Genomic DNA, 57,671 nt, shown 5'->3' with positions numbered 1-57,671 from the left:
TGGAATAAATAGCAGTATTACATCTTTAATTATGTTTCTTTCTCCAGCAGCAAGCGCTGCGATTCTTTCTATTGCTGGCATTGAAACGACATTTTTTATTGATGTTATTACGGCTGTGGTTGGAATTAGTATTATGTTTGTTATTCAGGTGGAAGGACATGTGAATGTAGAGAGTAAGCAAAAATCTAACCTACAAGGAATTAAAGAAGGGTTCTCTTATTTAAAAGAAAATGTATTTATTAAAAGGCTAATCGTTTTATTGATTATCGTCATGATTTTAATAAGTCCAGCTGCTTTTTTAACACCTTTAATGGTAACTCGTTCTTTCGGGGCCGAAATGTGGAGACTTACTGCTAGTGAGATGACCTTTAGTGCGGGTGCGGCAGCTGGTGGCGTATTGATTGCGGCGTGGGGTGGTTTTCGTAATCGTATGCATACAACAGCGCTAGCTTGTGCATTATATGGACTGCTTATGATTGGACTCGGAATAGCACCGATATTTACTATGTATTTAGTATTTAATTTTTTAATTGGTATAACAATGCCGTGCTTCAATACACCAGTTACTGTGTTATTGCAGGAGAAAGTAGAACCATCGATGCACGGACGGATGTTTAGCCTTGTACAAATTGCGAATTCATGCGCGCTTCCTTTAGGAATGATAATATTTGGTCCGTTGTCGGATATGTTTAGTGTAGAGATTTTGTTAATTTATGCTGGGATATTCGTGCTATTTTGCGCAATGTATATTGTATTAAGCAAGAGGTTTGAAGTGTAAATATTTATAATTTAGAAGGTTTGCGAAGTGATTTAAGATGCTTCGTAAACCTTTTTGTTATTAGTTTAGTCAATAATTATTTATTGTTAAACAATAAATAATTATTGACTGTTAATGTTGTTTTAGATAATATGATGTTAACGATCTAAGGAGAATTACATGAGTAGAGGAGAATGTGAAATGAAAAATAAATACGTAGTAGCTATTTCTTTAATGATTTTAGCGATTCTTTCTTTAACTATACATGCTTCAAACAGTAAAATAGGAGCGGATGGATTCCTTGAAGAACCTTTCTTTTTCCTAGTACCGATAAGTTATGTATTGTTCCTTAGTGGTATTGGTGTATTACTATTTGGATTTATTACTTCAAAGCTGAAAAAGGGCAATAGATAGGAGCTACCAATAGGGACAAAACACTCACTATGAAATAGAAACATACCATATGGAAGAAAAAGAATAAGTGAGATGAATCATGATGAATCATTATTTTTATAATGGTAGACAAGTAGGAGCAGCTATTACGCTGGCTGGGGCACAAGGGACAATTCATGCTGTGAATCAGGCTATTCAAATGCAGCAACAAGCATATTTTGCACAAATGATGCAAAGTCAGTATATGCCGTATTCACAACTTCCGATGCAAATTGTACATTACGATGTACATCCAGCGGGTTTATTTTCCATTCCATATGGCGGGACATACTTCTTATGAAAGAAAGCGACTGGTTAGAGTCGCTTTTTTTTATATTCCGCCTAGCTTCATTCCAAGGAATGCGAAGAGGATACCAATTATGTAAGTAGCGCTTAAGTATAAGAGGAAAGTGCTAATATTTTTTCGATTGAGAAGCTGAACAGATTCTAATTTAAACGTCGAAAATGTAGTGAATGCGCCCATAAATCCAGTACCTAATAATAGTTGCCAGCCTGTAGTGACTCCGTTGCCAATTATATATCCAAGTAAAAATGCCCCTGTTATATTAATAAGGAATGTAGCAATTGGAAATTGTGTTTTATTTCTTTTCTTAAACCAATTGCTAATTGCAAATCGTGTAATCGCACCGAAAAATCCTCCTGTTGCTACTAATAAAGCTTCTATCATGAGTAATCACCATCCGTAAGAGATTTCTTAATTAAGAAATCTCCAAGTGTATAGCCAAGGCCAGACATAATGAGGCCACCAAGTATGCTACATGATACATATAAGAAGGCTATGCTCCACTCAGAATGATTGATCAATTGCACAGTTTCTACACTAAATGTTGAAAAAGTCGTAAAGGAACCGATGAATCCAGTCCCGATGCCTGTGATAACCTCTGAAGGTAAGAGGTTTAGCCGAGCGATATAAGTAGTTAGCCACGCTAAGAAGAAGCAACCGATTAAGTTAATGAGTAATGTTGCTAATGGAAATGAATGATGCCAAAATGTGGTGATATTAAGGCCTAAATAATAACGAGAAAGAGCTCCTAATATGCCAGCAATGCCAACGATAATATAAATCAATTTTCTCACCTCTTTAAATAGCTTGCTCAAAAAAATAGACTCCTACCAGTATGTATACTGGTAGGAGTCATTAGCTAAGCAGCGTTTATGGCGAACTCCATCGCCTATGATTATTACATATAGTGTACTAAATATATCGTTTAATTTCCAGTGAGGAGGTGGGTGTAAATTTTCTTTTTTTTTGATGTCTGAAGGTTTTTTAAGTAATTAAAATGGGATCGATTACTTATCAACTAAATATAGTGATATACAGTTTTAATTATGGTAAAATGTTTCTTATGTGTGTCGTTTTATTTCATTTGACTGAAAATAAAGAAAAATAAATTCGCGTGAAAAGGAGTCATTTATTTGAAGAAATTTTTAAAAATCGTATTTACATGTGTTTTAGTTTTAGCAGGCATTGTAGGAGGATTTCTAGCGTATATGACACTTACTAAAGAACAGCCTGCTGATGTTATAAGCTTGAAGGTGGAGAATAATAAGGAGCGCGTATTAGCGACTGGAAATGAATTTAAAGTTACAACATTTAATATTGGATATGCTGGGTTAGATAAGGACCAAGATTTCTTTATGGATGGTGGAAAGGGATCTGGTTCAAGTAGTAAAGAGCAAACGGAAACTAATTTAAAGAATATGCTTTCGTTTTTACAAAATGAGAATAGTGATTTTGCGCTATTACAAGAAGTTGATATAAAGTCACTTCGTTCATTTGATGTAAATGGACATGAATTTTTGAAAAAAGGATTACCTGATTATGTTTCGTCATTTGGCAAGAACTATGATACGAAATGGGTTCCAGTGCCAATAACAAATCCAATGGGATATGCGGAGGCTGGATTAAGTACGTTTTCTAAATACACTGTTCAAGAAGCGAAGAGGTTCCAGCTTCCTGGAATGGAGCCTTGGCCAAAGCGTTTGTTTGATTTAGATCGAGCAATTGTGGAATATAAAATTCCTGTTAATAATGGGAAACATGTTAGACTCGTAAATTTACATTTGTCTGCTTATGATGAAGGCGGGAAAATTAGAAAACAGCAAGTAGAGTATTTAAAAGAATATATGAACAAGCATTATGAAAATGGTGATTACGTAATAATGGGTGGAGATTGGAATCAATTAGTTTCAAACGCTCAATTAAGTGATCCGAAGTTTGTGAAAGAGCGTCCTGAGTGGTTAGTAGAGTTACCGAAGGACTTTACGGACGGTGGCTTTAAGTGGGCTGTAGATCCGTCTGTTATGACTGTGAGAGATGATGTAAAGAAATATGTAGAAGGTGAAAATTTCGTCACTATTATTGATGGCTTTATCGTTTCACCGAATGTAGAGATTGTAAATGTACAAGGGAAAGATTTAAAGTTTGAAAATAGCGATCATAACCCAGTGAGTGCGGTATTTAAACTGAAGTAATTGATATGTATAAGTAGAAGGTGGGGCTTCATATGGAGTGGTTAAAGAGGACTTGTTTTTCTAACCTTGAGAAAGAATCACAGAAAAATCATTTATTACTGTTTATAACGATTTGTAGTTTCTGCCTTGGGATAATCGCGATTGGGTATTATGGATATATTTTTACAGAGAGAGCAATAGCGTTTTGGATTTGTGGTATTTCTGTCGTTGCATTTGGAACGCTTTTTACTTTTATAAAAAGTATGGAATCAGCGTATAAATATATCATGACATTTATGTTGCTTACCATGTCTTACATCATGGTACAAGCTTTTAATGAAAGCCCGGCTGTATTTCAAATGGTCTATTTTACATTAGCTGTTTCACTTATTTATTTAAGTGAGCGCCTTATTTTAATTCTTGGCGGGGTAGCTGTTGTAATCACATTTATCCTTTGTAGCTATTGGCCGGAGCAATTTTTTGCTTATACAGCCTCGTCTGAAGCTGCTAATTTTGCAAGTTTGTTAGCGATTGTAACAATTGCTATGTGGGGCGTCACGAAAATTGGTTCTAATCTGCTCCTTCGTTTAAGTGATGAGAAGCAAGAAGTAATGAGAAAAGCTCAGGAGCTAGAAGAGACGCAAAGATTTATTGAAGAAACAGTTGTGAAACTAGATAGTAATTTCAATCATTTAAGGCAAAATATGAACACGTCGATGGAATCGATGAGTGAAATTAATTTTGCCTTTGAAGAGGTAGCAGTTGGTACGCAATCACAATCAGAGATGATGTATCGTTCGGTAGAGGTATTGAATGATATGGAGGGAAATATTGAACAAATCATCTCTCAAGTAAGAACTGCATCGGCTCGTGTGGATGAAAGCTTAGACATTTCAAAAGGTAGTGTACATACTTTAAGAAATTTTGAAGCTAACATGAGAAGTTTAAATGATGTTGTTTCACAGTCTGGAATTATATTTAGAGATTTAATGATGCAATCGAAACAAATTAATGAAATTGTAGATGTAATAACGAATATTTCAAGTCAGACGAGTTTGCTAGCTTTAAATGCAAATATTGAAGCTGCGAGGGCAGGTGAGCATGGAAAAGGTTTTGCTATTGTAGCGAGTGAAGTGTTAAAGCTTGCTGAAGAATCAAATCGTTCTGCGGGAAGAATTCAAGGGATTTTGAAGGAGTTTAGTAATCAAGCAAGTAAGGTAGAAGTGCAGGTAGAGAAGTCAGAAAGAGTACAAGAAGAGTGTAACGAAATGTTAGCAAGCGTTTTAACAAACGTAACTGATTTAGGGAAGTTTATTGATGCGATTAATAAAGTAATGCGAGAGGTTGTTGTTCATCAAGAAAGTTTCCAAGTTAAAACGACGAATATTGTAAAGGATGTTACGCATGCTTCTAACGTAATTCAGCAAACTTCTACAGCTACAGAAGAAGTGCTAGCGAGTGTGGAAGAAGAAAAACATCGAAATGATATATCGGTGAAGACGTTACATACTGTTAGCGAGCAAGTGAAGTTACTAGAAGATATTCTAGAAAAGTAATATTTCTTGAAAAGGGCACACTATGTGTGCTCTTTTTTCATTTAAATGAATACTTGATAGTAATTTAATTGCTTTTCTGCGCGTTTTCTGCCAAGCTTAAGGAGATAAAGTGAGACTAATACCTACTGATTATTAGTTGAACCTCGCAAATAGCGGGATAAAATACTTCAAAGAAAGAATTATATAGGTGACGAATATGATTGAAGTTAAGACTTCTGAACTTAGTGATGGAGAATTTAATAGAGGTGTATTTGCAACTCGTGATATTAAAAAGGGTGAGTTGATTCACTCAGCACCAGTTATCTCTTATCCGAATGAACAGCATGAACACATTGAAAAAACGTTACTTGCTGACTACGCATTTGAGTATGGGGTAAATCATACGGCATTCCTGTTAGGATACGGCATGTTATTTAATCATGCATATAATCCGAATGCAACGTATGAAATTGTCTTCGAGAATCATACTTTTAACTTCTTCGCGTATAAGGATATAAAAGCGGGAGAAGAAATTTTAATCAATTATAATGGTGAAGTGGATGACGATGAGCTATTATGGTTTGATAAGGAAAAAGAAGAGAACGAAAAATAATTTAATGAGTATAGAAAGAGCACATTCTGTGGAATGTGCTCTTTTTTCATTGATGTAAATAAAGTAAAAAGTACAAAAAAATACCACTTTCTTTTTGTATGGTATAGTAAGATACTGAGGGATAGTGCTTTGAAAAAGTCACATATTTTACAAATTGTTGTCTTTCTGATGACATGTCAAGTTTAGTAGTCCATTTGGGTTGCTTTATTATGCAATATATATTTTAATATGAGTGGCACCTCTTATAAATTAAGAGGTTTATAGGTGTCTCGAATTGATTTTGGGTACACTGTATCCACCACTTTAGGTTCTTTCATGTATGTGGGGATATTATGGGCCCGTATAACGGGATAAAATGAATATAGAAATAGAGGAATCGTAAAATGAATATGCAAGAGGTTTATAAATATTTAAGTACGGTATTGCCTGAAGGACATGTTAAACAAGATGAAATGTTAAAGAATCATACGCATATTAAAGTTGGCGGAAAAGCAGATGTTTTCGTTGCGCCTACAAATTATGATGAAATTCAAGAAGTTATCAAATATGCGAACGAATATAATATTCCAGTTACGTTTTTAGGAAATGGATCGAATGTCATTATTAAAGATGGTGGAATTCGCGGGATTACAGTAAGTTTAATTCATATTACAGGTGTTACTGTAACAGGAACGACGATTGTAGCACAGTGTGGTGCAGCAATTATTGATGTATCACGCATTGCATTAGATCATAATTTAACGGGTCTTGAGTTTGCTTGTGGTATTCCAGGTTCAGTTGGCGGAGCATTATATATGAATGCTGGTGCATACGGCGGTGAAATTTCGTTTGTATTAACAGAAGCTGTCGTAATGACAGGTGATGGAGAGCTACGTACTTTGACGAAAGAAGCATTTGAATTTGGATATCGCAAGAGTGTATTTGCGAACAACCATTACATTATTCTTGAAGCGAGATTTGAACTTGAAGAAGGTGTACGTGAAGAAATTAAAGCAAAAATGGATGATTTAACGTTTAAGCGTGAGTCAAAACAGCCTCTAGAATACCCTTCGTGTGGTAGCGTATTTAAGCGTCCACCAAATAACTTTGCTGGTAAGTTGATTCAAGACTCAGGACTACAAGGTAAGCGAATTGGTGGAGTAGAAGTTTCTTTAAAACATGCTGGATTTATGGTGAATGTTGATAACGGGACAGCACAAGATTACATCGATTTAATTCACTTCGTACAAAAGACAGTTGAAGAGAAATTTGGCGTGAAGTTAGAGCGAGAAGTAAGGATTATTGGAGAAGATAAGGAATAACGAAATACGTATGAAGATATGAATTATTTTAAAATAATATTTGGGTATTGTTGACAATTTGTTTTCAATTCAATATAATGGCTAATAATTTAACAAATAACATACGTTGAAAGAGCCCAGTAGCAGTTTGTCACTGTTAATGAGAGAGCTAGGGGTTGCTGGAACCTAGCACAAACAAACTTGCGAATTACACTCTGGAGTATCTTAGGTAATGCTAAGCGGACTAGCAATCGATATTATTGCTAAGAGTGGTATGAGTAGCTATGCTATTTATGCAAACTGGGTGGTAACACGGTGAATAATCGTCCCTATGTCTATCGTAGACATAGGGGCTTTTTTGTTTTTAAAAAATAAAGGGGATGACAAAAGATGAATATTATTGATGAATTAGAATGGCGCGGTGCCGTTAATCAGCAGACTGACGAAGAAGGCTTACGTAAGCTAATAGAAGAGAAAAAGATTTCGCTATACTGCGGAGTTGATCCAACTGGTGATAGTATGCATATCGGACATTTGATTCCGTTTATGATGATGAAGAGATTCCAATTAGCTGGCCATCATCCTGTTATTTTAATTGGCGGGGCAACAGGAACAATTGGTGATCCGAGTGGACGACAATCAGAGCGTCAACTTCAAACGTTAGAAGTGGTTCAGCATAATGTAGATGCGTTAACAGCACAAATGAAAAAGCTATTTGATTTTGGTGGAAATAGCGAAGTGAAGATGGTAAATAACTATGATTGGACACATGAAATCAATATTATTGAGTTTTTACGTGATTACGGGAAAAACTTTAGCATCAATAGCATGTTAGCGAAGGATATTGTAGCAAGCCGTTTAGATACAGGTATTTCTTTCACAGAATTCACATACCAAATTTTGCAAGCGCTGGATTTCCACCATTTATACACGAAAGAGGATGTTCAACTTCAAATTGGTGGTAGTGACCAATGGGGAAATATTACGAGTGGTTTAGATTTAATTCGTAAGTTAGAAGGTCATGAGGCGAAAGTATTCGGATTAACGATTCCGTTATTATTAAAATCGGACGGTACGAAGTTTGGTAAATCAGCAGGTGGTGCGGTTTGGCTTGATCCTGAAAAAACGACACCGTTTGAATTTTACCAGTTCTGGGTAAATACAGATGACCGTGACGTAATTAAATACTTGAAATACTTTACGTTCTTAACGAAAGAGCGTATTGGTGAATTAGCAGCGAAGTTAGAAGCGGAGCCTCATAAACGTGAAGCGCAAAAAGTGTTAGCGGAAGAAATGACGAAATTCGTTCATGGAGAAGAGGCGTTATTACAAGCGGAGAAAATTACAGCAGCATTATTTAGCGGAGATATTAAATCATTAACAGCTGATGAAATTGAACAAGGCTTTAAAGAGATGCCAACATTCCAGTCTTCAAAAGAGACAAAAAATATTGTAGAGTGGCTAGTTGATTTAGGAATTGAACCATCCAGACGACAAGCACGCGAGGACATTAATAATGGTGCGATTTCTATGAATGGTGAGAAAGTAACAGATTTGGGTACGGATGTTACTGTAGAAAATTCATTTGATGGAAGATTTATTATTATTCGTAAAGGGAAGAAGAACTATAGCCTTGTGAAATTAGGAGAATAGTTTGTGTGAAAGGGGTGGGAGTAGGAAGAATACTTCCACCCCTTTCATATACACAATTTAGACGTAAAATAATCAGTAAATTTAGACAATTAAAAGGGTTATATTATTCTTCTGCCGAATATATAAGTTAGAGAAAATTACGGATAAAAATAGCCCGAACCATGCAGGGCATGATTCGGGCTTATATTCAGATTAGTAAGCTAAGCTGAATAGACCTTTAATGTGTGATAAGTAACGAACGTTACTTGCTTCTTTCATTAATGATGCTGGTAAGCCTTTAAGTGGAGTATTGCTTGCTCCAATTGTAGCAACGGCATCTTTACGTCCTAGACTAGCAAGTGTTCCAGAGTTTACAGGTGCGAACTCTTCGAATGCTTTGCCCTCTAGTGCTGCGTATAAGTTGTATCCAATTAGCTCACCCATTTGCCAAGCGATTTGTGCAGTTGGTGGGTATGGACGACCGTCTGGAGAGAAGACAACAGCGCTGTCTCCAGCAACGAATACGTCTTTGTGAGAAGTAGATTGTAGGTATGCATCAACTGTTGCACGGCCACGGTTAACTTCAAGACCTGATTCACCGATTAATGGGTTACCTTGTACGCCACCTGTCCAAACGAATGTGTTAGCAACAAGTTTTTGACCGTCTTTTAAGTCGATTTCATTGCCAGCAACGTTTGTTACAGGAAGACCTGTTAAGAATGTAACACCGCGTGCTTCTAGGCTAGTAGTTGCACGTTCGATTAAGTGATCTGGTAATACTGGAAGGATTTTTGGACCTGCTTCAACAAGAAGAAGTTTAACTTCTTTTGGATTTACGCCGTGGCTTTTTGCAAGTTTAGGCATAATGTCAGCAAGCTCACCAACTAGCTCAACACCAGTTAATCCGCCACCACCGATTACGATTGTAGCATCAGCTTCGTTTTTCGTTTTCGCGTATTCACGAATACGGTCTTCAACGTGTTTGTAGATTTTGTTTGCATCAGCAGCAGATTTTAATACCATGCTGTTTTCTTCTAGTCCTGGAATACCGAAGTAAGCAGTTTTACTTCCTAAAGCAACTACAAGTGCATCGTAAGATAAAGTAGTGCCGCCAGCTAGTTTGATTTCTTTGCTATCAACTGAGAATGACTCAACTGTTGCAATTTTAAGATCGATGTCTTTGCCTTTGAAAAGCTTTGTAAGTGGCATTGCAATTGCTTGCTCAGCAACGTTACCAGCTGCAAGGCGGTGTAGTTCAGTGATGATTTGGTGTGTTGGGTATTGGTTAATCACTGTAACTTGTGCTTCTGATTTGCTGTAATATTTACGTACGTTTAAAGCGGCAAGAAGACCGCCATAACCAGCGCCTAAGATGACAATTTGTTTTGACATAGTATGATATCCCCCGTCTTTACTAATTGTTGTTATAAGTTAAATTATTTATTGTTACGTTCTGCACTAATTTGAAGATATGCGTTCACAAAGCGGAACATTTTTTGTGCTTGTGGATCTTTTAGTAATTTTAATAGACCGAATAGGCCGATAACTTCAGTACTTTCGTCAGCACGATCTTTCGCTTCGATTGCAGTTGCAGCCATGCTTTTCACTGTATCTTTTACAGGTTCTACAAGCTCTGTAATTGCACCAACAGTGTCGCTTTTTAATACTTCATCAGTAGCAACAGTTTGAGCGAAGTCATAAGACTTAGTTAAAATGTTAACAAGCTCAGTTAATTTTGGAAGCTGTTCTACTAGTGTTGTTAATGATTCTTGTACCTCAGGTTTTAACAACTGATCAAGTACATCAAGTTGTCCTTGGCTAGCAGAAATTTGTACAGTTTCTTGTTCTGGCTTTGTTTGAGTCATAGTTTCTGGCATCTCCAATTCTCCTTTACGATAGCAATACTCTTATTTTTTATAAGTAAGATAGTAAACGTTTACGAAACTTTATGCAAAGTTTCACAAAACACAATAAAATGCCTTTAAATATATGGCAGCAAACAAGCTGACATATATCTAAAACCATATTTTCTTACCTATTGTTTATGAACTGTCCGATACATGGCTTGTCCGCATAATGGAAAAGCTCCGCTACCGGAAAGTGTATATAATATATATCCTATATTATATACTATATGCACCTATGTTAACATAAAAATGATTCCTAATTATTTGATATTGAGTGTATAACCTAGTGCTGACAAGGTATGAAAGCGTATAAAATATTTTGTTTTAGTTAGAAATGTACATATATATATAGAAAAAAAGGAAAAAACGAACAAATTCATGTTCGTTTTTTCCTTTTTCCTATTATTCACCTTCTGCAATTAGTATCGATGTATTACCTTCTTTTTCAAGATGACATTCGCCCCAAGTACAAAGAGAGTCAAGAATTGATTCTAAAGACCAACCGTAATCAGTAAGGGAGTATTCTACTTTTGGTGGGACTTGGTTGTAGACTTTTCTTTGAATGACCCCGTCGTCTTCTAATTCGCGTAATTGCTGAGTTAACATTTTTTGTGTAATACCAGGCATTAAACGTTTTAGTTCACTCGTTCTTTTTGTGCCTTTCGTTAGATGACAAAGGATAACAACCTTCCATTTTCCACCGATAACCTCTAAAGTCGCCTCTACAGGAATATTGTATTTCTTCATATGAAACCCTCCTTTTATGAGTAAAGTAAGCTTAATAATACAAATGTTACTTTTTAGTACCTATAGCACTTTAAAGTACGTACTTTTTATCATGTTAAATATGTTTCATAATAGCACATGTAAGAAGCAAGTGAGTAGTACGGTACCTAAAAGTGACTATGTTACTTTTTGGTACCTATCGTACTTTAAAGTGCGTTCTTCAAAAAAGGAATGAAACCATTCATAATAGCATTTGTAAGTATAAAATATATTTTTTAGAAGATAAAAGGGCCTTTTTATCACACTATTATGATTGGATTTCTTGTAATAAGGAGGAATTCAATTGAGTTCATATACAGTACCGTCTTCAGAAGTTCAGACGAATCGAAGAAGTATGTTTGCTTTATTAGCACTAGCAATTAGTGCATTTGGGATTGGTACGACCGAGTTTATTAGTGTCGGTTTACTACCATCTATTTCGAAAGATTTAAATGTTTCGGTTACAACAGCTGGTTTAACCGTTTCTTTATATGCATTAGGAGTAGCGTTTGGTGCTCCAGTATTGACGTCATTAACAGCTAGTATGTCGCGAAAGACGTTGTTAATGTGGATTATGATTATTTTCATTATTGGCAATGGTATTGCGGCAGTAGCAACAAGTTTTACTGTGTTACTTATCGCGAGGGTTGTATCTGCATTTGCGCATGGGGTTTTTATGTCAATTGGATCTACAATTGCGGCTGCGCTTGTACCTGAGAATAAACGTGCAAGTGCAATAGCATTTATGTTTACTGGTTTAACTGTTGCGACTATTACAGGTGTACCAATTGGAACATTTATCGGTCAACAATTTGGTTGGAGGGCCTCGTTTATTGTTATTGTGGCAATTGGAATAGTTGCTTTAATCGCCAACAGTATGCTAATTCCTTCTAACTTAAAAAAGGGTACGTCTGTATCATTTCACGATCAATTTAAGTTGATTACGAACGGAAGACTATTACTTGTATTTATCATTACTGCATTAGGATACGGGGGAACATTCGTAACATTTACGTATTTATCTCCGTTATTACAAGAAGTAACAGGATTTAAAGCAAGTACCGTTACAATTATTTTGTTAGTGTACGGAATTGCAATTGCGATTGGGAATATGGTCGGCGGAAAATTATCAAATCATAATCCGATTCGAGCGTTATTTTACATGTTCTTTATTCAAGCGATTGTATTATTTGTTTTAACATTTACAGCGCCATTTAAAGTTGCTGGATTCATTACAATTATTTTCATGGGACTATTCGCATTTATGAATGTTCCAGGGCTACAAGTGTATGTCGTTATCTTGGCTGAGAGGTTTGTACCTAGCGCTGTTGATGTAGCATCGGCGATTAACATTGCAGCATTTAACGCAGGAATTGCTCTTGGTGCTTACTTGGGCGGTATTGTAACGAACTCGTTAGGATTAATTCATACGGCTTGGGTAGGCGGAATTATGGTAGTAGGTGCTGTGATTTTAACAGCGTGGAGCATGACATTAGAAAAAAGAGATCAAGTAAAATAAAAGGAGAGAAAATAAAATGAAAAACTTACAAAGTAAAACAGTATTAAATAATGGTGTAGAAATGCCTTGGTTCGGTTTAGGTGTATTTAAAGTAGAAGAAGGACCAGAACTTGTAGAAGCTGTAAAATCAGCTATTAAAGCAGGATACCGTAGCATCGATACAGCTGCAATTTACGGAAATGAAAAAGCTGTAGGTGAAGGAATACGTGCCGGTATTGAAGCGACTGGTATTTCAAGAGAAGAATTATTTATCACTTCAAAAGTATGGAACGCAGATCAAGGATACGAAGAAACAATTGCTGCATACGAAGAGAGCTTAAAGAAATTAGAACTAGATTATTTAGACCTATATCTTGTTCACTGGCCTGTAGAAGGAAAATATAAAGATACGTGGAGAGCGCTAGAAACACTTTATAAAGAAGATCGCGTACGTGCAATTGGCGTAAGTAACTTCCAAATTCACCACTTACAAGATGTAATGAAAGATGCAGAAATTAAGCCAATGATTAACCAAGTAGAATACCACCCTCGTTTAACACAAAAAGAATTACAAGCTTTCTGTAAAGAACAAGGTATTCAAATGGAAGCATGGTCACCACTTATGCAAGGTCAATTATTAGATAACGAAACATTACAAGCAATTGCTGAGAAACACGGTAAAACAACAGCACAAGTGATTTTACGTTGGGATCTTCAAAACGGAGTAATCACAATTCCAAAATCAACGAAAGAACACCGCATTATTGCAAACGCGGATGTATTTAACTTTGAATTAACAAAAGAAGACATGGAAACAATCGATGCGTTAAACGAAAATCATCGCGTTGGTCCAGATCCTGATAACTTCGATTTCTAAGATTAAAGTAAGAAAGAAAAAAGAGTGCTTTTATGCACTCTTTTTTGTGCATAAAAATATTTTCTAATTAAATACTACTTAGTATTAAGTTTGTTATTAAGGGGCTGTAAATATGAATATAAAGCAATCGTTCAAACTTTTAGCTATGTTTTTAAGTGTCTTATTTGTATTATTCCCACTTCAAAAAGCATTCGCAGAAGTTATGGACCATACAAAGTATGAAATGGATTGGAGTTATAGTAGGTCAAAGAAGAAACCAATTCGAACAGAACTTATTAAAACGGCAGATGGAAAAATTGCATTTTGCTTAAATGTAGACTTAAAATCTCCGAGCGGTCAAGACTTACCAGAAATGGGTAAAGTAGATATTAACGTGTACCGTGTACTGTTGAATGGATATCCACAAAAGAGCCCACAAGAATTAGGGGTATCTGATTGGAGAGAGGCGCATTACGCAACGCAGCTGGCAGTGTGGAATGCGTTAAAACAAATTGATGTTAATGATTTAGATTTCCGCAATAAAAATGTAGAGAAAGTAACGAAAGACATCGTTGCAAAAGCAAATGCTAGTGAAGAGTTACAAGAAATTACGATGAGTGTAACTCCTACAGAAGAACAAGAAGCAGTATTGAAAAATGATTTCTTTGAAACAGGTTTATATACAGTAGAAACAAATGCAAAAAGCGGAACGTATAAAGTGCAAGCAACAGGTGCACCAGCGGGCGTGAAATTTGCAAATGAAAAAGGCGAAACAAAAACAGAATTTAATGTAGGAGAGAAGTTCCGCATTTTAATTCCGAAACAAACACCAGCTGGTGGATTTAGCTTTAAAGTATCAGGAAATTTAACGAGATTACAAGGGATTGCGCATAAAGGTACATCTACTATTCAAAATGCAGTAGTATTACTTGAGCGTAGTGAAGAGAAAACGAGCCCTGAGTTAGCGGTAAGTTGGAAAAAGGCTGAGGCTCCAAATAAACCAAATAAGCCATATACTCCAAATGAACCGCATAAACCGAATCAAATTAAAAGATAGTGAAAAAAGCATTGGCATTTGCCAGTGCTTTTTTCTTGGCCTAAATTTTTGGTATGAAAAATTGCTATAGTATCCTCTTTTATAAGTACGAAAAAATTTTTAAAGGGTTAGAATTAGTCTGTTTTGGCTTCTTTACATCACTATAAATTATCCCGCTATTTGCTGTGCAGTAAGACCCCCACCTCAAAATTTAGCGGAAGCAAAGAAGTTAGGTGGGGGATGAACAAAACCCCCCACTGATTAAAGTTTCACTTTATAATGAAAATGAGAAATTAGAAAGAAAGAGGGAATTATGACTCTTCATATTTGTAAAATAACGAATGAAAATCGAAATGAAATTGCTAATTTAAAGGTAACCGGAGAACAGCATAAGTTTATTGAAAGTACAGTTTTAGATTGTTTAGTCGATGCTGACACAAAATATAAAGGTGATGCTGCTTCAGTAGGGTTTTATGATGGTGACATGACAATCGGATAAGCGATGTACGGTTGGTTTGAAGAAAAAGAGCAGGCTGTATAGTTAAATCAATTCATGATTGATAGTAAATACTAAGGTAAAGGTTATGCAAAAGCATTATTACGTTTGCTAATAGATTATTTGCAAAAAGAGTATGATCGAAAAGCTATATATTTAAGTATATATCCAGAGAATAAACTTTCCCAAAAATTATATGAATCAATTGGATTTCATTTAACTGGTGAAATTGAAGGTGAATGAGTAAATGGAAAAAGATTTATATGAAACGTATACTGAATCAATAAGAACCTGTCACAAAAGAGTAGCATCTTTTAAGACGGTTTTTTATTTTGAAATAATATTAAAGAATTAAAATCTTAACATTACGATTTTTGGATTAAATTCATAAAATTGTAATATTAATCTAATTCAAAAGTCTATCTAATGAGAAAGAAATCGTGTACAATTCGATATGGAAAAACCGTCCATAGATGGATAACTATAAATTAGTTGTTAAAAAAAGAGATATTTATACACATTTTTCATGTATAGACAACAATACTTGATAAAACTACCTTCCATCATTATTTTGACATGAAAAAGAGAACTCATCACAAAATAATAGAGAAAAGTGAAGGGTATCTTTAGTTAAAAATTTTATTATATAAGAAAGTGAATATATTTTAGAGTGAATGATGATAAGAGGTATCGGGGCACGAGATTAAGTTGTATATATTAAATGATTGTATAACGATAATTTGATTTTACAGTAAATAAATATATTTAGGATGGTTTGCACTACAAAAGGAATGGGGGACACAGATTATGTCGAAGAAAAAGAGTATTAGGGTATTAGTAGCTGGAATATGCATATCTACATTATTATCGCCATTAGTTTTTGAAGCATCAAAAGGATATGCGGCACCTTTGGAAGAGAATAAAGGTGGGAATTTAGAAGAGAGTAAAGGAAATAAGTTTGAGCAGAGAGTATTTCGGTTACCGGGTAAAGGTAATGTAGAAGAAGAGAAAGAACGCTTAAAACAGAAATGGAATTTATCTGTTAATGAACCAACTGGAATTTATGCAAAAGAAAATGAAGAAATTAACATTGAAATAAAAGGGGATCAATCTATTAAAGCCTTCATAGGGACACGTGCTTATGATAAGGAAACTCCAACAGAATTTGATTTGAAGCCTGGTAAAAATGTAATTTTATCTCCTAATGGAGGTGTTTTATACTTTTATAATTTAAATGATACAGGTGAGGTTACCGCAACTGTTACAAGCGGTGGTAGTCATTTTCCTTTGTTTATATTAGGAAAACATACGAAAAAAGATTGGGATGAAATGCTCAAAAAGTATAAAAACCCTTATGCAGTAGAATTAAAAGGTGAGAGAAGTTTAATTACTGCCAGTTATGAATCAGTACAGAAATACATGAAGGATACGGATCCGAAAGATTTAATGAAGGCACATGATAAAGCAATTCGTATTGAGAATGCATTATCTGGATTATCAGAAGATGGAGTGGGGGTTGCAAAGGCTGGGGAACATTATGTGCAGTTTATTGAAGCTAAATATCCGCTTGCAAGTAATAAGTATGCGTTTGATTATTATACGGGATATCCAGATGAAGAGATTCAAGACGTATTAGATATAGAGACGTTTAAACATGATGGTTGGGGAGCATGGCATGAAGTTGGCCATCTTCATCAACAAGTGCCTTGGAATTGGAAAGGTATGGGGGAGACAACTGTTAACATTTACAGTTTAGCTGTTCAGATAGCCTTTGGAAATAAATCACGAATGGAAGTAGATAAGCGTTATGATGAGGCGTTTGAGTATTTGAATCAACCAGCGGACAAAAAGAATTTTGATAAATCAGATCCGATTATAATGTTCTGGCAATTACATTTAATTTATGGAGATCAATTCTATCCGAAGCTTCATCAAATGTATAGGGTGTTATCGGATGCGGATTATCCCCTATTAGATCTAGGTGGAGTTATTACAGATAGAGAGAAGAAACAGTTATTTATTTACATGGCTTCAAAAGCGGCTGGACAAAATTTAATTTCCTATTTTGCAAAATGGGGATTACATGCAGAAGCGGATACTATAGAAAAGGTGAATAAATTACAATTACCTGAACCAAAGAATAAAATATGGTTATCGCGGGACAATAATCCTATTCGTGAAATGCAAGTTAAGCCATATAAAGTACCTTATGGTGAAGCGGTGAATACAGTACCAGATCTTATGATAGGTACAGATTTTGATGAGAAAAAAGCAAGTGAGCTTGTACAAAATTTAGGTGAGAATGTAAAGGTATCAGGAAAGATACGATGGTCTAAACACGAAAGTGGAAAGCAAACTGTACATGTAGAACTTATAGATGAAAATGAGAATTTAAACTCGATACCTGTTTCCGCTAATGTAGTATACGGAGATAGTATTATGTTCTTCGGTACATGGTATGGTGGAACGAATATTAAATCGATTGTTACATTAAATCATGAAGAAAAGAAATTTAGTACAACAAATTCTGAAGGTCCAATGCATACTTTATTTGCAGATGAGAAGTATATGGAAATGACTGTATATGATAAAACTGGAAAAGAGAAGAAAGCAGTATCTGTAAAAGCATCTGAAAATACAAAAGTATTTGCAGAACAATTCAATGGAATAACTTTTGAGTATGGTGATATAGTAAAAGTATATCAAAGGGAGTTTGATAGATTTAAAGTGTACAAAAAGAACGAATTCGTGGATACGGAGTATGGCGTTCATGAAGTGTTCTTTAAAGTTACAGAGCAAGGTTTTGAAAGAATGGAAACATTGCAAGAAGTAAAAGCCGTGCCACAAAAAGTAGTAATTGGAACAAATAGCGAAACGTTAGACGCGAAGAAGTTTGTTGAAGTGAGCGATGGAGAAGTAGTAGGTTTTGTAGAAAAGATGAATACAACAAAAATCGGCGAACAAAAAGTAAAAGTAGAAACGAAAGATCGTTTTGGAAATAAGAAAGTAACGGAAGTTCCTGTAGAAGTGATTTACGGAGATAGCATTATGTTCTTTGGTACATGGCATGGTGGAACGAATATTAAATCGATTATCACATTAAATCATGAAGATAAAAAGTTAAGTACAGTAGGTTCAGAAGGTCCAGTTCATACCTACTTTAAAGGTGAAAAGTATATGGGATTAACTGTATTTGATAAGGATGGAAAAGAGAAGAAGCAAATGGTATTAGAAGGGATGGAGAATACGAAAGCATTTGCAGAACAATTTAATGGGATGTCATTCGAGTATGGTGATGTAGTAAAAGTGTATCAAGCAGAGTTTGATCGCTTTAAAGTATATAAAAGCAATATATTAAATGATACAACATATGGTGTGAATGATGTGTTCTTTAAAATAACGGAACAAGGTTTTGAAAGAACAGAAAGAATACAGGAAAAGACAGTTTAAAAAAGGTATTTAAACCTCATGTAATAGAAAAGCTCGTAAAACATTTTGTTTTATGAGCTTTTTATTATATGGGATTCGTTAAAGAGTAGGTAAGAAGGTAATTCATTATTTTGCAATACCATTAATATAATAAAATTCAAATGTTGCAATTAACGAATTTTATTCACAAAATTGTAATATTATTCGTATTGAAAAGCCTATTAAACAAAGTAGAAAGCATGTAAAATTCAGTTGGAAAAACTACCTATAGATGGTCATATATGAAGAAAATGTAAGATTCTATTGTCAATCATGCTTTTAGATGTATAGATGACAAGACCGAAATGTATCTTTTACTATTCTCTTTTTATGTAGGAAGAGAACTCGTCACAAGTAGAGAGAAGTGAGGAGGATACAATACATAAAAGTTTTACAATGTAAGAAAATGAATACATGGAGAGGAATGCGGTAGTAATAGATACAGGTGCGAGAGGTATTAGTCTGTACATTAAATATTTTTATAAAGATAATAGGATTTTTAATTAAATGGATATATGTAGGATGGTTTGTCTAAAAAAAGGACAGGGGACACAGATTATGTCAAAGCAAAAAAAGAGTAGGGTATTAGTAGCTGGTATTTGTTTAGTTACGTTATTAACATCATATGGCCTTGAAGTGCCTAGGGTGTATGCAGAGATGTCGCTTGAAAATAAGGAGAAACAGCAAGAAGAGCGAGTGTATCAATTGCTGCCAAAAGGTGACGTGAAAGAGATACGTGACTTGCATAAACGTCAATTTAGTTTTTCTCCATATGAACCAACAGGTATTTATGCGAAACCAGGTGAAGAAATAGTTATTCAAGTAGGTGGGGATCAGCAAATTAAAGCTTATATTGGTACATATTCCTATGAAAATGAAAATGTATTAGGAGGACCTATCGAATTTAATTTAAATCCTGGTGAGAACAAAATTTCTTCTCCAAAGGGTGGGTTATTATACTTTTATAATTACAATAATTCAGGTGAAGTAACTGCTAAAGTGGAGCAAGGCGGAAGCACAAATCCTTTATTTATTTTAGGGAAACATACGACAAAAGATTGGCAGCGTATGCTGGCGGAGAACCTGAATCCATATGCGATAGAAATGAAAGGGGAAAATAGTTTATTAACTATGCACCCTGAAACTGTAAAGGAACATTTGAAGCAAGAAGATCCGACTGAGTTACTAAAGAAACATGATGAAATACTTAATATAGAGAGTAAAATATCAGGTTTATCAAAAGATGGTGTAGGTGCTACGAATAGGGGTAAACATTATGTTCATTTCGTTGAAGATTGGTATACAAAAACTCATATGTACGCTATGGAATATAGAACGGCCTATTCAAAAGGGAATTTAAAATCAGTATTAGATGTAGAAGAATTAACTGCTGACGGATGGGGACCTTGGCATGAAGTAGGTCATCAACATCAGCAGGTCCCTTGGTTATGGAGTGAGCTTGGAGAGGTAACTGTGAATATTTATTCTTTAGCAGTTCAAACGACATTTGGACATAAAACAAGGCTAGAAAAAGAAGGACGTTATGAAAAGGCCTTTGCATATTTAGATAAACCGGATGCGCAAGAGAAAATGGATGGATTCGAGAAATTAGTTATGTTTTGGCAACTGTATTTAGCTTATGGAGATCAATTTTATCCGAAATTGCACCAAATGTACCGTATGTTACATGATGTAGAAATGCCTAAATCTGATGACGAGAAGAAGCAGATGTTTATTTACATGACGTCAAAAGCAGCAGGACAAAATTTAATTCCATTCTTTGAAAAGTGGGGACTTACTCCAAATGAAGGAACTGTAGAAAAAATAAATCAATTACAATTACCTGATCTTGAAAAAGAAATATGGTTATCGACAGATAGTAATCCAATTCGAGAAAAACAAACTGAGCCATATGAAGTTCCATATGGTGAGCCAAATGATACAAAAATACAAAATGTAGCAGTTGGTACTACATATGATGAGAAAAAAGCAAACGAACTTGTACAAAATTTAGGAGAAAGTGTAAAAGTAACAGGTGTAATTATACAAGATAAACCTGGAATTGGAGAAAAAACTGTAAAAGTGGAAATTATAGATGAAAAAGGGAATAAAAATTTAATTCCAGTTTTAGTGAATATTGGCTACGAAAATAGTATAGTCTTCCAAGGTAATGGTGATGCGGTACGTTCTATCGTAACGGCGAATCATAATACGAAAAAGCTACAGGCAACATTTACGGATTCTAAAGTTCATTATCGCTTTGAGAATGAAAAATATATGGGAATTACGCTATATGATCAAAATGGAAATGAAAAGAAAGTTATTTCGGTAGAAGGGCAAGAGAATTCGAAAAATTTTGCAGAACAGTTAAATGGTATAGACTTCGCATATGGTGATGTTGTGGAAGTGTATCATGCAGAATCAGAACGATTAAACTGGTATCAAAATAACGAGTTTGTAGGTAAGGGAAAAGGGGAAGTAGAACAAAAGTTATATTTTAAAATAACAGAGCATGGTTTCGAGAGAATGGAAGCTCAACAAGAAGTAACAGCAGTACCACAAAAAGTAGTAATCGGAACAGAAGCTGAAAAATTAGATGTAAAAAACTTTGTTCAAGTGAAAGATGGAGAAGTAGTTGGATTTGTAGAAAAACCGGATACAACAAAAATCGGTGAACAAAAAGTGAAAATAGAAACGAAAGATCGTTTTGGAAATAAGAAAGTGACGGAAGTGCCATTGGAAGTAATTTATGGCGATAGCTTAGTCTTCCAAGGTGATGGTAATAATACGCGTTCTATCGTAACTGCGGATCATAATACGAAAAAGCTACAGGCAACATTTACGGATGCTAAAGTTCATTATCGTTTTGAGAATGAAAAATATATGGGAATCACGCTATACGATCAAAATGGAAATGAAAAGAAAGTTATTTCGGCAGAAGGGCAAGAGAGTTCGAAAAACTTTGCAGAACAGTTAAATGGTGTAGACTTCGCATATGGTGATGTTATTAAGGTATATCATGCAGAATCAGATCGTTTGAAGTGGTATCAAAAGAATGAGTTTGTAAGTAACGGTAAAGGGAAACAAGAGTTGTACTTTAAATTAACGGAAAAAGGTTTCGAGAGAATGGAAGCTGAGCAAGAAGTAACAGCAGTCCCACAAAAAGTAGTAATCGGAACGGACGCTGAAAAATTAGAAGCGAAAAACTTTGTTCAAGTGAAAGATGGGGAAGTACTCGGATTTGTAGAAAAACCGAATACAACAAAAATTGGTGAACAAAAAGTAAAAGTAGAAACGAAAGATCGCTTTGGTAACAAGAAAGTGACGGAAGTTTCATTAGAAGTGACGTATGGAGATAGTATAGTATACCAAGGTGTGGCTGATGTAACACGTTCAATTATTACGTTAAACCACGCTGAAAAGAAATTACATGCAACATTTACAAATGATGAGATTCATTATCGCTTTGTAAATGAACAGTATATAGGCCTTACGATTTATGATCAAAATGGAAATGAGAAAAAGCATGTAACGGCACAAGGACAAGAGACTTCAAAGAATTTTGCTGGGCAAGTAAATGGAACGGCATTTGAGTATGGAGACGTGTTGAAAGTATACCATGCGGAACCGAGTCGTTTGAATTGGTACAAAAAGAATGAGTTAGTTAAAAAAGAGGATGCAATGAAGGGGCAAGAAATATCCTTTAAGATTACTCCGAATGGCTTAGAGCAAGTGCAATAATAAGAAAAAGCTCGTAAAACATTATGTTTTACGAGCTTTTTTATTATTCAGCTTCAGAAACTACTGTGAAGCGTTCGTTTACATGTTTTGGGTTTTCGATTTCATCAAGTGCTGCAACTGCGAAGTCTTCGTAACTTACGTAGCTATCACCTTTTGAGTTAACAAGAAGATTGTCTTTGCCAGCTTTGTAAGAACCAGTGCGTTTTCCTAATGCGAATAGTGCAGAAGGGCTGATGAATGTCCAAGCGATATCATTTGTTTGTTGCAAGATTTCTAAGTTTTTACCTTGGTTTTGAGCTGTTGCAAGGTATTCGCTCGGGAAACCTTGTGTATCAAATACACGTGTTGTTTTTTCTTCGTCTACAAATAAGCTTCCTGCTCCGCCAACTACAAGTAATTTTGTATTTGGTGCACCTTTCACAGCTTCAATAAGTGCGTTTCCTGCATCTACGTGAAGGTGTTCTTGTCCTGCTGGAGCGCCGAATGCATTTACAACTACATCGAATGCTTGCAAGTCGTTAGATGTAAGAGAAAATACATCTTTCTCTAAAACTTTGATGTTTTCTTCTGTAATTTTTGCAGCATTTCTTACGATTGCAGTTACTTCATGTCCGCGATCTAATGCTTCTTTTAAAATACGACTTCCAGCTTTACCAGTTGCTCCGATAATACCGATTTTCATAATAAATCCCTCCAAAGTGTTTTGTTAACGTGTATATCTGAAAATGAATGAATGTATTGTAATTAGGTTTGTTACAACCTGATGTAACCATTATAGTTACAGTTATATATTTTTGTCAATGGTGTTGTTTATGAAATTATTTTTTGTTTAGTATGCACAGTTTGTAAAAGTAAAATCACAAAAGAACAATGCATCTACTGAAAGGTGCCTAATATTTGGAAGCCACAAGCTGTCGAAAAATGTTGATTTTTGAATATTTTTTGAATATAATTCGATTTATGGAGAAAAGGAGGGGTTAATTGTATGAATATTTTGGAACAATTCGTTTCGTCGACGAATACGATTCTTTGGTCATATATTCTTATTGCAATGTTAATTGGTTTAGGGCTTTATTTTTCTATTAAATTGAAATTCGTACAAATTACTCATTTAGGGGAAATGATTCGTTTAATGAGTGATGGACTAACTGGCAAGACACGTAAAAAGGGCAGCGTATCATCGTTCCAAGCATTTTGTATGAGTTCTGCAGCTCGTATTGGTATCGGGAACTTAGCTGGTGTAGCGCTAGCTATTTCTATGGGAGGACCTGGAGCGGTATTTTGGATGTGGGTTATTGCGATTATCGGTGCGTCTTCAAGTTTCGTAGAGAGTACGCTTGCGCAAATTTATAAAATAAAAGATGGCAGTGGCTTCCGTGGTGGTCCTGCTTATTATATGGAAAAAGGTTTAAATAAACGTTGGATGGGGATTTGGTTCTCTATTCTGATTACAATTAGTTACGGTTTAATTTTCAACTCAGTACAAGCAAATACAGTAACATTAGCGTTTGAAAATGCATTTGGTTTAGAGCGTTATATTGTTGGGATTGTATTAGCTGCATTAGTTGGGGTTATTATTTTTGGTGGTGTAAAAAGTATTGCACGTATGTCGGAAATGATCGTTCCGCCAATGGCGCTTATTTATATTGCAGTAGCGATTTTTGTTGTCATTAAAAACTTCTATTTAATACCAGATGTGTTTACGGAAATCTTTAAAGGTGCATTCGGTTTAGATTCAGCTGTAGGCGGTGGTATCGGTGCTGCGATGAAATATGGTATTCAGCGCGGATTATTTGCGAACGAAGCAGGTATGGGTAGTGCGCCGAACGCGGCAGCAACAGCTGATGTAACGCATCCAGCAAAACAAGGTTTTATTCAAACAATTGGAGTATTAGTAGATACATTCTTAGTATGTACATCAACAGCATTTATCGTACTATGTTCTGGTGCGTATAAAGCAACGAATTTAGAAGGTATTGAATTAACACAAAATGCATTAAGTTCACAAATTGGCCCATGGGCGAGCAGTTTCTTAGCGATTATTATTTTCTTATTTGCATTTAGTTCACTTCTAGGAAACTACTATTATGGTGAAACAAATATTGCATTCATTAAGCAAAGTAAAACGTGGTTAACAATTTACCGTATTGCGGTAGTTGGAATGGTATTATTCGGTTCTGTTGCGACGCTTCAAGTTGTATGGAATATGGCAGACTTATTTATGGGTCTAATGGTAATCACGAACTTAATTGCGATTACACTTCTTGGCCGATTTGCGTATGCGGCATTGGCAGACTATGTAAGGCAAAAGAAACAAGGGAAAGATCCAGTCTTCAGTGCAGATTCTATTCCTGGTTTAACGAATACAGAGTGCTGGGATAAGTCAGCGGTAACAGATAAAGAAAAAGCAGTGTAATTGAAAAGGTGAGCATCGAGGTAAATTCGATGCTCGCCTTTTTTTGTTGTAGTAAATGATGAAAAGGATGAGAGGTAATTATTAATATAACTTTTTTGTTTATTTCTCTCTCTCTCTCTCTCGTTATTTGTGGGGAACGTACTGTTTTAAAAGTATGACTGCTCGAATAGGATAAGTGATTGAATATTGGATAAATGCATGTAATGGCTATGTTTTTATGTGAAAAGACACGCGTGTTAAGATAGGTAACACACTCGTGTCACAAAACCTAACATAAACTTCTTGATTACTTAAAGTTTTTAGAATATAATTTTCTTATTGTTAGGAAGAGGGGGCAATGCAAATATGGATTTTTTAACTAAGGTAATTGGGGATGTAAATAATGTCCTTTGGTCATATATCATTATTGCGATGTTAATTGGGTTAGGACTCTATTTTTCATTTCGTGTGAAATTTGTCCAAGTTCGTTACTTCGGTGAAATGATTCGTTTGCTTGGGGATGGGGCAAGCTCGAAAACGAGGAAAGCGCAAAAAGAGAAGAGTGGTGTATCATCATTCCAAGCGTTTTGTATGAGTACAGCTTCTCGTGTAGGTACTGGTAACTTAGCTGGTGTAGCTATTGCGATCTCAGCTGGTGGTCCAGGAGCAGTATTTTGGATGTGGTTAATCGCGGTAATTGGGGGTGCTTCTGCATTTGTAGAGAGCACATTAGCGCAAATTTATAAAGTGAAAGATGGGAATGCGTTCCGTGGAGGTCCAGCGTATTATATGGAAAAGGGATTAAATAAGCGCTGGCTTGGAGCTATTTTCTCTGTTTTAATAACAGTGAGTTTCGGATTGATTTTTAACGCTGTACAGTCTAATACTGTAGCAGCAGCTTTTGATGGGGCATTCAAAACAGATAGTAGATTAGTAGGTCTTGTTATGGCTGGTTTACTTGCAGTTATTATTTTCGGCGGAGTAAAACGAATTGCTCGCGCGGTTGAAATGATTGTTCCAGTAATGGCAATTATTTATGTAGCAGTGGCATTATTTGTTGTTGTAACAAACATTACGGCAATTCCATATGTATTTAAAGAAATTTTCTTACATGCTTTCGGAATTAAAGAAGTAGTAGGTGGAGGATTAGGAGCTGCGATTTTATTAGGAGTAAAACGTGGATTATTCTCAAATGAAGCAGGTATGGGTAGTGCGCCGAACGCAGCAGCGACTGCAAACGTAACGCACCCAGTTAAACAAGGGTTCATTCAAACTTTAGGGGTATTTACAGATACATTATTAATTTGTAGTTGTACAGCATTTATTATTCTTTTATCAGATGTTCATAATGCAGCTGATTTAAATGGAATTCAATTAACGCAGCAGGCGTTAAGTCAACATATCGGTCCATGGGCTTCTATATTTGTAGCAGTTGCAATCTTCTTGTTTGCATTTAGTTCATTAGTAGGTAACTACTACTATGGTGAAACAAATATTGAATTCTTAAATGGAAGTAAAGTGCTATTAAATGCATACCGCATTGCTGTACTTGGTATGGTTATGCTAGGATCTGTAGCGACAATTCAAATCGTTTGGGATTTAGCAGATTTATTTATGGGAATTATGGCTGTTATTAACTTAGTAGCAATTGTATTCCTTTCTAAGTACGCTTTCGCAGCGTTATCAGATTATATTAAGCAAAAGAAACAAGGGAAAGATCCAGTCTTTTATGCGGAGTCTATTCCAGGTTTGAACAATACAGAGTGTTGGGATAAGCCAGCGGTAGCTGATAAAGAAAAAGCAGTATAATGAGGTGAGCATCAAGTGAAACTTGATGCTCATTTTTTGTTGGTTCGGCTATTTGTGTGAAGTGAAACTCCCGTTCATTAAAGTTTCGCTTTATAATGAAAAAGACGAACGTTCATGAATGTTTCATAATAAAATGTATTTTTTTAAGAAAAGTGCGGATATGAATTGTGATTTATGTTAGAATGGAAAATGCCTTTGAAATAAGAGGTTTTATGATCTTTCCTATCCGATTGAAGGTTTTGGAGGAGAAATGGAAAGTTCGGATTATTTCTTGTTTCGAATGGTCAGACGTTCAACGTTAATGAAGAGTTAAATGGAGGATTTTATTAATGAAGTTTGTTATGTTCCTTGTAGGATTACTCGTTGTATTTGTACTCGGTTTTCTTATAAGTGCCGATCGAAAGAAGATTAAGTATAAACCAATCGCAATTATGCTTATTATTCAGCTAGTATTATCTTATTTCTTATTAAATACGCAAGTTGGTTATATTTTAGTAAAAGGAATTTCAGATGGATTTGGCGCACTTCTTGGATATGCGGAAGCTGGAATCGTTTTCGTATTTGGTGGTCTTGTTAATAAAGGAGAGGTTTCATTCTTCTTAACAGCGCTATTACCAATCGTATTCTTTGCGGTTTTAATCGGAATTCTGCAACACTTTAAAATTTTACCGATATTTATTCGTGCTATTGGTACGTTGTTAAGTAAAGTAAATGGTCTAGGAAAACTAGAATCATATAACGCAGTAGCAGCTGCCATTGTTGGACAAGCAGAAGTATTTATTACAGTAAAAGATCAATTAAGTAAAATCCCAAAACATCGTTTATATACATTATGTGCATCTTCTATGTCGACAGTATCGATGTCAATTGTGGGTTCTTATATGAAAATGATTGAGCCAAAATATGTAGTAACAGCACTTGTATTAAATTTATTTAGTGGTTTCATTATTATTCATATTATTAACCCGTACGATATTACAGAAGAAGAAGATACACTGAAATTAGAAAATAAGAAGAAACAATCATTCTTTGAAATGCTAAGCGAATATATTATGCTTGGTTTCACAATCGCGATCACAGTAGCGGCAATGTTACTTGGTTTCGTAGCATTAATTACAGCAATTAATAGCTTGTTTGATTCAATGTTCGGTATTACATTCCAAGCTATTTTAGGATATATTTTCTCACCATTAGCATTCGTAATGGGCATCCCGCAGGCAGAAATGGTAACAGCGGGACAAATTATGGCAACAAAACTAGTATCAAACGAGTTTGTTGCGATGCTTGATCTTGGAAAAGTAGCTGGTGATTTATCGGCTCGTACAGTTGGTATTCTTTCTGTATTCCTTGTATCATTTGCGAACTTCTCATCTATCGGAATTATCGCAGGTGCAACGAAAGGTATCGATGAAAATCAATCAAATGTTGTATCATCATTCGGTCTACGCCTTGTGTACGGTGCGACATTAGTAAGTATTTTATCAGCGATTATCGTTGGTGTTATGTTATAAAGTGAAACTTTAATTAGTGGGGGGAGCTTTATCCCCCGCTGATTATTAGTTGAACCAATCGGGCTTTTATGGGCAGTTAATCACCCATCTAACTTCTTTGTTTTCGCTGAATGTTGAGATGGGGGTCTTACTGCCCGTTAAAGCGGGGTAAAAAAAAGGATGGCTCTAGCTCATAGCTAGGGCTATTTTTTTATGGTAAATTTACATGAAAAAACCAATTAATTAGGAATATATTAACATATAAAAATCTTTTAAAATTTATATTGCATTTCGACTAGATAACGCTTACAATTTGATTTGTAGGTGGTATCAATTTCAGACTTTCAAGTATGGTAGGAGAGAAGAAGCTACCTTTTATAAATTGCAATTTATGTAAACGCTTACTGATTTTAGATGACAGTTGAATAGTTTTTAGGGGTTTTAAATTTTTTTAACAACAATGGTCAGACGTCATTCGTTATACGTTATACGACCAATAACTCGTGGGAGAAGTGGGGGATTCACATATGAAAATAGTAATGTTTCTAGTCGGTTTACTTGTAGTGTTTGTACTAGGTTTCCTTATCAGTTCAGATCGTAAGAAAATTAAATATAAACCAATTGCACTTATGCTTGTCATTCAATTGGTACTTGCGTATTTCTTACTAAATACAAAGGTCGGATTTGTATTAGTAAAAGGGATCGCAGATGGATTTGGTTCTATTTTAAAATTTGCGGAAGCTGGGGTTAACTTCGTATTTGGTGGTCTAGCAAACGATGGACAAGCACCATTCTTCTTAACAGTATTATTACCGATTATTTTCTTAGCAGTATTAATCGGGATCCTGCAACATATTAAAGTTTTACCGATTATCATTCGTGCAGTCGGTTTCCTATTAAGTAAAGTTAACGGTTTAGGAAAACTAGAATCATATAATGCGGTAGCAGCTGCAATCGTTGGTCAAGGGGAAGTATTCATTACAGTAAAAGATCAACTAAGCAAATTACCGAAAAATCGTTTATACACACTTTGTGCATCTTCGATGTCTACAGTATCGATGTCAATCGTCGGCTCTTATATGAAAATGATTGATCCAAAATATGTAGTAACAGCACTTGTATTAAACTTATTCAGTGGATTCATTATCGTTCATATCATTAATCCATATGAAGTAAAAGAAGAAGACGATATTTTAGAATTACAAGAAGACAAGAAACAAACATTCTTTGAAATGTTAGGCGAATATATTATGCTTGGTTTCTCTATCGCTGTAACAGTAGCGGCGATGTTAATTGGTTTCGTAGCATTAATTACAGCAATTAATGGTGTATTCGATTCAATTTTCGGAATCACATTCCAAAGCATTTTAGGATACATCTTCTCACCATTAGCATTCGTAATGGGTATTCCAACATCAGAGATGTTACAAGCAGGACAAATTATGGCAACAAAATTAGTAACGAACGAATTCGTTGCAATGCTTGACCTTGGAAAAGTGGCTGGCGATTTATCAGCTCGTACAGTAGGTATTTTATCTATCTTCCTTGTATCATTTGCGAATTTCTCATCTATCGGAATTATCGCAGGTGCAACGAAGAGTATCGATGGCAAACAAGCAAACGTTGTATCATCATTCGGTTTAAAACTTGTATACGGTGCAACGTTAGTAAGTATATTATCAGCGATTATCGTTGGTGTTATGCTTTAATAAATTAAGAAAAGCAATGAGCGTAGGCTCATTGCTTTTTCAGGCTGTGGAGAAAGTCTTCTCCACAGCCTGTTTTTGTGTCTGAACCTCTTTTTATGTGTCAACACTGATAAAAAGAGGTAAAGGAGAGATTTTTTATGATGGGTGCTTTAAAAAATCATCGTGATGAACGTGTATCTGTTTCTGTAGAAGAGTTGGTTCCACAAGATCATTTCCTTCGTGCGATCGAAGCGACAATTAGTTTTGATTTTATTGAAGAGAAGTTACGCCCTTATTACTGTGAAAACAATGGACGTCCGTCAATCCATCCTATCGTTTTATTTAAAATGATGTTTATTGGATATTTTTACGGTATTCGTTCGGAGCGTCAATTGGAAAAAGAGATTAAAACGAATATCGCCTACCGTTGGTTTTTAGGGTTTTCTCTATCAGATACTATTCCAGATCATTCTACAATCAGTTGGAATCGTCGTACTCGCTTTATTCATACAAATATTTTCGAAGAAATTTTTGATGAGATCGTGAGGCAAGCGACAGAGCACCGGATGGTGGGAGGACGTGCGCTGATGACAGATTCTACGCACATTAAGGCCAATGCTAATAAAAATAAGTTTGTACATAAATATAAAAAAGAAAAGGCAAAGTTTTATATAGATGAACTAGAAGCTGCGGTAATTGAAGATCGTGAGGTACACGAAAAAAAGAATTAAAACCCAGAAAGGAAAGTGATACTCCCACTAAAAAAACTCGTATAAGTACTACGGATCCAGATAGTGGATTTTTAATGAGAGATGGAAAACCGAACGGTTTTCATTTCTTAGACCATCGTACGACTGATGCGAAGTACAATATTATTACAGATACTTATGTAACGGCTGGAAATATGGCAGATTCCGAGCCATATTTAGCGCGTCTACAAGCTCAAATTGATAAATTCGGATTTAAAGTGGAAGCTGTAGCTCTTGATGCAGGCTATTTTACAGGGTATATCTGTAAGAAATTATCGGAGAGAAATATATTTATGGTGATGGGGTATATTTTAGAGTATGCGACAACGGATCGTGAAGGATATTGTCACTATAAATCCAACCCAGAAGACTGCGCTGTTTGTCCGCTACGTGAGGTATGTTTTTCAAAGAAACAAAAACAAAAAGTTATCACTCATCATATATGGGAGAAATATAAGGATATCGCTAGAAAAAACAAACTAACAGTTACAGGGAAAAAGTTGTACAAAGTACGCTGTTCAACTATAGAGCGAAGCTTTGCGGACGCCAAAGAACTACATGGCTATCGATATGCTCGATTTCGGGGGCTGAAGTCTGTCCAAATGCAGGCTTATCTCACCGCAACTTGTCAAAACATGAAAAAAATAGCCCTCCATCTGACCAAAAAAGGTCTGGTGGAGGGCTATTTTTTTGAAACTCTATTATTTTATGTTGTTTTTATTCGCTAAAATCAAAATGATTCCAGAGTGTGGGGAACCCTAAAGGGTTTCCCAACACTCTGGAAAAGCAATGAGCGTAGGCTCATTGCTTTTTTGTTTAACTTGCTTTATCCAAATCTCTTTTAAAACGTGGTTTCTCTAAATAAGTTCCCAGTCTCCACACATATTCCACTGGACCCATCCGGTATTTCTGGAGCCAATAGGTGCTAACGAATAATTGAATCGTATAAATTCCAATGGTTAAAAGAATACCGAAGAAATAACCGATTTTACCGTATAAGCCAAATCCATATGCGTAAAAAATAGTTGTTGCGATAATAGATTGTGCTAAGTAATTACTAACGGACATTTTTCCCATGTTCGCCATGTAGGTTAGTAGACGAGATGCTTTTTTGTAATGGAATAATAAAATAATCGTACTTCCGTAAAAGAAGGTCATAGTTACTGGTGTAAGGCCATCTTGTAACATAATTAAAATCGGATGCTTTACGAACATAGCTAAGATTTTAATTGTAAAAGAGAAGAGACCAGTGACAAACCAGATTTTTTTGACAGCAGGTATATGTTTACTGACCTCAAATAGCCAGCCTTTTTTCCCTACATACATTCCGAGTAGGAACAGTGGAGACATAAAAATTATTGCGAAAACTGATATGAAAAATAATCCGAATGCACCGTCAATTCCCATGTAATCAAAAGGATTTTCAGTCAATCTAAAGTTGACGTGATCCATATAGCTTCCAGTTTGATGGACTTTATGTTCTTTTTCAGTATAAGGTGCGAAATCATTTATATTTGTAGATGGATCAGTTTGATAAGACATAAGTGTAGTAAGTGCGAGTAGAATAATCGCCCAAATAAGCAAAGTTTTCGGTTTTCGATTGATGAATATCATTAAAAAAATCCCGATTATTCCGTATGCAAATAAAATATCTCCCTCCCAAACAAAAGTGCCATGAATGTAGCCGAGTAGTAAAAGAATGATAATACGTCTTATGTATGTGGGGAAGAATTTTTTTCCTTTTACGATAATACTTTTTTGTAACAAAATAATGCTAAGCCCAAATAGAAAAGAAAATAGGGATATAAAGTTATGTGTGCCGAAAAATTGAATAAACCAATTAGCACCTTTATCAAGATCGCCAAATAGATAAGTTGGTTTTTCACTGGTGAAGAACCCAAATTGAATTAATGTCATATTGACTAGTAAAATGCCAAACAAAGCGAAACCACGAATTGCATCAACAGCTTCTACACGTTGATTCATTTTTCCTCTCCTCGTATATTCGTTTTTATATTGAAAATAATACCATTTTATATCTGGCACTATGTCAAATATGAGGAAATTTAAGGTGATTTTAAGATAGAGAGCAAACAAAAAAATCACCTTAATACATGTATTAAGGTGATTGAAATATTACTCAGCTGGAGGCGTAAATGTACGTTTCTCTAATTCAGCATCTAGCATAAACAGTGCGTTTGAATCGCTTGTAATACGTTTTAGTTTTTGGATGATGCTATCGAATGAAGCTTCTTCTTCAACTTGTTCGTCAACGAACCATTTTAAGAATGTAATTGTTGCATGTTCACGCTCATCCCAAGCGATATCAGATAAGTTGTAAATACGTTTCGTTACTTCACGCTCGTGCTCAAGTGCGACTTCAAAAGCGTTTAATACAGATTCGTATTCGTTATTCGGATTATCAAATCCAGTAATAATAGCGCGCTCTCCGCGGTCATTAATATAGTTGTAAAGCTTCATTGCGTGGAAACGTTCTTCTTCAGCTTGTACAAGGAAAAAGTTAGCGAATCCATCATAGCTCTCAGCTGTACAGTAAGCAGCCATTGCCATATAAGCATGGGCAGAGTAAAATTCAAAGTTCATTTGTTCATTTAATGCGTCGTGCAATTTTTTTGATAACATAAAATCCCCCTTAGTATTGTGACAAGAATATTATACCATAATTGATAATATTCTCATTTAGATACTTCGAACCTTTTCGAAAGCTTTGTGACGTGTGCGTCCATAATGTCTTGTAAGTCTAAATCATATTTTTGCGAAAGAATAATAAGGTTAGATAGTACATCGCCAAGTTCTTCTTTTAGTTCTTGTTTTAGCTCTTCTTCTGTTTTCGCATCTTCATCAGGGCGATCGCGGCCGATTTCAATAGCACGAACGACTCGTGAAACTTCCCCAACTTCCTCGTTTAAGAAATTTAAGCGAATAAAGGCATTATACTGTGACCAGCTTCGTTTTTCGTAAAATTCCTCAACCCATCTTTGAAATGCAACGATATCCATTTCTTCCTCATCTCCTCAATATGTTGTACAATGTTCATTGTATCATAACAATATATAGTTTCGGGGTGTAGGAATGAGAAAGATTTGTGTGTTTGCAGGTTCTAATTTAGGGGAGAGACCAGAATTCAAAGAGCAGGCAATTCAGTTAGGTAAAATGTTTGTTGAGAACGAGTATGAGCTCGTATACGGTGGTTCATGCGTTGGATTAATGGGGGAAGTAGCAAACGAAGTTCTTCGTTTAGGTGGACGTGTAACAGGTGTTATGCCACGCGGTCTATTCCGAGGAGAAATTGTGCATACAGGATTAACAGAATTAATTGAAGTAGAGACGATGCATGAACGTAAAGCGAAAATGGCAGAGCTTGCGGATGCTTTTATTGCGCTTCCAGGCGGATACGGAACGTTTGAAGAACTATTTGAAGTTGTATGTTGGTCACAAATTGGTATACATAATAAGCCGGTTGGTTTATTAAACATAAAAGGTTTTTACGGACCAATTTTGCAAATGGTTGAACGTGCAGCAGAAGAAGGATTTATGAATCCATCAAATAAAGAATTGATCGTTTCAGCTGAGACAGCAGATAAACTAATTCATGCAATCCAAAATTATGAGCGTCCTGTTTTGGGGACGAAGTGGAAGCAACTATCATAGCAAATACGGAAACACATGTCGTTTTAATTTAAGATGGCATGTGTTTTTAATTTGGTTAAATATGTTAATGTTTAGATGTAATGTTTTTGGGAAAGGAGAAATAGATGGAGGAGTTTGTGTATTTAAGGCCGGTTTTCAAATGTATATTAGCGGCATCTATACTTGTTATGCTAATTGTTTTAAGGCAGAAGAAAGAGCTGATTAATGAATTTTCACTTTGGTTTATCTCGGTATTATGTATCGGTGTTACTGCGATAACGTTGTTTATGTCCGGCTTTATCGTTGATGAGTATGATCTAGGTGGAGATCCACAATCGTTTTGTATGTTTATTACGATTGATTGTATTAGTGGTCTGAATTTCATTATTTATTACAGAAGGCAATAAAAGAGGCATTCCATATTACTTTGGAATGCCTTTATCATTTTGATTGCTTTGTTTTTTATATAGGTACCAGCCACCCCAGCCGCCACCAATTGCTACGACAACGAGGAAAGCATAGTCTTTCACCTCGACACGTATATTAAAAATATTAGCTATAAGTAAGAGAATCCCAACTGTTATCAACGCAAAAAATGCTCTAATTAAGTAGTCTTTCAACTGAACCGCTCCCGTCATTTAAGTAGTAAATGATGAATTTGGAAAAGCCTTTTGGATCTATTTTACTAAAGGGTGTTTCCTATATTTTAACATAGATGAGATTGTAATATAGTGATGAAAGTGGAGGAGAGGGGCGCTGATATTGTCTTGATTTGTCGGCAAATTGATATCCTTTGTCGAATCGTTGATATATTGCGGGTAATGATTGATATAATGAAAAAATCGTTGATATATTTCGAGTAATGATCGATATATTTGAAAAATCGTTGATATAATTTCGTGTACCGTTAAGTGCAACCATTACAGAAAAAAGCGACTCTGAGCGAGCCGCTTCCGCTTTTAAATCTATTATTGATTCAAGAACGCACGTAGCATCCAAGCGTGTTTTTCTAGTTCTGTGTAGATGCCTAGTAGTAGGTCAGATGTCATTTCGTCGTCAGAGTTTTGAGCAATTTCCATGCCTTTTTTCAGTTCGACTAGCATCATTTCGTAGTCTTTCATGATTGCTTCGACCATCCCTTCTGCAGTTTCTCCGTATGCTGCTTCTTGAATAGAAGATAGTTCTAAGTATTCTTTCATTGTTGCTACTGGTTTGCCTCCAATTGCTAAAATACGTTCTGCAATTTCGTCGATGTGAGTAGCTGATTCTGTGTAAAGTTCTTCGAATTTCTCATGTAATGTGAAGAATTGAGGTCCTTTTACGTACCAATGGAAGTTGTGTAGTTTTGTGAATAAAACGCTCCAGTCTGCTACTTGTTTGTTTAATACTTCGATTACTTGTTTGTTCATTATGATCAATCTCCTTTTGAGTTGTTATGTTATATCAATTACTAATTTATAATCATTATAATCTAGTAATTTCTATAAATCAACCCTTTTGCTGGAATTAATTTGAACAAATTATGAACTGTTGTAAATAAAAGGCCCTATTACGGTGAAGTAATAGGGCCTTTGTTTGTTAAACAGCCTTCTGTTTTTCTTCTACATCCTGTCCATCCCAGCACTCTGTATTCTGTAAACCAGGGATAGAGCTTGCAACGAAAACAGGATCTTTTCCTTGTTTCTTTTGCTTCAAATAGTCTACTAATGCAGCGTAAGCAAATTTGCTAAGGAATGAGATGGCAATTAAGTTTGTGAATACCATTAGTCCCATGAATAAATCAGCTAAACTCCAAACTGTTTTAAGAGCAGCGATTGATCCGAAGAATACCATTCCGACAACTGCAACACGATAAATCATTAACCATGTTTTGCTTTCTTTAATGAATGCAATATTTGTTTCACCATAATAGTAGTTTCCTAGTAGAGAACTGAAAGCGAATAGGAAAATAATAATCGCTAAGAAAGTGCTTGCCCACGGTCCGATTTGTGAACTTAAAGCGTTTTGTGTTAATTCGATACCTTCTAAATTTGATCCTTTGTAAAGTCCAGAACATAATACGATAAATGCTGTTGATGTACATACTAAGAATGTATCTACGAAAACACCTAATGCTTGAACAAGTCCTTGTTTTACAGGGTGAGATACATCTGATGTTGCTGCTGCGTTAGGAGAGCTACCCATACCTGCTTCTGTCGCGAATAAACCGCGCTGAATTCCGAACTTGATTGCTGCTCCAATACCACCAGCGATGGCTTGGTCTAAACCGAATGCACCGTTAAAGATTTCCATGAAAATGCTTGGTAACATATTGAAGTTGTTAATAACGACAAAAATAGCCACGCCGATATAAACGATTGCCATTGGCGGAACAATCATTTCTGTAATACGTGAAATGCTCTTAATACCACCAAAAATAATGACTGCAACTAATAAGGCTAATAGAGCTCCTACGATTGTTCGCTCTAGTCCAAAAGCATTTTCAAACGCTATTGTTACTGTATTCGCTTGTACTGAATTGAAAATTAATCCGTACGCAACTGTAATAAGAAGTGAGAACCAAACACCCATCCAGCGTTTGTTTAATCCTTTTTCCATGTAATATGCCGGCCCACCACGGAACCTGCTACCATCTTTTACTTTATAAATTTGAGCGAGCGTACATTCTACGAAACTAGTAGCTGCTCCGATAATTGCGATAAACCACATCCAAAATATTGCGCCAGGTCCACCCATTGAAATTGCTAGTGCTACACCGGCTAAGTTCCCGATACCGATACGTGCTGCTGCACTTAAGCAAAATGCTTGGAATGGGGAGATGCTATCTTTCTTTTTTTCTTTTCGATTAAACCCTTTACTAATTAAGCTGACCATCTCACTGAAATGAGTAATTTGGACAAATTTTAATTTAAAAGAGAAGTAAAGACCGAAGCCGATTAGCATTGCAATAAGAATATATGACCATAAAATATTATTCGTTACCTCAAGGAATCTGCTAAAGATATCAACCATATAATACACTTCCTTTTTTTCGTAATAAGAAAATTATATGCAAAAAATATACGAGAATCAATTTTTCTAAAAAATCATGTTACTTAAATCATTTTTGTGTTATGATTATGTTACATCGTAATATTTTTAGAATTATTTACATTTTAAAAAACTAAATTTAAAGCGAGAAAGTGGGGATAATTTGAAAGAAGATTCTTTATTGAAAGTAAGCCTTGAGAGTTTGAAAATGAGAAGTAATATGTTTTTTATCATTACATCTTTAAGTATCTTTTTAGGGGCAACTTATTATTACAATAAAAGATTTCCAAATCACAAATATCCTGAGTGGTTAGAATTTCTAAAGTTGATTGGATGAATAAAAGACAGAAAAACAGAAAATTAAAATAAATAAGTTATGGAGGAGCTAAAAATGAATATTAGAGAAAGTGAACTTCCGGGTATTGGTTATAAGTTTCAAATCGTTACGAAAGGTAACGAAAAGATGGTAATTGTCATTCATGATGATGGGCGTAGAGAAATGTATCATTTTGATTCAGACCATGAAGAAAGCATCTCAAGTATTTCACTACGTGACTCAGAGGCAAGGCAAATCGCAGCAATATTAGGTGGAATGGTATATAAGCCTAGGGCGTTAGAAAATGTTGAGATGGTTTTTGAAGGTTTAGCGATTGAGTGGTTCAAAGTGGAGAATACAGCTCCAGCAATCGGAAAAACAATTGGCGATCTTGAAATAAGAAAAACATATAGCGTAACGATAATCGCGGTTATGAAGAAGAACATGAAGAAGCTATTTAATCCAGGACCAGAAACAGTAATTGAAGAAGGAGATATGCTTGTAGTTTCAGGTGAGAGAGAAGAAATTAAAAAAATCATTAATGAATTACTTTCAAATAGGGGGGACTGACTAGATGGATACGTTAATTTTTGAAGTTGGTACAGCTTTAGTTTTAGTGGCAATTGCAGCGGTAATTGCTGGAAAATTTAAATTCTCAGTAATTCCTTTTCTAATTGTTCTTGGAATGTTAGTAGGACCGCATGCACCGACAATAGGTGTTATCGATCTCAAATTTATTGAAAGTGCAAGTGTAATTTCCTTCCTTGGACGGATTGGGGTTCTATTCCTTCTATTCTATCTAGGATTAGAATTTTCAATGAAAAAACTAATTAAATCTGGACGCTCTATTGCGATTGGCGGAACGATTTATATTTTAATTAACTTTTCACTTGGTTTGTTATACGGATTTATAATGGGATTCCCATTACTAGAAATCTTAATTATTGCGGGTATTATTACGATTTCTTCTAGCGCTATCGTTGCTAAAGTGTTAGTGGACTTAAGAAGAACTGGTAATAATGAAACCGAATTAATTTTAGGAATTATTATGTTTGAAGATATATTCCTTGCTGTATATTTATCAGTTGTTTCTGGTTTAGTACTAGGGGATCACGCTTCCTTCTTAGGCGCCCTTACTTCAATTGGAATTGCTTTAGGATATATGCTTCTATTCTTTATAGTAGCTAGAAAGGCTACGCCGTTATTAAATAAATTGCTCAATATTAGCTCAGATGAAATCTTTATTATTGTAGTATTTGCTTCGTTATTCTTCATTGCTGGTTTTTCAGAAACAATTCACGTTGCAGAAGCGATTGGGGCACTTCTTCTAGGATTAGTTTTCTCTGAGACAGAGCATAGTGATCGAATTGAACATCTTGTTGTTCCATTCAGAGATTTTTTCGGAGCTATTTTCTTCTTCAGCTTCGGGTTAAGTATTGATCCGTTCTCATTAGGCGGAGCGATATGGTTAACGTTAGGTGCTGTCCTTCTTACAATAATCGGCAACTTTGTAGCAGGAATGATTGCAGGAAGACAAGCAGGGTTATCTCATAAAGCATCAACAAATATCGGATTAACAATCGTTTCACGAGGAGAGTTCTCCATCATTATGGCTAATATCGGTATCGCCGGTGGTTTAATGTCAGTACTGAAACCCTTCTCAGCACTATACGTGCTTATACTATCCATTTTAGGCCCACTTCTGACAAAAGAGTCGAAGAATGTATATAAATTCTTAAATAAAATCTTTAAGTGGGATACGAAGACTAACTAAATTTAAAAAAATAAAGTACAAGATATTTCCTGCTTGTACTTTTATTTTTGCAATGAAAACAGTAAAGAGAGGTAAATGATGTTAGGAGAGTTGATTCATTCGGTTTTAGTTTTTTTAGAAGGACTTGGTTATTGGGGAATTATGCTTGGATTAATGCTAGAGGTTATTCCAAGTGAAATCGTATTGTCTTATGCAGGTTATTTAGTATCAACAGGAAGCATTACATTTTGGGGCGCTGTCGCGTTTGGTACAATTGGTGGTGTAATTGCACAACTATTCATTTATTGGATCGGTCGATACGGAGGAAGACCTGTTCTTGAGCGATATGGAAAATATATTTTAATTCAGAAGAAACATATTGATTATGCTGAAGATTGGTTTAATCGTTACGGAACTGGCGTTATCTTTACCGCACGTTTTATTCCGGTTGTGCGTCATGCTATTTCGATACCAGCGGGTATTGCGAAAATGTCACATGCTAAGTTTATTACGCTAACTACATTAGCTGTTATTCCGTGGTCAATTGTGTTTGTATATTTAGGTTTTAAATTAGGCACAGAGTGGGAAAGTATTAATAAAGTAGCTGGGCCATATGTGAAATACTTTGCACTTGCTGCTATTGTTTGTGCAATTGGTTACTTTGTATTAAAAAAAATGATGAGAAAAAAATGATTACGGAAAAGGAATCTATGTCGACATAGATTCCTTTTTTATCACGCTATTTGCCGGGCAGTAAGATCCCCCACCTCAAAATTCAGAAGTTAGGTGGGGGGCGGGCTGCCCGTAAAAGCCCGATTGGTGAGGGCTGATAATCAGTGGGGATGAACAAAATTCCCACTGATTAAAGTTTCACTTTATTGGCATTTTTTCAAGGATGAAAGAATACGTTTAATATTTACCATATTGTGGCATACATATAGAAAAAGGTTGCTTGGAAAGGGGAATAAAGAGAAATGGAACTCCAGTTTCAAAATGTATATCAACAGGTAGAGAATTGGTATGTGTTGGATTCGGAGCTTCATTGGGATGTCAAAAAGCTGAGAGAGGATTTGTTTTCTCTTATTGAAGCATGTAAAACACCCGTTATTTTTTGTGATACGTGTGATGCAAACGATGTGCTTCTATCATTAGGGGAAGAGGAAGAAGAATTTCTATTCCCAGTAGGTGGTTTTTATCATAAAGAAAAACAATTAATCTTCGTTTGTATGTGGGAAGAGTATGAGCAAGTTCTCAAAACGCTACTGCATGAATTTCGCCATGCGATGCAGCATAAGAGAGACATATTGTATGTGGGAAGTGAACGGTACGAAGAGCGGTGGATTGAAAACGATGCGAGGAAGTTCGCGGAGAGGAAATTGGATGAATATAAGAGTAGAAAGTTAATGTAAAGCATAGTGGAGAAATAGCGCTGTGCTTTCTTTGTGCTTATTAAAAATAAGTATTTGACTTTTATAAAGTTTAGTTCTAAACTAATGGTATAAAACGAGCGAGGTGATGAAATGAAAACAGAAGATAGACTAGGGCTACTATTATGGTTTCGTTTATCACGTTTTTATAATAAGAGTATTCGTGAGACGAATCAGCATTTGAAAAACTGGAATGTATCTGCCGCCCAGTTTGATGTGTTAGCTCAAGTTGGAGGACATGATCGTTTAACGCAGCAAGAACTTGGAAATAAGCTATTTGTTACGAAAGGAAATGTAACGCAGCTTTTAAATAAAATGGAGCAGCTTGAGTGGATTTCGCGTGAACAAGAGGGTACTACGAAATATATTTCTTTAACAGAAAAGGGAAGAGCTTTATATGAGGAAATCGTCCCACCTCAAGAAACGTTCCAAGCGGAGAAGTTTCATAATTTAAATATAGAGGAACAAAAGCAATTATTAACACTACTAAAAAAGTTACAGTAAGAAAAAATTTTAAAATAAATCTCGAATTCGAGATAGTATGAGGTGAAGGATATGTTTAGAAAAGTTGATCATAAAAATATGGGCAGAGCAAATCATGGTTGGTTAAATACACATTTTCATTTTTCTTTTGCCAATTACTATAATCCAAATAACATGAACTTCGGAGCGTTACGTGTTATTAATGATGATCTAGTAGCGGCACAAACTGGTTTTAATATGCATCCGCATCGCGATATGGAAATCATTTCGTACGTTGTAGATGGTGCTTTAACACATGAAGATAGCATGGGGAACCGCGGAACAATTGAGCGAGGACATGTTCAATATATGAGTGCTGGCACAGGTGTATTTCATAGCGAGCATAATTTAGGAAATGAAACACTACGTTTATTACAAATTTGGATTTTACCAGATCGTGCGGATCATAAACCAAACTATGGTGAGTTTAAATTTGATTGGAGCGAGCGTGAAAACGAATGGTTCCATATGGTATCTCCAGTAGAAGGGGAGGCACCAATTCAAATTCACCAAGATGCAAATTTATATTCTTTATCGTTAGATGCCGGAAAAGAAATTCATTTTCCTGTGCGAGAAGGCCGTCAATTGTATCTTGTTCAAATTGAAGGAAGCAGTGTAATAAATGGTGAAACGTTTGTTATGCGTGATGCAGCAGAATCTGTAGAAGAAGATATTCACATTCAAGCGAAAGGGCAATCACACTATTTAGCAATTGAATTGAAAAAACAATAAAAGGTTTATAGAAAAGAGGACATCTGATAGGATGTCCTCTTTTTTGATTGGAATTATCTGAAAAATGTTTCTCAAATTTTCGGTAGAGGTATCGGCTACAAAAATCAGAATTTTATAAAAGTGTCAAAAATCTTTATGGGAATGGGGAATGTTATAGTGAAAAAGCAAGTCATTTCATCAGCATTAGCGTTAACTGTTATCGCCGGGGGATTTGGAGCGTTTGGGGCAACGACAACGAAAGCGGAAGAACAAAAAATCCAATATCATCAAGAATTTAAAACACCTGCATACATAGGTGAAGAATGGAAAGCACCGGAAGGACTAGATAAAAAAGAGACGGTCTTTCAATACTTAGAGAGTAAGAAAGATATGTTTAAATTAGCAGGAAATATTGAAAAGCATTTTAATATCGTTGGAGAAGAAAAAGACGCTGAATCTGACACGACACATGTGAAGCTAGTTGAGAAACATAATAACATTCCTGTGTACGGTTCTGATCAAACTGTTACACTTGATAAAGAGAATAATGTAAAAGCATTCTTCGGACAAGTTATTCCGAATTTAGATGATAAAAATATCCCTGCATCTGCAAGCATTAGTGCGGAACAAGCAGAAACAATTGCAAAGGCAGATATTGAGAAAGAAATTGGTAAAGTAAAGAATTATGACGGTGTTAAAAAAGATTTATTTGTATATGAAAAGGACGGTAATTACTACCTTGCATATTTAGTTAAGGCATCGATTTCAAAACCAGCTCCAGGGTATTGGCATTATTTTGTTGATGCAACAAATGGAAATGTTATTGAGAAATATAATGCTGTAGATCACGTTACAGGGTTTGGCTACGGAGTATTAGGTGCTAGACAATCATTTGAAATTGCCCAAGATGAAAAAACGGGAGTATTCAACTTATTTGACGGTAAACGAGGACAAGGTATTCACACATTTGATGCAGAAAATATGGATGAAAACTTGTTTAATTTATTCTCACAATGGCTTGGATATACAGGCGAAGAAGTTGAAAGTAAATCTAAGTTCTTCGAAGATAAAGCTGCAGTTGATGCGCATGTAAATGCAGGAAAAGTATATGATTACTACAAAAAAACATTTAATCGTAACTCTTTCGATGATAAAGGTGCGAAGCTTATTTCAACTGTTCACGTAGGGGAGAGCTGGAATAACGCAGCTTGGAACGGTGTGCAAATGATGTATGGTGATGGCGATGGAAAAACATTCATTCCATTATCTGCTGGACTTGATGTTATCGGTCACGAATTAACGCATGCTGTAACTGAACATACAGCAAACCTTGTTTATAAAAATGAGTCAGGGGCGTTAAATGAATCGTTATCTGATATTATGGGTGTTATGGTTGAGAAGAAGAGTTGGGATTTAGGTGCTGACATTTATACACCTGGTAAACCAGGCGATGCACTTCGTTCACTAAAAGATCCAGCGTCTATTCCAAACCCATTAAAACCAGGTGAAGGTTACCCAGATCATTATAGTAAACGTTATACTGGAACAGCTGATAATGGCGGTGTTCATATTAACAGTAGTATTAATAATAAAGCTGCTTATTTAGTATCTGAAGGCGGAGATCATTACGGCGTGAAAGTAACTGGAGTGGGCCGTGAAGCGACAGAAAAAATTTACTACCGCGCTCTTACGAAATATTTAACTGCAAATTCTGACTTTAAAATGATGCGTCAAGCTGTTCTTCAGTCAGCTGAGGACTTATATGGTCAAAACTCTAAAGCTGTACAAGCTGTAACGAAAGCTTATGATGCAGTAGGCGTAAAATAATAGGTGAAAAAAACCTGACTAGAATGTCAGGTTTTTTTCTTTATCCCGCTATTTGCCGGGCGGTAAGAACCCCACCTCAAAATTCAGCGGAAGCAAAGAAGTTAGGTGGGGGCCTGCTGCCCGTAAAAGCCTGATTGGTGAGGGCTGATAATCAGTGGGGAATGAACAAAACCCCCAATGATTAAAGTTTCACTTTATTCCGCTAGTCGCGAATACCTAATGCGATTTTCGCCATACGTGACATACGTTCTTTCGACCACGGTGGATTCCAAACGACATTTACTTCTATTTCATTAACTTCAGGTACGTTTGTTGATAATACTTTTTTAACGTCTGATACGATTTGCCCAGCCATTGGACAACCGATAGAAGTCATAGTCATCGTAATGACAGCATTATTATTTTCATCTGCTGTAACATCATACACTAATCCAAGATTAACGATATCAACACCTAGTTCAGGGTCAATAACAGCTTCTAAATTAGCCAATAATTTATTTTCAAATGCTTCTTGTGACATAAGCAGCCCCTCCTACATTTTAATGATATCGATTCTCATTATAACGGAAATGAGCATAATGTGCAGGAAATGAGCTCAAAAAAAATATCCCTCTTTCAAACAGGGATATTTTTTGAAAATCTATTCTGTTTTAAAATGAGATACGAGTTGATCTAACTCTTCAACTGTTTGTTTCATTTTTCCAGCAGTTACTGTCATTTCATTCATAACGATAACTTTCTGTTCAGCAGATTGTGCCGTTGCGGCGGTTTCGCTGGATACTTCAGTCGAGATAGAAGCGATGTTATTAAGTGAAGCATTCATTTCTTCAGCACTTGCAGCCATCTCTTCAGCGGTTGCTGATATGTCTTGCATTTGAGTAGATACTTTATTTACTTGTTCTACAATTGTTGTGAAAGAAGTACCAGCTTCACGAATAACATTAATGCCTTCAAATGCTTCAGAACGGCCTTGAGACATCATAGAGCTAGCAGTTTCTGTATCATTTTGAATTTGATGTAGTAATTGATTAATGTCTGTTGCAGCTGTTTTAGATTGTTCAGCAAGTTTTCGAACTTCGTCAGCTACGACAGCAAATCCTTTTCCTTGCTCGCCAGCACGAGCAGCCTCAATAGAAGCATTTAAAGCAAGTAAGTTTGTTTGCTCAGCGATATTAGAAATAGATTGTACAGCGGTATCGATATATTTCGTATGAGTGATTAGACGTTCAACCACTTCTGACGTAGCATTTACAGCTTCGTGTATCGTTGTCATTTGTGAAACGGATTTTTGGATAACGGTACTTCCATCGCTAGCATGTTCAGATGTGGCAACAGCAAGTTCCGCTACAGATGAAGCAGATTCAGCAATACGTTGAACACTTACTGCCATATCGTCCATTGCAGTTGAACTTTCTTCCATACTAGAAGTTTGTGATTGAATACTTGCGTTTAAGTTAGACATTGAGCTTTGGACTCTTACTGTCGCCTCACGTGATGTATTCGTTTTTTCTAGCATGTTTTCAGAAGCGGTTTGTACTTCCACTGATGTTTTTTGAACACGATTAATGATATGTTGTAGGTTTTCTAACATTTTATTAAATGATGTTGCGATAGCACCGATTTCATCGTTGCTATTTACTTGCAGACGTGCCGTTAAGTCACCTTCTTGAGAAGCTAACTCTTTTAGTTTTGTATCGATTTGTTGAATTGGTTTCACAAGTTTACCAGAGAACCACCATGCAAGAATAATTGCAACGACAATACAAATAACAAGTGATAGAAAGACTGCATATTCAATTCCTACTGAAGATTGATCAATTTTTTCAATAGATTGTTCACGTAATTTAGCTTGCTCATTACTGTAATTTGTGAAATCACCAATTACTTTATAGACAGTGCCATTTTCTGTAGAAGCTACTTGTAAAGCTTCTTCCCATTTTTGTTCTTTTGCAAGAGTGAATACTTTTCCTTCAACGAACTTTCTCCAAGTGGACCCCAATTCCATTGTGCTTTTCACGGACGAAGAAACATTTGGATTAGAAAGAAGTTTATCTTTCGAATCCTCCAGACGTTTACTCATCTCATTAAACTTGTCTAATTCGACTTGATCGTGTTGTAGTAAATAACCTCTTAAAGCAGAGAGCTGTACTTGATAAGCATCTCCACGTTCTTTCAATTCTGTTGCCAGTGGAGAAATTTCTTTTTGTAATGTTTCAGCTTTACGAGATTGGTCAATAGCAAAAAATAAAATAAATGCTAAGGCGATACCAAATAAAGCGCAAATCGTTCCCATCATGAACATAAGTTTTTTTCTGATACTTACAAAATTCATATGATAAAAAGCCTCCTTTGTGAAATCTTAGTATTAGAATTAATTAATTTAAAAAATGAAAGAAAGCTTTAATCCAGTTGGAAGAAAGCTTTCTTATTTCCTTTAGGAATTATAGCAGACGGAATGAGAGATAGAAAGATATATTTTAAAGTGAAAAAAGAGAGACTGTAAAACTTTCTTTCCTATACCTTTGAGCTTGTGTCATTTTCACTTTAAGCGTTTGTTTTGAAATGAGAAACGAGAATTTCAAGTTCTTGTACGATTGTTTTCATTTCAGATGATTTGTTAGCCACGATACTCATTTTGTTTACTTGATCACCAGCTGAATGTGCTGTTTGTGATGTTTCTGCAGCAACTTCGTTTGAAATAGAAGCGATATTATTTAAAGCTGCGTTCATTTCTTCAGAGCTTGCAGCCATCTCTTCAGCAGTTGCAGACATTTCTTGCATTTGCGTAGAGACTTTGTTAATGTGGTTAACAATTTCTGAGAATGAAGATCCGGCGGTACGAATAACCGTAATTCCTTCAGAAGCTTCTGCTTGACCTTGTGTCATCATGTCATTTGCTATTTTTGTATCGGCTTGAATTTGATGCAGTAAATGGTTAATGTCGGTTGCGGCTAGTTGAGATTGTTCAGCAAGTTTTCGAACTTCATCGGCAACAACAGCGAATCCTTTGCCATGTTCACCAGCACGCGCTGCTTCAATAGAAGCATTTAAAGCGAGTAAATTTGTTTGTTCGGCGATATTCGAAATAGATTGAAGTGCAGTATCGATATGATTTGTATGTGTAATGAGTCGCTCAACTACTTGTGATGTAGCGTTAACAGCTTCGTTAATTGTATGCATTTGTGTAATAGATTTCTCAATGACTTTATTCCCATCATCTGCTTTTTCTGAGGTTGTGACAGCTAAACTAGTAACAGAAGAGGCGGCCTCAGCGATACGCTGAACACTCGTTGCCATGTCATCCATTGAGGTTGAACTTTCTTCAATGCTAGAAACTTGTGAACGAATATTGTGTTCAAGAGCATTCATAGTTTCTTGTGTCCTTGCGGTATTTTCCATAGAAGCGGTTGTTTCGATAAATACATTTTCGGAAGCTTCTTTTACACTTGTTGATGTTTGTTGAACTTGTTTTATTATATGCTGCAAGTTAGTGAGCATTTGATTAAAGGAATTTGCAATGTCACCAATTTCATCTTTACTCGTTACGTGTAATCTAGCCGTTAAATCTCCATCTTGAGAAGCTAATTCTTTCAACTTCTCATCAATTTGTCGAATTGGCTTAACGAGTTTACCAGAGAACCACCATGCTAATAAAATAGACGTTAATGTACATGTAATGAGTGAGAAGAAAATAATATATTGAATAAGTGATGAAGAAGACTCAACGTCAGCAATTAATGCGTCACGTTTCTCATTCTCTTCATTTGTATATTTATTAAAACGACCTAAAAGATCATTTACATAATCTGTTTGTGCTAAAGCAATTTTAGATGCTTCGTCCCATTTTCCTTCATGCGCAAGAGGTAGTACCTCATTATCTATGACGCTACGCCATTTTCCCCCCATTAAAATGGCTTCTTTCATTCCTTCTGGGAGCTTTTTGTCACTTGTTACTTTCTCTCTAGTATCAGCTAATTTTTTCCCTTCTCGGTTGAACTTATCTAATCCTTTTTGATCATGTGATAGCAAATATTCTTGTAAACCAGCAACTTGTGCCTGGAACCAATCGCCACGTTCTTTTAAAATCGTCGCTCTTTTCGATACATCATTTTTTAACGTTTCGATTTCACTTGCTTGATTCATGGCGAATGAAAGAATAACAATAAGAGCAATGCTAAATAAAGAAGAAATGCTTAAGAGTGTGAACAGTAGTTTTTTTCGAATACTAACATATTTCATCGTTACCCCTACCCTCATCTAAACTGTTTATTATGATTTATAGATATTTGGAGCGAAATTAATAAAAACATTATTATGAAGTTATTAATCTGTTCAATGAAAATTATAGCAGATAATGGAAGGAGTCAGATTGGTATTAGAAAAAGTTCTTAAAATGTATACATTTGCATATCATAAAATCCATAAATAAATATTAGAAATGCTATTGAAATTTGAAATAACATCATGTATACTTCTAATTAGTTGATAACGATTATCAGTATCAACTAAAACATTACTCTTCGTTATGTTGGTCATACCCCTTTTTGACGACGTAAGTCAGAGACGAAATGTTGAAATATCTTGTGTCCTATTCTACAGAATTATGGTAATCTCCAACCTCAACTTATATGCGCGAGCATGCAAAAAAGGATCCTATCCGTGAAGGGATCCTTTTTTGCATGCTCGCGCAATTATTGTATATAGACCAGGGATACGTCCTTCGATTCCTTCTGGTGCAGTAGAAGGAAAGACCCATCTTTGATGAGATCCATGTTCTTCAACTAGTTTTTCAATTTTAAAATGTTCTTCCGCGAGCGTTGTAATAATTTCTCCTAACGTCCAGCGACGGATGGTTGTTTTAGGTAGCGATTCTTTCTGTGCTTCTGTAAGAAGGATGCTATAAGCAACATCATCTTCAATTAATTCTTCATCAAAATAATTTCCATTGGCCTGAAATGATGGGTGGTCGACTCCTAATAATTTCGTGTAAACAGGATGATAGTCACGAAGGATAAGCATTCCATCTCCTTTAAGCATGGTAGCAATTTTTTGAAAGAGCGGTTTTAAATCTAGAAAGTAATGGAGTACACCAAGTTCCAGCAATACGATATCAAATGATTCGGAGAGCTGCACATTTAATACATCAGAAACGACATACTGGATAGAGACACCTGCTGCGTCCGCAAGTTCATTTGCATATTTTGCATTACTTGCTGAAATATCAACAACTGTTACGTTAGAGCCTAAAAGGGCGAGTGCGACAGCCTTATTCCCTTTTGACCCGAGTAAATTAATAATACGTTTTCCTTTCGGAGATTGTATGTAAGGTAAATAGTGATCTACTTCGCGCGCGGGGTCTTTCATGAGCTTTTTTGCATAATCAGCTGGCGCTCCATGGCGATTCGTCCAAGCTTCATAAGCAGCTGCATTCCAGCTTTTTTCATTACGTGTGCTTAATTGTTTTTGATTCAATCATATCACTCCTTTTGTGAACGTATAGTTATTCGGCAGGGGGATGGGATTTCCTTTTCTTTCTGGATAAAAGTTTGATTTTTCTGTGATTAAGTCGTACAATACTTGTTATACGTAAAAGCGTTGAAAAGGAAAAGTAGGATGAACACATTCTTTCCAGAGAGCTTCGGTAGCTGAGAAGAAGCAAGAATATTCATTTGAACAATGGCCTTTGAGCTTCGTCCTGAACTTATCAAATGATAATAGTAGGCGGCGACGAGAGTTGGTACTCGTTATCAAAACCACAGTATAAGAGCATATAGCTCCGTACTTGTTAAGGCTAATTATGTGAGTAATTAGCGAAATAAGGTGGTACCGCGACTGTTTATACAGCCCCGCCCTTATCTTTTTTTAGATAAGGGCGGGGCTTTTTTATATTTAAAAGGAGGAATGTAAGATGAGTATTTTTATTGGAGGCGCTTGGCCGTATGCAAATGGTTCGTTACACCTTGGACATATTGCAAGTTTATTACCAGGAGATATTTTAGCACGTTATTACCGGGCAAAAGGTGAGGATGTGCTGTATGTTTCAGGGAGTGATTGTAATGGAACACCGATTACAATTAGAGCAAAACAAGAAGGTGTGACAGCAAAAGAAATTGCTAATAAGTACCATGAAGAATTCCAGCGATGTTTTCGTGATCTCGGTTTTACGTATGATTGCTATACACGTACAGATAGCGAACATCATCATGAAACGGTTCAAAATGTTTTTTTACGTTTATTAGAAGAAGGACATATTTATAAAAAAACAGTGGAACAAGCGTACTGTAAAACGTGTACGCAGTTTTTACCGGATCGTTATGTAGAAGGAATATGTCCACATTGCCATGAAGCAGCAAGAGGCGATCAATGCGATGCGTGTTCAGCTATTTTAGATCCACTCGATTTGTTAGAAAAGAAATGTAAGTTATGTGGTAGTACACCATCCGTACAGGAAACAGAGCATTTCTATTTCGCATTGCATACATTTCAGGAGCAAATTAAAAGGGATGTAGAAATTGCCAAACAAACAGGGACATGGCGCGACAATGCGATTCAACTAACAGAGAGATATGTAAAGGAAGGATTACTAGATAGGGCCGTATCACGTGATTTACCAATTGGGGTACCAATTCCAGTAGAAGGGTATGAAGATAAGAAAATTTACGTATGGATTGAAGCAGTGACAGGATATTATTCAGCGAGTAAACATTGGGCTGAAGAAACAGGAAAAGATGATCATGAGTTTTGGAATAGCGATGCGCAAACATATTATGTACACGGCAAGGATAATATTCCATTTCACTCCATCATTTGGCCAGCGGTATTACTTGGAATAGGGGAGGAAGCAATCCCGCGTCATATCGTTTCGAATGAGTATTTAACAGTAGAGAAAAGAAAGTTATCGACAAGTAAAAACTGGGCAGTATGGGTACCAGACATATTGGAACGCTATGATCCAGATTCTATTCGTTATTTTTTAACGATAAATGCACCAGAAAATCGTGATACTGATTTTTCGTGGCGTGAATTCATTTACAGTCATAATAGTGAATTGTTAGGGGCATATGGAAACTTCGTGAACCGGACATTAAAGTTTATTGAAAAGTATTATGATGGCATTGTACCGAAGGGAACTATCAATGTAGAGCTGAAAGATAAAGTAGAAGGACTATATAAAAATGTAGGAGAGGCGATTGAGCAAACTAAATTTAAAGTGGCGTTAGAGACAATATTTGATGCAGTACGTTTTGCAAATAAATATTTTGATGAGAGGCAGCCTTGGAAAGAAAGAGAAGATGATTCAGTTTCATGTGAAGAAACGATTTATAATTGTATTTATCTTATTGCTAATTTTGCAAATCTCCTTGAACCATTTTTACCATTTTCAAGTGAAAGAGTTCGAAACACATTGTCGATTGTTAAACGAAATTGGGAACCGCAAAATACGTTGCCGAATAGAATTGATAGCGTACAGCCATTATTTGAGCGAATCGATGTAAAACAAATTGAGCATGAGATAGAGAAGCTGTATGGAGCGGTAAAATGAGATAGAGAAAAAGACCTTTCAAGTAAATGAAAGGTCTTTTGTTATGTAGTATGATTCTCTTTCTTATCTTTCAAAAAGAAAAGTACAGCAAGGATTACAAGAATAATAGCTGCAATATCATACGTTATTTTAAATGTAGTATTAAAGTTTAAGTACTCTACGAAAGGAGTTTTCACTGCTCCTGCATATATACAAACGGGAATGAGAAGTAAATCGTAAAATTTCTTTTCTTTCATATATCTTATTAGGAAGAAGATACACATAATAGCAAAAAATACGATGCTTAAAATAGTCATTTATACCTCCCGATAAATTTACTTATTTTAATTGCAGTTATATTTTTATCCCGCATTAACGGGCAGTAAGACTCCACCTCAAAATTCAGCGAAAGCGAAGAAGTTAGGTGGGATCAACTGCCCGTAAAAGCCCGATTGGTGAGGGCTGATAATCAGTGGGGGATGAACAAAACCCCCACTGATTAAAGTTTCACTTTATATAAATTCTGTATTTTTTTTCAAGCGCTATGCACGCGATTATGTTTCCTTTCTTTCCTAGCCGTAAGCAGCTGGGGAGTGAAAATTCCAAGCAATATAAAAATAATTCCAATCCACTGCATGAAGGTTACGACTTCATGTACAAGTGTAATAGAAGCGATAATAGCAGTTGGTAATTCAGCTGCACCTAATATCGTGCTAAGTCCTGTTCCAACTTTTGGTACACCTATTGAAAAACAAATGACAGGTACAACAACGCCGAATAATCCGAGGAAGAAAGCATATTTCCATAGACCAGCTTGCAGGGCACCATCTGTTAAAAAGGTCGGCGGGAAGAATAGGCATACGATAAGAGTCGCACTTGTTGTCATAAGAAAGCTTTTCGTATAAGGGGGAACATCTGTAGCAACGCGTCCGCTTGCAAAAACATAGAATGAAAAAGAGACAGCAGCTAATAGTCCAAAGATAATCCCTTTCGTAGAAAAACTTTGTCCGAGGCCTTCAAATATACCACCTGCAAACAATGTACCAGCAAATAAAATAAGGATAGATATGATCTTATCGCGGCTTGGAAATGTTCGATTTGCAATTGCTTCGATAATGACACCAATCCAAGTGAACTGAAAGAGTAGGACGACAGCGATAGATGCGGGTAGCTCTTCTACAGAAATAGCGTAGAAAATTCCAGTCATACTCATTGTTGTTCCGACGGTTAGTAATGAAAAGAATTGTTTTTTTGTTACTTTATGACGTGAAAAGAAAAGAACGAGTAGAAATAGTCCAATCCATCCGAAGACATATTGTCCTCCTAATAGTTGATGTGCTGAAAATCCACTTAGGAATCCGAGTTTGAAAATAGTTGAGAGTATGCCGTAGCTGCAAGCACCGAATAAAACGAGCAATGAATATTTAAACTTATCCATGAAAAATCCTCCTTTTAAGTAATAAAAAACGCCCGCTATCCAAATAAGGATAACGGGCGAACGAAACAGAGTAAGACACTCTACAAAATTCCGCCACTCACACATGAAGTATGAGTTTGGGGTATGTAATTATAGCGAATGTTACATTGCTTTTGGGAATACAATAGAGCATTTTACACCTTGAGCTGTGTTTTGTATCCCGTAAGGAAACTGATGTTTATCTAATATTTGTTTCACGATATATAATCCAAGACCACTACCTTGTACTAAACCGTGTTTATCAGGGTTTGCACGATAGAAAGGCTCAAATAAATGAGCAAGTTTATCTTCATCAATTTGTGAACCTGTATTTAATACTTCTAATGCGTAACCGTTTGGTTTTTCATAAAGCTTTATATATACGTGCTGATGGTCAATTGTATAATGAATTGCATTTGAAATAATGTTAAAAATAGCAGTTTGAATAAATTTAGGATCAGCTAAAATTTGTACGTCGTGTTTAATATTAGATTGTACATTTAATTGTTTTACAGATACAAAGTAATCTACTTTCTTCATAACATCCTCAATAATATTAGATAAAGAAATGACTTCTAAATTCGGTTTAAATTGAGGGTTTTGTATTTTGGATAATTCCGACATTTTTTCCGTTAATATGTTAATGTCTTGCATCATTTCATAGGAACGTTTTAAATATTTATCTCTATCTTTATAAGCTCCAATTCCGTGAATCATGCCATCTAGTTGTCCCATAACCGCTGCGATTGGTGTTTTTAATTCATGGGATACCATAGACATAAATTCTTTACGAGATTGCTCTAATTGTTGTTCCTTTTTGAGCTCATTTCTTAAATCTTGATTGCTTGCATGTAAATTCTTCACAATATTTGGTACTTGTGAAGCGGCTACTTGCAAATTAAAATCTGTTTGATCTGTATTTTTGTTAAGTAGCTTTTTATCTGAGAAATCAAGATTCATAATATCTTTTAAAGCATCGCTCATATATTGAAAAGGTTTGGCAATTAGTTTTGTATAAATTAAAGATCCGAGTAGTGATAATGCAAGCATTGTCGCGCCAATATGTGGAGCTAATTGCTGCAACGCATCTGCTAACTTTGGATTATCATTTGTATCATTTGTTTTACTTGCTGCATTTTGTGTATGTAAGGCATCATTATTAGCGGCTTTCTTTTCTGCTTCTGTAAGCGGATTAGAAGTGCTATTTTTCCCCGAAAGGTTTTGTGTATGTTCTTTTGCTTTTGCAGTTTGGCTAGGCTGCAAAAGGTGATTGATAGCTGTAGAAAGAGATTTATAATCTATAATAGAAGATTGGAAATTGGAAATGCTTCCCTCTGACACAGCTTTATTTTGATTCGTTTTACTTTGATTGTTTTGCTTATCTAAATCCGCCTGTTCTGTAGTCGGCGTTCCATTTTCTTTCGCAAAACGTTCTTTATCGTAGTTTGAAGCTAGAAAGTAAATAATTTGATAAAGACAAAGTGATAAAAGAATACAAAATAATAAGGTTTTGATGAAAATATTTTTGGTGATGTTGTCTTTGCTACGATTCGATTTTGTAGCCAATGCCTTTCACCGTTTTAATATAAGTAATTCCTAATTTTTTTCTTAAGTTTTTAATATGTGTATCTATAACTCTTACATCACCATAATGTTCATAGCCCCATACCTTATTCAACAAATCACTTCTTGATAATACTTTTCCTCGATTTTGCAGTAAAGTATAAATAATTTCAAATTCTTTTGTTGTCAATTCAATTTGATTACCATGAACATAAGCTGCATATGCTGTAGAGTTTAACATCAATTCATGGAATTGTAGTATAGTTGCAGCTTCTGCTTCCTTCGTTGCTGCCCTTCTTAATACAGCCTCTACACGCTTAATAAATACAGTGTAATGGAACGGTTTCGTAATATAGTCATCAATACCTAACTCAAATCCTTTAATTTCACTTTCTTCATTATGTAAGCCTGTTAACATAATGATTGGTACATCAGATTGTCCTCGCATAATTTTACAAATACTATAGCCATCTATATCTGGTAACATTACATCGAGGAGGACAAGATCGTATGAATTTTTTTGGAAAAGAAGAATACCTTCTGTTCCAGCACCAACTACATCAACAGTAAAGTTTTGTGCCATTAGAAATTCACGAATTAGTTCTTGTATATCTGGGTTGTCTTCAATCACCAGTATATGCGTCATAGTAACACCTCCTAAATAACGCTTTTTACTGCAATATTCGAATTCATCATTTTTCGAGTGACTCAGATTGTTTATACATATAATAAGCCCCCGCTATAAAATAATCATGAAGGTAGCAAGGGGAATAGTTTAGTGTTACTGAATAGTTCAGAATTACAGTAGTTCTATTATAGTATGTATTATAAAATTTATAAAACATTATAACTGTATAATTTTAATATCTACGTTTATCAATGTTTAGATATCAGCTAATCAAATCTATTCCTATTATATATGTAAATACAGTTGTTTTGCTACTGTAAATGAATAAATAAAATAAGCCAAGACATAAAATTCTTGGCTACACATAAATCTTGTTTTTGGGCTATTTTACAGTGACAGTAGCTTGCTGCTGAACGCGCTCAAATAACCAGTGTATATCATTGTTATACATACGAATACAACCAAGTGTTGTTGCTTTGCCGATTGCTTGATTATTGTTAGTTCCGTGAATCGCATAAGTTGTTCCGTAAGTTCCTGCCATATTTAATCCGAGCCAACGGTCACCAAGTGGATTACGTGGATCGCCGCCTTTAATTTTGCCTGTATAATAAGGACGGTTTTTAATTTTATTTACGATTTGAAAAGTGCCTTTAGGTGTAGGTGTTGCAGCTTTTCCAGTAGCGACAGTAAAACTTTTTATAAATTTTCCATCCTGATAATAATCCATTTTATTTAACTGAGTGTCTACGATTAATTGATCTTTCGTTGTAGCTGCCTCTGCACTAGCGAATGGAAGAGTTAAAAATCCTAATGATAAAAGTGCGCTTAATAATAATTTTTTCATTGTTATTCTCCTTTTACTATCGTAAGAGTCTTACATACAATGAAGTTGTAATCCTCGTAATGCTTTATTTACATTTTCATCTAATGTTTCAAAGAATGTAGTGATTTTGCTGTTGTGTTTGTTGTTATCAATAAGTAATCTTTCATTTAATAAAAGCTCACCACGTAGTCCAAAACTTTGAACTTGAATATTTAGCTCATCTTCATTTTCAGAGATGATTGGTAAGAAATAATGAAAAGCTTTTGTTGGAATGATGTAGCTTTTGCCAATCATGCTTTCTTGATTTGAATTAATCCATTTTTTCGTGACAATTTTAATATTCTTTTTTGAAACGATAAAAGATAGTGTTGTAGATTTTGTTAAACTTACGTCAAATTCACTTGTTTCACAGATTTGTAAATTAAAAACGGTTTCATTTTGATGAGATTCAACATTTGTATTAATAAAATCGTGCATTTTATATGCTTCCATTTCGTATTCACCCTTTTTTCAATTTCGAAAAACGACTTATATTTATTCAAATTAATGCTTAGTCATATATTGGTTAAATTTTTCAACAAATTCCGATATAATCTTACAATACGTATATGAAGCTAATATGAAGTTAGCATGAGTTTGTGATGGTTTTTTATTGAGAACAAAATAAGAGAGGTTTTTTAGTGCTAAAAAATGGATAAAATCTGCATGTTATTAATGCGCCTTTTCGCTATTTCGACTTGAAAAATGATTTTTACTAATTAATAAAGAACGGAAATCATTAGTGTGACCCTTACAAAAATGTAATAAAAATGTAAGCTATTGTGATAGTTATTTCGACAATTTTTTTATACAATAATAGTAAGAAGTTGTACGTGATTGAAAGGAGAGATGACATGGAATGGATTCATGAATTATTTCAGCAATACGGGTACTATGTTGTACTTGTTGGCTTGCTGTTAGAATATATTGCACTTCCGTTTCCGGGAGAGCCGACATTAGCATATGCGGGATTTTTAGCGCAGAAGGGTGATTTAAGTTTACCGATTTTAATCATTCTATCCTTTATTGGGACAAGTGTAGGAATGACGATTCAATACTTTTTAGGAAATAAATTAGGTATGCCTTTCATTCAAAAGTATGGAAAATACGTATTTTTAACACAAAGAAAAATTGATTTAACGAGAATGTGGTTTGATAAGTATGGGTACTTCCTGATTTTTATTGGTTTCTTTATTCCTGGTGTACGTCATTTCACAGGATACTTTGCAGGAATTATTAATTTACCATTCCGTCGTTTTGCCATTACAATTTATTCAGGCGCTCTATTTTGGGTATCATTCTTCTTAATCGGTGGTTACTGGTTAGGTGGAAACTTACATGATATCTTTGGAGTGTTAGAAGGTCATATCGGTAAAATCATTTTTGGAGTGATTGTGATTGTAGCGGTTACGTTAAGTATTCGTTTCCGTAAGCAGTTAAAACGAGTATTACTACAAAACGCAAGCTAATATGAAATCCATTCTATGTCAGAATTTAGGAAGGCAGTGCAAAAGCACTGCCTTTTTTATTTTATCCCGCTATTTGCCGGGCAGTAAGACCCCCGCCTCAAAATTCAGCGGAGGCAAAGAAGTTAGGTGGGGGCCCTGCTGCCCGTAAAAGCCCGATTGGTGAGGGCTGATTAAAGTTTTACTTTATATTCCAATCTATTTTTAACTTTCCTTTTAGCTGATTTCCGCTAACTATAATGTAATAAGTTCCTGTCTTAATTGCCGCGAAATGATATGTATTAGGGCCAGCTGGAGCTAAGTAATTTTCTTCCT

General features: G+C 35.5%; 54 protein-coding genes, 1 riboswitch and 2 other annotated features (2 of these 57 running past the window's edge). Of the genes, 31 read left to right on the top strand and 23 right to left on the bottom strand.

Annotated elements, in window-relative coordinates; genetic code table 11:
* From JFU02_RS16845 to JFU02_RS16835, 3 genes are all read left to right on the top strand, one after another.
* Positions 1-778, top strand: the 3' portion of a protein-coding gene (locus JFU02_RS16845) for an MFS transporter (protein ID WP_061666147.1). Its footprint begins 416 nt before the window's first position; the window shows 778 of its 1,194 coding nt (coding positions 417-1,194); its start codon lies off the left edge, out of view; the stop codon is at positions 776-778.
* Positions 779-937: 159 nt separating this feature from the next.
* Positions 938-1,171: a DUF3955 domain-containing protein gene (locus tag JFU02_RS16840; protein ID WP_061666146.1), complete on the top strand. Its 234-nt coding sequence runs from the start codon at positions 938-940 to the stop codon at positions 1,169-1,171.
* Between the two features lie 79 nt (positions 1,172-1,250).
* Positions 1,251-1,490 carry a DUF3947 family protein gene (locus tag JFU02_RS16835; protein ID WP_000980956.1) on the top strand — a complete coding sequence of 80 codons (240 nt, stop codon included), beginning with the start codon at positions 1,251-1,253 and terminating at the stop codon, positions 1,488-1,490.
* 30 nt (positions 1,491-1,520) lie between these two features.
* Here JFU02_RS16835 and crcB (JFU02_RS16830) read toward each other — a convergent pair whose 3' ends face one another.
* Complete coding sequence (gene crcB, locus JFU02_RS16830; RefSeq protein WP_061666145.1) at positions 1,521-1,877, bottom strand: fluoride efflux transporter CrcB; 357 nt, start codon at positions 1,875-1,877, stop codon at positions 1,521-1,523.
* Positions 1,874-2,278 (bottom strand): fluoride efflux transporter CrcB, encoded by a 405-nt coding sequence (crcB, locus tag JFU02_RS16825; RefSeq protein ID WP_201072149.1) that lies wholly within the window; start codon positions 2,276-2,278, stop codon positions 1,874-1,876. Before crcB (JFU02_RS16825) ends, crcB (JFU02_RS16830) begins: the two co-directional genes overlap by 4 nt.
* A 54-nt stretch (positions 2,279-2,332) precedes the next feature.
* A riboswitch (Fluoride riboswitch) is annotated at positions 2,333-2,392 on the bottom strand.
* Between the two features lie 234 nt (positions 2,393-2,626).
* Here crcB (JFU02_RS16825) and JFU02_RS16820 point away from each other — a divergent pair.
* The 5 genes from JFU02_RS16820 to tyrS all read left to right on the top strand — a co-directional run bounded on the left by JFU02_RS16820 (position 2,627) and on the right by tyrS (position 8,745).
* A complete protein-coding gene (locus JFU02_RS16820; RefSeq protein ID WP_000714046.1) occupies positions 2,627-3,685 on the top strand; it encodes an endonuclease/exonuclease/phosphatase family protein in 1,059 nt (352 codons plus the stop codon).
* A gap of 32 nt (positions 3,686-3,717) precedes the next feature.
* Positions 3,718-5,220 (top strand): DUF4077 domain-containing protein, encoded by a 1,503-nt coding sequence (locus JFU02_RS16815; protein WP_000455071.1) that lies wholly within the window; start codon positions 3,718-3,720, stop codon positions 5,218-5,220.
* Positions 5,221-5,416: 196 nt separating this feature from the next.
* Positions 5,417-5,812 (top strand): SET domain-containing protein, encoded by a 396-nt coding sequence (locus tag JFU02_RS16810; protein WP_000573651.1) that lies wholly within the window; start codon positions 5,417-5,419, stop codon positions 5,810-5,812.
* 383 nt (positions 5,813-6,195) lie between these two features.
* Entirely contained in the window at positions 6,196-7,113 is a 918-nt protein-coding gene (murB, locus tag JFU02_RS16805) for a UDP-N-acetylmuramate dehydrogenase (RefSeq protein WP_001057103.1), read from the top strand.
* A gap of 97 nt (positions 7,114-7,210) precedes the next feature.
* Positions 7,211-7,426 (top strand) — a binding site (T-box leader).
* 56 nt (positions 7,427-7,482) lie between these two features.
* Complete coding sequence (gene tyrS, locus JFU02_RS16800; RefSeq protein ID WP_086406396.1) at positions 7,483-8,745, top strand: tyrosine--tRNA ligase; 1,263 nt, start codon at positions 7,483-7,485, stop codon at positions 8,743-8,745.
* A gap of 192 nt (positions 8,746-8,937) precedes the next feature.
* Here the strand turns inward: tyrS and JFU02_RS16795 are convergent, their stop codons facing one another.
* The 3 genes from JFU02_RS16795 to JFU02_RS16785 all read right to left on the bottom strand — a co-directional run bounded on the left by JFU02_RS16795 (position 8,938) and on the right by JFU02_RS16785 (position 11,378).
* A complete protein-coding gene (locus JFU02_RS16795) occupies positions 8,938-10,116 on the bottom strand; it encodes an NAD(P)/FAD-dependent oxidoreductase (RefSeq protein ID WP_000043197.1) in 1,179 nt (392 codons plus the stop codon).
* A gap of 44 nt (positions 10,117-10,160) precedes the next feature.
* A complete protein-coding gene (locus JFU02_RS16790) occupies positions 10,161-10,601 on the bottom strand; it encodes a DUF1641 domain-containing protein (RefSeq protein WP_001115310.1) in 441 nt (146 codons plus the stop codon).
* A gap of 432 nt (positions 10,602-11,033) precedes the next feature.
* Positions 11,034-11,378, bottom strand: coding sequence for a winged helix-turn-helix transcriptional regulator (locus JFU02_RS16785; RefSeq protein WP_097820901.1), 345 nt, complete (start codon positions 11,376-11,378; stop codon positions 11,034-11,036).
* Between the two features lie 373 nt (positions 11,379-11,751).
* On the opposite strand from JFU02_RS16785, the gene JFU02_RS16780 reads away from it, so the two are divergent.
* The 7 genes from JFU02_RS16780 to JFU02_RS16750 all read left to right on the top strand — a co-directional run bounded on the left by JFU02_RS16780 (position 11,752) and on the right by JFU02_RS16750 (position 22,491).
* Positions 11,752-12,915, top strand: a complete 1,164-nt coding sequence (locus JFU02_RS16780; protein ID WP_003308093.1) for an MFS transporter — start codon at positions 11,752-11,754, stop codon at positions 12,913-12,915.
* Positions 12,916-12,931: 16 nt separating this feature from the next.
* Positions 12,932-13,771 carry an aldo/keto reductase gene (locus tag JFU02_RS16775; RefSeq protein ID WP_000793559.1) on the top strand — a complete coding sequence of 280 codons (840 nt, stop codon included), beginning with the start codon at positions 12,932-12,934 and terminating at the stop codon, positions 13,769-13,771.
* Positions 13,772-13,883: 112 nt separating this feature from the next.
* Positions 13,884-14,807 (top strand): thioester domain-containing protein, encoded by a 924-nt coding sequence (locus JFU02_RS16770; RefSeq protein ID WP_086406399.1) that lies wholly within the window; start codon positions 13,884-13,886, stop codon positions 14,805-14,807.
* A 292-nt stretch (positions 14,808-15,099) separates the two neighbouring features.
* Positions 15,100-15,285 carry a hypothetical protein gene (locus tag JFU02_RS32780; RefSeq protein ID WP_086406400.1) on the top strand — a complete coding sequence of 62 codons (186 nt, stop codon included), beginning with the start codon at positions 15,100-15,102 and terminating at the stop codon, positions 15,283-15,285.
* Between the two features lie 105 nt (positions 15,286-15,390).
* The gene (locus tag JFU02_RS32775) at positions 15,391-15,525 is read left to right on the top strand and encodes a GNAT family N-acetyltransferase (RefSeq protein WP_412459761.1); all 135 of its coding nucleotides are present in this window, start codon (positions 15,391-15,393) and stop codon (positions 15,523-15,525) included.
* Between the two features lie 564 nt (positions 15,526-16,089).
* Positions 16,090-18,732, top strand: a complete 2,643-nt coding sequence (locus JFU02_RS16755) for a M60 family metallopeptidase (RefSeq protein ID WP_201071298.1) — start codon at positions 16,090-16,092, stop codon at positions 18,730-18,732.
* A gap of 576 nt (positions 18,733-19,308) precedes the next feature.
* Positions 19,309-22,491 carry a putative mucin/carbohydrate-binding domain-containing protein gene (locus JFU02_RS16750; protein ID WP_086406403.1) on the top strand — a complete coding sequence of 1,061 codons (3,183 nt, stop codon included), beginning with the start codon at positions 19,309-19,311 and terminating at the stop codon, positions 22,489-22,491.
* A 43-nt stretch (positions 22,492-22,534) separates the two neighbouring features.
* Here the strand turns inward: JFU02_RS16750 and JFU02_RS16745 are convergent, their stop codons facing one another.
* Entirely contained in the window at positions 22,535-23,173 is a 639-nt protein-coding gene (locus JFU02_RS16745; protein WP_061666138.1) for an NAD(P)-dependent oxidoreductase, read from the bottom strand.
* Positions 23,174-23,476: 303 nt separating this feature from the next.
* Here JFU02_RS16745 and JFU02_RS16740 point away from each other — a divergent pair, with 303 nt between their 5' ends.
* The 5 genes from JFU02_RS16740 (at position 23,477) to JFU02_RS16720 (ending at position 31,350) form a co-directional block, all read left to right on the top strand.
* Positions 23,477-24,907 (top strand): alanine/glycine:cation symporter family protein, encoded by a 1,431-nt coding sequence (locus JFU02_RS16740; RefSeq protein ID WP_201071296.1) that lies wholly within the window; start codon positions 23,477-23,479, stop codon positions 24,905-24,907.
* 345 nt (positions 24,908-25,252) lie between these two features.
* Positions 25,253-26,695 (top strand): alanine/glycine:cation symporter family protein, encoded by a 1,443-nt coding sequence (locus tag JFU02_RS16735; protein ID WP_061666136.1) that lies wholly within the window; start codon positions 25,253-25,255, stop codon positions 26,693-26,695.
* Between the two features lie 329 nt (positions 26,696-27,024).
* On the top strand, positions 27,025-28,206 hold the full coding sequence (locus tag JFU02_RS16730; RefSeq protein WP_000673845.1) for a NupC/NupG family nucleoside CNT transporter: 1,182 nt from the start codon (positions 27,025-27,027) through the stop codon (positions 28,204-28,206).
* A 506-nt stretch (positions 28,207-28,712) separates the two neighbouring features.
* Positions 28,713-29,894 (top strand): NupC/NupG family nucleoside CNT transporter, encoded by a 1,182-nt coding sequence (locus JFU02_RS16725; RefSeq protein ID WP_000706853.1) that lies wholly within the window; start codon positions 28,713-28,715, stop codon positions 29,892-29,894.
* 137 nt (positions 29,895-30,031) lie between these two features.
* Positions 30,032-31,350, top strand: a protein-coding gene (locus tag JFU02_RS16720) for an IS1182 family transposase (protein ID WP_201071294.1) whose coding sequence is annotated in 2 segments (ribosomal slippage) — positions 30,032-30,590 and positions 30,590-31,350 — 1,320 coding nt in all. Because the reading frame shifts where the segments join, the coding sequence is not laid out codon by codon here.
* An 88-nt stretch (positions 31,351-31,438) separates the two neighbouring features.
* On the opposite strand, the gene JFU02_RS16715 is transcribed toward JFU02_RS16720, so the two are convergent.
* The 3 genes from JFU02_RS16715 to JFU02_RS16705 form a co-directional block, all read right to left on the bottom strand.
* On the bottom strand, positions 31,439-32,608 hold the full coding sequence (locus tag JFU02_RS16715; RefSeq protein ID WP_086406405.1) for a DUF418 domain-containing protein: 1,170 nt from the start codon (positions 32,606-32,608) through the stop codon (positions 31,439-31,441).
* A 150-nt stretch (positions 32,609-32,758) separates the two neighbouring features.
* A complete protein-coding gene (locus JFU02_RS16710) occupies positions 32,759-33,265 on the bottom strand; it encodes a ferritin (protein ID WP_000949403.1) in 507 nt (168 codons plus the stop codon).
* Positions 33,266-33,318: 53 nt separating this feature from the next.
* Positions 33,319-33,642 (bottom strand): MazG nucleotide pyrophosphohydrolase domain-containing protein, encoded by a 324-nt coding sequence (locus JFU02_RS16705; RefSeq protein ID WP_000355741.1) that lies wholly within the window; start codon positions 33,640-33,642, stop codon positions 33,319-33,321.
* Positions 33,643-33,715: 73 nt separating this feature from the next.
* Here JFU02_RS16705 and JFU02_RS16700 point away from each other — a divergent pair, with 73 nt between their 5' ends.
* Positions 33,716-34,294 carry an LOG family protein gene (locus JFU02_RS16700; protein ID WP_001225756.1) on the top strand — a complete coding sequence of 193 codons (579 nt, stop codon included), beginning with the start codon at positions 33,716-33,718 and terminating at the stop codon, positions 34,292-34,294.
* A gap of 104 nt (positions 34,295-34,398) precedes the next feature.
* Positions 34,399-34,680 carry a hypothetical protein gene (locus JFU02_RS16695; RefSeq protein ID WP_061666134.1) on the top strand — a complete coding sequence of 94 codons (282 nt, stop codon included), beginning with the start codon at positions 34,399-34,401 and terminating at the stop codon, positions 34,678-34,680.
* 15 nt (positions 34,681-34,695) lie between these two features.
* On the opposite strand, the gene JFU02_RS16690 is transcribed toward JFU02_RS16695, so the two are convergent.
* The 3 genes from JFU02_RS16690 to JFU02_RS16680 all read right to left on the bottom strand — a co-directional run bounded on the left by JFU02_RS16690 (position 34,696) and on the right by JFU02_RS16680 (position 37,285).
* The gene (locus JFU02_RS16690) at positions 34,696-34,893 is read right to left on the bottom strand and encodes a hypothetical protein (RefSeq protein WP_000656312.1); all 198 of its coding nucleotides are present in this window, start codon (positions 34,891-34,893) and stop codon (positions 34,696-34,698) included.
* Positions 34,894-35,241: 348 nt separating this feature from the next.
* Positions 35,242-35,682, bottom strand: a complete 441-nt coding sequence (locus JFU02_RS16685; RefSeq protein ID WP_001041897.1) for a Dps family protein — start codon at positions 35,680-35,682, stop codon at positions 35,242-35,244.
* Between the two features lie 169 nt (positions 35,683-35,851).
* Positions 35,852-37,285, bottom strand: a complete 1,434-nt coding sequence (locus tag JFU02_RS16680) for an alanine/glycine:cation symporter family protein (protein ID WP_000227587.1) — start codon at positions 37,283-37,285, stop codon at positions 35,852-35,854.
* Positions 37,286-37,694: 409 nt separating this feature from the next.
* Between JFU02_RS16680 and JFU02_RS16675 the strand changes: the two genes are divergently transcribed.
* From JFU02_RS16675 to nprB, 7 genes are all read left to right on the top strand, one after another.
* Entirely contained in the window at positions 37,695-38,189 is a 495-nt protein-coding gene (locus JFU02_RS16675; protein ID WP_001026075.1) for a cation:proton antiporter regulatory subunit, read from the top strand.
* A gap of 4 nt (positions 38,190-38,193) precedes the next feature.
* A complete protein-coding gene (locus tag JFU02_RS16670; RefSeq protein WP_000380223.1) occupies positions 38,194-39,393 on the top strand; it encodes a cation:proton antiporter in 1,200 nt (399 codons plus the stop codon).
* Between the two features lie 78 nt (positions 39,394-39,471).
* Positions 39,472-40,065, top strand: coding sequence for an undecaprenyl phosphate transporter UptA (uptA, locus tag JFU02_RS16665; RefSeq protein ID WP_000900215.1), 594 nt, complete (start codon positions 39,472-39,474; stop codon positions 40,063-40,065).
* A gap of 281 nt (positions 40,066-40,346) precedes the next feature.
* Complete coding sequence (locus JFU02_RS16660) at positions 40,347-40,781, top strand: DUF3920 family protein (RefSeq protein ID WP_201071292.1); 435 nt, start codon at positions 40,347-40,349, stop codon at positions 40,779-40,781.
* A 111-nt stretch (positions 40,782-40,892) separates the two neighbouring features.
* Positions 40,893-41,303, top strand: a complete 411-nt coding sequence (locus JFU02_RS16655; protein ID WP_000845486.1) for a MarR family winged helix-turn-helix transcriptional regulator — start codon at positions 40,893-40,895, stop codon at positions 41,301-41,303.
* A 51-nt stretch (positions 41,304-41,354) separates the two neighbouring features.
* On the top strand, positions 41,355-42,053 hold the full coding sequence (locus JFU02_RS16650) for a pirin family protein (protein WP_086406408.1): 699 nt from the start codon (positions 41,355-41,357) through the stop codon (positions 42,051-42,053).
* A 156-nt stretch (positions 42,054-42,209) separates the two neighbouring features.
* On the top strand, positions 42,210-43,859 hold the full coding sequence (nprB, locus tag JFU02_RS16645) for a neutral protease NprB (protein ID WP_201071289.1): 1,650 nt from the start codon (positions 42,210-42,212) through the stop codon (positions 43,857-43,859).
* A 202-nt stretch (positions 43,860-44,061) separates the two neighbouring features.
* On the opposite strand, the gene JFU02_RS16640 is transcribed toward nprB, so the two are convergent.
* The 4 genes from JFU02_RS16640 to JFU02_RS16625 form a co-directional block, all read right to left on the bottom strand.
* Positions 44,062-44,379 (bottom strand): metal-sulfur cluster assembly factor, encoded by a 318-nt coding sequence (locus tag JFU02_RS16640; protein WP_000076422.1) that lies wholly within the window; start codon positions 44,377-44,379, stop codon positions 44,062-44,064.
* 120 nt (positions 44,380-44,499) lie between these two features.
* Positions 44,500-46,191, bottom strand: coding sequence for a methyl-accepting chemotaxis protein (locus JFU02_RS16635; RefSeq protein ID WP_201071286.1), 1,692 nt, complete (start codon positions 46,189-46,191; stop codon positions 44,500-44,502).
* Between the two features lie 212 nt (positions 46,192-46,403).
* Entirely contained in the window at positions 46,404-48,098 is a 1,695-nt protein-coding gene (locus tag JFU02_RS16630) for a methyl-accepting chemotaxis protein (RefSeq protein ID WP_000878434.1), read from the bottom strand.
* Positions 48,099-48,512: 414 nt separating this feature from the next.
* The gene (locus JFU02_RS16625; RefSeq protein ID WP_061666128.1) at positions 48,513-49,331 is read right to left on the bottom strand and encodes a class I SAM-dependent methyltransferase; all 819 of its coding nucleotides are present in this window, start codon (positions 49,329-49,331) and stop codon (positions 48,513-48,515) included.
* Positions 49,332-49,445: 114 nt separating this feature from the next.
* Positions 49,446-49,716, top strand: a binding site (T-box leader).
* Positions 49,717-49,767: 51 nt separating this feature from the next.
* On the opposite strand from JFU02_RS16625, the gene metG reads away from it, so the two are divergent.
* Positions 49,768-51,402: a methionine--tRNA ligase gene (gene metG / locus JFU02_RS16620; RefSeq protein WP_000021544.1), complete on the top strand. Its 1,635-nt coding sequence runs from the start codon at positions 49,768-49,770 to the stop codon at positions 51,400-51,402.
* Positions 51,403-51,443: 41 nt separating this feature from the next.
* On the opposite strand, the gene JFU02_RS16615 is transcribed toward metG, so the two are convergent.
* The 6 genes from JFU02_RS16615 to JFU02_RS16590 form a co-directional block, all read right to left on the bottom strand.
* Positions 51,444-51,698 (bottom strand): hypothetical protein, encoded by a 255-nt coding sequence (locus JFU02_RS16615; RefSeq protein ID WP_061666127.1) that lies wholly within the window; start codon positions 51,696-51,698, stop codon positions 51,444-51,446.
* 218 nt (positions 51,699-51,916) lie between these two features.
* Positions 51,917-52,819, bottom strand: a complete 903-nt coding sequence (locus tag JFU02_RS16610) for an EamA family transporter (RefSeq protein WP_000357151.1) — start codon at positions 52,817-52,819, stop codon at positions 51,917-51,919.
* Between the two features lie 141 nt (positions 52,820-52,960).
* Positions 52,961-54,403 (bottom strand): sensor histidine kinase, encoded by a 1,443-nt coding sequence (locus JFU02_RS16605; RefSeq protein WP_000201955.1) that lies wholly within the window; start codon positions 54,401-54,403, stop codon positions 52,961-52,963.
* Positions 54,381-55,046, bottom strand: a complete 666-nt coding sequence (locus tag JFU02_RS16600) for a response regulator transcription factor (RefSeq protein WP_000148834.1) — start codon at positions 55,044-55,046, stop codon at positions 54,381-54,383. The genes JFU02_RS16605 and JFU02_RS16600 overlap by 23 nt, the downstream gene beginning before the upstream one ends.
* 364 nt (positions 55,047-55,410) lie before the next feature.
* Entirely contained in the window at positions 55,411-55,872 is a 462-nt protein-coding gene (locus tag JFU02_RS16595; RefSeq protein WP_000735057.1) for a L,D-transpeptidase, read from the bottom strand.
* 30 nt (positions 55,873-55,902) lie between these two features.
* A complete protein-coding gene (locus JFU02_RS16590; RefSeq protein WP_000388768.1) occupies positions 55,903-56,343 on the bottom strand; it encodes a DUF3978 family protein in 441 nt (146 codons plus the stop codon).
* A gap of 401 nt (positions 56,344-56,744) precedes the next feature.
* Between JFU02_RS16590 and JFU02_RS16585 the strand changes: the two genes are divergently transcribed.
* Positions 56,745-57,359, top strand: a complete 615-nt coding sequence (locus JFU02_RS16585; protein ID WP_061666126.1) for a DedA family protein — start codon at positions 56,745-56,747, stop codon at positions 57,357-57,359.
* Between the two features lie 178 nt (positions 57,360-57,537).
* Here the strand turns inward: JFU02_RS16585 and JFU02_RS16580 are convergent, their stop codons facing one another.
* Positions 57,538-57,671, bottom strand: partial view of a hypothetical protein gene (locus tag JFU02_RS16580; RefSeq protein ID WP_061666029.1) — the 3' end only. The gene runs 658 nt beyond the window's last position; only the last 134 of its 792 coding nucleotides appear in the window; the start codon falls outside the window, past its right edge — the gene reads right to left on this strand; its stop codon occupies positions 57,538-57,540.

Origin of the sequence: Bacillus sp. TH13 (assembly GCF_016651175.1) — a bacterium.
GTDB lineage: Bacteria > Bacillota > Bacilli > Bacillales > Bacillaceae_G > Bacillus_A > Bacillus_A thuringiensis_S.
The sequence above is the reverse complement of the archived record's forward strand: the minus strand, read 5'-3'. Positions and strand labels throughout refer to the sequence as shown.

Coding starts and splice junctions, on each gene's coding strand:
- JFU02_RS16670 (WP_000380223.1), top strand. CDS start 38,194: ATGGATACGTTAATTTTTGAAGTTGGTACAGCTTTAGTTTTAGTGGCA.
- JFU02_RS16815 (WP_000455071.1), top strand. CDS start 3,718: ATGGAGTGGTTAAAGAGGACTTGTTTTTCTAACCTTGAGAAAGAATCA.
- JFU02_RS16725 (WP_000706853.1), top strand. CDS start 28,713: ATGAAAATAGTAATGTTTCTAGTCGGTTTACTTGTAGTGTTTGTACTA.
- JFU02_RS16675 (WP_001026075.1), top strand. CDS start 37,695: ATGAATATTAGAGAAAGTGAACTTCCGGGTATTGGTTATAAGTTTCAA.
- JFU02_RS16755 (WP_201071298.1), top strand. CDS start 16,090: ATGTCGAAGAAAAAGAGTATTAGGGTATTAGTAGCTGGAATATGCATA.
- JFU02_RS16650 (WP_086406408.1), top strand. CDS start 41,355: ATGTTTAGAAAAGTTGATCATAAAAATATGGGCAGAGCAAATCATGGT.
- JFU02_RS16770 (WP_086406399.1), top strand. CDS start 13,884: ATGAATATAAAGCAATCGTTCAAACTTTTAGCTATGTTTTTAAGTGTC.
- JFU02_RS16640 (WP_000076422.1), bottom strand. CDS start 44,379: ATGTCACAAGAAGCATTTGAAAATAAATTATTGGCTAATTTAGAAGCT.
- JFU02_RS16715 (WP_086406405.1), bottom strand. CDS start 32,608: ATGAATCAACGTGTAGAAGCTGTTGATGCAATTCGTGGTTTCGCTTTG.
- JFU02_RS16810 (WP_000573651.1), top strand. CDS start 5,417: ATGATTGAAGTTAAGACTTCTGAACTTAGTGATGGAGAATTTAATAGA.
- metG (WP_000021544.1), top strand. CDS start 49,768: ATGAGTATTTTTATTGGAGGCGCTTGGCCGTATGCAAATGGTTCGTTA.
- tyrS (WP_086406396.1), top strand. CDS start 7,483: ATGAATATTATTGATGAATTAGAATGGCGCGGTGCCGTTAATCAGCAG.
- JFU02_RS16735 (WP_061666136.1), top strand. CDS start 25,253: ATGGATTTTTTAACTAAGGTAATTGGGGATGTAAATAATGTCCTTTGG.
- JFU02_RS16695 (WP_061666134.1), top strand. CDS start 34,399: ATGGAGGAGTTTGTGTATTTAAGGCCGGTTTTCAAATGTATATTAGCG.
- JFU02_RS16710 (WP_000949403.1), bottom strand. CDS start 33,265: ATGTTATCAAAAAAATTGCACGACGCATTAAATGAACAAATGAACTTT.
- crcB (WP_061666145.1), bottom strand. CDS start 1,877: ATGATAGAAGCTTTATTAGTAGCAACAGGAGGATTTTTCGGTGCGATT.
- JFU02_RS16700 (WP_001225756.1), top strand. CDS start 33,716: ATGAGAAAGATTTGTGTGTTTGCAGGTTCTAATTTAGGGGAGAGACCA.
- JFU02_RS16730 (WP_000673845.1), top strand. CDS start 27,025: ATGAAGTTTGTTATGTTCCTTGTAGGATTACTCGTTGTATTTGTACTC.
- JFU02_RS16705 (WP_000355741.1), bottom strand. CDS start 33,642: ATGGATATCGTTGCATTTCAAAGATGGGTTGAGGAATTTTACGAAAAA.
- JFU02_RS16660 (WP_201071292.1), top strand. CDS start 40,347: ATGGAACTCCAGTTTCAAAATGTATATCAACAGGTAGAGAATTGGTAT.
- JFU02_RS16750 (WP_086406403.1), top strand. CDS start 19,309: ATGTCAAAGCAAAAAAAGAGTAGGGTATTAGTAGCTGGTATTTGTTTA.
- JFU02_RS16780 (WP_003308093.1), top strand. CDS start 11,752: ATGTTTGCTTTATTAGCACTAGCAATTAGTGCATTTGGGATTGGTACG.
- JFU02_RS16615 (WP_061666127.1), bottom strand. CDS start 51,698: ATGACTATTTTAAGCATCGTATTTTTTGCTATTATGTGTATCTTCTTC.
- JFU02_RS16600 (WP_000148834.1), bottom strand. CDS start 55,046: ATGACGCATATACTGGTGATTGAAGACAACCCAGATATACAAGAACTA.
- JFU02_RS16595 (WP_000735057.1), bottom strand. CDS start 55,872: ATGAAAAAATTATTATTAAGCGCACTTTTATCATTAGGATTTTTAACT.
- JFU02_RS16835 (WP_000980956.1), top strand. CDS start 1,251: ATGATGAATCATTATTTTTATAATGGTAGACAAGTAGGAGCAGCTATT.
- JFU02_RS16790 (WP_001115310.1), bottom strand. CDS start 10,601: ATGCCAGAAACTATGACTCAAACAAAGCCAGAACAAGAAACTGTACAA.
- JFU02_RS16685 (WP_001041897.1), bottom strand. CDS start 35,682: ATGAACAAACAAGTAATCGAAGTATTAAACAAACAAGTAGCAGACTGG.
- JFU02_RS16655 (WP_000845486.1), top strand. CDS start 40,893: ATGAAAACAGAAGATAGACTAGGGCTACTATTATGGTTTCGTTTATCA.
- JFU02_RS16680 (WP_000227587.1), bottom strand. CDS start 37,285: ATGGTTGATATCTTTAGCAGATTCCTTGAGGTAACGAATAATATTTTA.
- JFU02_RS32780 (WP_086406400.1), top strand. CDS start 15,100: ATGACTCTTCATATTTGTAAAATAACGAATGAAAATCGAAATGAAATT.
- JFU02_RS16840 (WP_061666146.1), top strand. CDS start 938: ATGAGTAGAGGAGAATGTGAAATGAAAAATAAATACGTAGTAGCTATT.
- JFU02_RS16635 (WP_201071286.1), bottom strand. CDS start 46,191: ATGAATTTTGTAAGTATCAGAAAAAAACTTATGTTCATGATGGGAACG.
- JFU02_RS16610 (WP_000357151.1), bottom strand. CDS start 52,819: ATGGATAAGTTTAAATATTCATTGCTCGTTTTATTCGGTGCTTGCAGC.
- JFU02_RS16775 (WP_000793559.1), top strand. CDS start 12,932: ATGAAAAACTTACAAAGTAAAACAGTATTAAATAATGGTGTAGAAATG.
- murB (WP_001057103.1), top strand. CDS start 6,196: ATGAATATGCAAGAGGTTTATAAATATTTAAGTACGGTATTGCCTGAA.
- uptA (WP_000900215.1), top strand. CDS start 39,472: ATGTTAGGAGAGTTGATTCATTCGGTTTTAGTTTTTTTAGAAGGACTT.
- JFU02_RS16585 (WP_061666126.1), top strand. CDS start 56,745: ATGGAATGGATTCATGAATTATTTCAGCAATACGGGTACTATGTTGTA.
- JFU02_RS16795 (WP_000043197.1), bottom strand. CDS start 10,116: ATGTCAAAACAAATTGTCATCTTAGGCGCTGGTTATGGCGGTCTTCTT.
- JFU02_RS16740 (WP_201071296.1), top strand. CDS start 23,477: ATGAATATTTTGGAACAATTCGTTTCGTCGACGAATACGATTCTTTGG.
- JFU02_RS16745 (WP_061666138.1), bottom strand. CDS start 23,173: ATGAAAATCGGTATTATCGGAGCAACTGGTAAAGCTGGAAGTCGTATT.
- JFU02_RS16785 (WP_097820901.1), bottom strand. CDS start 11,378: ATGAAGAAATACAATATTCCTGTAGAGGCGACTTTAGAGGTTATCGGT.
- JFU02_RS16590 (WP_000388768.1), bottom strand. CDS start 56,343: ATGGAAGCATATAAAATGCACGATTTTATTAATACAAATGTTGAATCT.
- JFU02_RS16630 (WP_000878434.1), bottom strand. CDS start 48,098: ATGAAATATGTTAGTATTCGAAAAAAACTACTGTTCACACTCTTAAGC.